47 protein-coding genes and 3 tRNA genes (1 of these 50 only partly in view) are annotated in these 57,671 nt (G+C 42.7%); 21 read left to right on the forward strand and 29 right to left on the reverse strand.

The genetic code is table 11. From position 1 onward, the window contains the following. Positions 1-64: 64 nt before the first annotated feature. Positions 65-280, reverse strand: coding sequence for a hypothetical protein (locus tag B3S92_RS03735; protein WP_296202834.1), 216 nt, complete (start codon positions 278-280; stop codon positions 65-67). A 316-nt stretch (positions 281-596) separates the two neighbouring features. Between B3S92_RS03735 and B3S92_RS03740 the strand changes: the two genes are divergently transcribed. Next, complete coding sequence (locus tag B3S92_RS03740) at positions 597-2,036, forward strand: pyridoxal phosphate-dependent decarboxylase family protein (RefSeq protein WP_296202835.1); 1,440 nt, start codon at positions 597-599, stop codon at positions 2,034-2,036. Between the two features lie 126 nt (positions 2,037-2,162). On the opposite strand, the gene ssb is transcribed toward B3S92_RS03740, so the two are convergent. Then, positions 2,163-2,831 (reverse strand): single-stranded DNA-binding protein, encoded by a 669-nt coding sequence (gene ssb, locus B3S92_RS03745; RefSeq protein WP_296202836.1) that lies wholly within the window; start codon positions 2,829-2,831, stop codon positions 2,163-2,165. A 107-nt stretch (positions 2,832-2,938) separates the two neighbouring features. After that, entirely contained in the window at positions 2,939-4,303 is a 1,365-nt protein-coding gene (locus tag B3S92_RS03750; protein ID WP_296202838.1) for an MFS transporter, read from the reverse strand. A 426-nt stretch (positions 4,304-4,729) separates the two neighbouring features. Here B3S92_RS03750 and uvrA point away from each other — a divergent pair, with 426 nt between their 5' ends. Together uvrA and B3S92_RS03760 are read left to right on the forward strand one after the other, a co-directional pair. After that, the gene (uvrA, locus tag B3S92_RS03755; RefSeq protein WP_296202839.1) at positions 4,730-7,711 is read left to right on the forward strand and encodes an excinuclease ABC subunit UvrA; all 2,982 of its coding nucleotides are present in this window, start codon (positions 4,730-4,732) and stop codon (positions 7,709-7,711) included. Between the two features lie 124 nt (positions 7,712-7,835). Further along, positions 7,836-8,936, forward strand: coding sequence for an ArsO family NAD(P)H-dependent flavin-containing monooxygenase (locus B3S92_RS03760; RefSeq protein WP_296202840.1), 1,101 nt, complete (start codon positions 7,836-7,838; stop codon positions 8,934-8,936). 50 nt (positions 8,937-8,986) lie between these two features. Here B3S92_RS03760 and B3S92_RS03765 read toward each other — a convergent pair whose 3' ends face one another. Then, the gene (locus B3S92_RS03765; protein ID WP_296202841.1) at positions 8,987-10,027 is read right to left on the reverse strand and encodes a PQQ-binding-like beta-propeller repeat protein; all 1,041 of its coding nucleotides are present in this window, start codon (positions 10,025-10,027) and stop codon (positions 8,987-8,989) included. Positions 10,028-10,046: 19 nt separating this feature from the next. Further along, positions 10,047-10,328 (reverse strand): DUF503 domain-containing protein, encoded by a 282-nt coding sequence (locus B3S92_RS03770; RefSeq protein WP_296202842.1) that lies wholly within the window; start codon positions 10,326-10,328, stop codon positions 10,047-10,049. Between the two features lie 108 nt (positions 10,329-10,436). Between B3S92_RS03770 and B3S92_RS03775 the strand changes: the two genes are divergently transcribed. Continuing rightward, on the forward strand, positions 10,437-10,880 hold the full coding sequence (locus B3S92_RS03775; RefSeq protein WP_296202844.1) for a GFA family protein: 444 nt from the start codon (positions 10,437-10,439) through the stop codon (positions 10,878-10,880). Positions 10,881-10,914: 34 nt separating this feature from the next. On the opposite strand, the gene B3S92_RS03780 is transcribed toward B3S92_RS03775, so the two are convergent. Beyond that, positions 10,915-11,559 (reverse strand): LysE family translocator, encoded by a 645-nt coding sequence (locus tag B3S92_RS03780; protein WP_296202845.1) that lies wholly within the window; start codon positions 11,557-11,559, stop codon positions 10,915-10,917. A 345-nt stretch (positions 11,560-11,904) separates the two neighbouring features. Between B3S92_RS03780 and B3S92_RS03785 the strand changes: the two genes are divergently transcribed. From B3S92_RS03785 to gorA, 5 genes are all read left to right on the forward strand, one after another. Then, entirely contained in the window at positions 11,905-12,537 is a 633-nt protein-coding gene (locus B3S92_RS03785; protein WP_296202846.1) for a nitroreductase family protein, read from the forward strand. 239 nt (positions 12,538-12,776) lie between these two features. Then, positions 12,777-13,778, forward strand: a complete 1,002-nt coding sequence (locus tag B3S92_RS03790) for a DUF368 domain-containing protein (protein WP_296202847.1) — start codon at positions 12,777-12,779, stop codon at positions 13,776-13,778. Between the two features lie 197 nt (positions 13,779-13,975). Continuing rightward, positions 13,976-14,764 (forward strand): threonine/serine ThrE exporter family protein, encoded by a 789-nt coding sequence (locus tag B3S92_RS03795; protein ID WP_296202848.1) that lies wholly within the window; start codon positions 13,976-13,978, stop codon positions 14,762-14,764. A 1-nt stretch (position 14,765) separates the two neighbouring features. Then, positions 14,766-15,218, forward strand: a complete 453-nt coding sequence (locus tag B3S92_RS03800; RefSeq protein ID WP_296202849.1) for a threonine/serine exporter family protein — start codon at positions 14,766-14,768, stop codon at positions 15,216-15,218. Between the two features lie 210 nt (positions 15,219-15,428). Beyond that, positions 15,429-16,784, forward strand: a complete 1,356-nt coding sequence (gorA, locus tag B3S92_RS03805) for a glutathione-disulfide reductase (protein WP_296202851.1) — start codon at positions 15,429-15,431, stop codon at positions 16,782-16,784. A gap of 111 nt (positions 16,785-16,895) precedes the next feature. Here the strand turns inward: gorA and smpB are convergent, their stop codons facing one another. Beyond that, on the reverse strand, positions 16,896-17,372 hold the full coding sequence (smpB, locus tag B3S92_RS03810) for an SsrA-binding protein SmpB (RefSeq protein ID WP_077449484.1): 477 nt from the start codon (positions 17,370-17,372) through the stop codon (positions 16,896-16,898). A gap of 358 nt (positions 17,373-17,730) precedes the next feature. Here smpB and coaD point away from each other — a divergent pair, with 358 nt between their 5' ends. Both coaD and B3S92_RS03820 read left to right on the forward strand, forming a co-directional pair. Then, complete coding sequence (coaD, locus tag B3S92_RS03815; RefSeq protein WP_077450002.1) at positions 17,731-18,240, forward strand: pantetheine-phosphate adenylyltransferase; 510 nt, start codon at positions 17,731-17,733, stop codon at positions 18,238-18,240. 44 nt (positions 18,241-18,284) lie between these two features. Next, positions 18,285-18,533 carry a YfhL family 4Fe-4S dicluster ferredoxin gene (locus B3S92_RS03820; RefSeq protein ID WP_296202855.1) on the forward strand — a complete coding sequence of 83 codons (249 nt, stop codon included), beginning with the start codon at positions 18,285-18,287 and terminating at the stop codon, positions 18,531-18,533. 70 nt (positions 18,534-18,603) lie between these two features. Here B3S92_RS03820 and B3S92_RS03825 read toward each other — a convergent pair whose 3' ends face one another. Further along, the gene (locus tag B3S92_RS03825; protein ID WP_296202858.1) at positions 18,604-18,987 is read right to left on the reverse strand and encodes a hypothetical protein; all 384 of its coding nucleotides are present in this window, start codon (positions 18,985-18,987) and stop codon (positions 18,604-18,606) included. Positions 18,988-19,369: 382 nt separating this feature from the next. On the opposite strand from B3S92_RS03825, the gene B3S92_RS03830 reads away from it, so the two are divergent. The 6 genes from B3S92_RS03830 (at position 19,370) to B3S92_RS03855 (ending at position 28,089) form a co-directional block, all read left to right on the forward strand. Further along, positions 19,370-21,826, forward strand: coding sequence for a YgiQ family radical SAM protein (locus B3S92_RS03830; protein WP_296202860.1), 2,457 nt, complete (start codon positions 19,370-19,372; stop codon positions 21,824-21,826). A 321-nt stretch (positions 21,827-22,147) separates the two neighbouring features. After that, on the forward strand, positions 22,148-22,969 hold the full coding sequence (locus tag B3S92_RS03835; protein WP_296202862.1) for a DsbC family protein: 822 nt from the start codon (positions 22,148-22,150) through the stop codon (positions 22,967-22,969). A 376-nt stretch (positions 22,970-23,345) separates the two neighbouring features. Next, positions 23,346-24,683, forward strand: coding sequence for a homoserine dehydrogenase (locus B3S92_RS03840; RefSeq protein ID WP_296202864.1), 1,338 nt, complete (start codon positions 23,346-23,348; stop codon positions 24,681-24,683). A 128-nt stretch (positions 24,684-24,811) separates the two neighbouring features. Then, on the forward strand, positions 24,812-25,993 hold the full coding sequence (locus tag B3S92_RS03845; protein ID WP_077449996.1) for a thiolase family protein: 1,182 nt from the start codon (positions 24,812-24,814) through the stop codon (positions 25,991-25,993). Between the two features lie 427 nt (positions 25,994-26,420). Next, a complete protein-coding gene (locus B3S92_RS03850) occupies positions 26,421-27,269 on the forward strand; it encodes a PRC and DUF2382 domain-containing protein (protein WP_296202866.1) in 849 nt (282 codons plus the stop codon). A gap of 205 nt (positions 27,270-27,474) precedes the next feature. Further along, complete coding sequence (locus tag B3S92_RS03855; RefSeq protein ID WP_296202868.1) at positions 27,475-28,089, forward strand: YsnF/AvaK domain-containing protein; 615 nt, start codon at positions 27,475-27,477, stop codon at positions 28,087-28,089. A 146-nt stretch (positions 28,090-28,235) separates the two neighbouring features. Here B3S92_RS03855 and B3S92_RS03860 read toward each other — a convergent pair whose 3' ends face one another. Further along, the gene (locus tag B3S92_RS03860; protein ID WP_296202870.1) at positions 28,236-28,580 is read right to left on the reverse strand and encodes a hypothetical protein; all 345 of its coding nucleotides are present in this window, start codon (positions 28,578-28,580) and stop codon (positions 28,236-28,238) included. Positions 28,581-28,733: 153 nt separating this feature from the next. Continuing rightward, positions 28,734-31,511: a preprotein translocase subunit SecA gene (gene secA / locus B3S92_RS03865; RefSeq protein WP_296202873.1), complete on the reverse strand. Its 2,778-nt coding sequence runs from the start codon at positions 31,509-31,511 to the stop codon at positions 28,734-28,736. A gap of 366 nt (positions 31,512-31,877) precedes the next feature. Between secA and mutS the strand changes: the two genes are divergently transcribed. Together mutS and fdxA are read left to right on the forward strand one after the other, a co-directional pair. Beyond that, positions 31,878-34,955 (forward strand): DNA mismatch repair protein MutS, encoded by a 3,078-nt coding sequence (mutS, locus tag B3S92_RS03870; protein WP_414706989.1) that lies wholly within the window; start codon positions 31,878-31,880, stop codon positions 34,953-34,955. Between the two features lie 230 nt (positions 34,956-35,185). Next, positions 35,186-35,509: a ferredoxin FdxA gene (gene fdxA / locus B3S92_RS03875; protein ID WP_077449990.1), complete on the forward strand. Its 324-nt coding sequence runs from the start codon at positions 35,186-35,188 to the stop codon at positions 35,507-35,509. Between the two features lie 91 nt (positions 35,510-35,600). On the opposite strand, the gene B3S92_RS03880 is transcribed toward fdxA, so the two are convergent. From B3S92_RS03880 to B3S92_RS03915, 8 genes are all read right to left on the reverse strand, one after another. Then, on the reverse strand, positions 35,601-36,008 hold the full coding sequence (locus tag B3S92_RS03880; RefSeq protein WP_296202881.1) for a pilin: 408 nt from the start codon (positions 36,006-36,008) through the stop codon (positions 35,601-35,603). Positions 36,009-36,109: 101 nt separating this feature from the next. Continuing rightward, positions 36,110-36,610, reverse strand: coding sequence for a type IV pilin protein (locus B3S92_RS03885; RefSeq protein WP_296202883.1), 501 nt, complete (start codon positions 36,608-36,610; stop codon positions 36,110-36,112). Between the two features lie 12 nt (positions 36,611-36,622). Then, a complete protein-coding gene (locus B3S92_RS03890; protein ID WP_296202886.1) occupies positions 36,623-40,804 on the reverse strand; it encodes a hypothetical protein in 4,182 nt (1,393 codons plus the stop codon). Between the two features lie 202 nt (positions 40,805-41,006). Beyond that, positions 41,007-41,774 (reverse strand): hypothetical protein, encoded by a 768-nt coding sequence (locus tag B3S92_RS03895; protein WP_296202888.1) that lies wholly within the window; start codon positions 41,772-41,774, stop codon positions 41,007-41,009. Between the two features lie 127 nt (positions 41,775-41,901). Beyond that, a complete protein-coding gene (locus B3S92_RS03900) occupies positions 41,902-42,891 on the reverse strand; it encodes a PilW family protein (protein ID WP_296202890.1) in 990 nt (329 codons plus the stop codon). A gap of 74 nt (positions 42,892-42,965) precedes the next feature. Then, on the reverse strand, positions 42,966-43,529 hold the full coding sequence (locus B3S92_RS03905) for a type IV pilus modification PilV family protein (RefSeq protein ID WP_296202892.1): 564 nt from the start codon (positions 43,527-43,529) through the stop codon (positions 42,966-42,968). A gap of 135 nt (positions 43,530-43,664) precedes the next feature. Continuing rightward, positions 43,665-44,465, reverse strand: a complete 801-nt coding sequence (locus B3S92_RS03910) for a ComF family protein (RefSeq protein ID WP_296202894.1) — start codon at positions 44,463-44,465, stop codon at positions 43,665-43,667. Positions 44,466-44,471: 6 nt separating this feature from the next. After that, the gene (locus B3S92_RS03915; protein WP_296202896.1) at positions 44,472-45,608 is read right to left on the reverse strand and encodes a phospholipase A; all 1,137 of its coding nucleotides are present in this window, start codon (positions 45,606-45,608) and stop codon (positions 44,472-44,474) included. A 37-nt stretch (positions 45,609-45,645) separates the two neighbouring features. On the opposite strand from B3S92_RS03915, the gene B3S92_RS03920 reads away from it, so the two are divergent. Next, positions 45,646-45,813, forward strand: a complete 168-nt coding sequence (locus B3S92_RS03920) for a hypothetical protein (RefSeq protein WP_296202897.1) — start codon at positions 45,646-45,648, stop codon at positions 45,811-45,813. Positions 45,814-46,034: 221 nt separating this feature from the next. Here the strand turns inward: B3S92_RS03920 and B3S92_RS03925 are convergent, their stop codons facing one another. The 8 genes from B3S92_RS03925 to B3S92_RS03960 all read right to left on the reverse strand — a co-directional run bounded on the left by B3S92_RS03925 (position 46,035) and on the right by B3S92_RS03960 (position 54,112). Next, positions 46,035-46,580 carry a DUF3465 domain-containing protein gene (locus B3S92_RS03925; RefSeq protein WP_414706990.1) on the reverse strand — a complete coding sequence of 182 codons (546 nt, stop codon included), beginning with the start codon at positions 46,578-46,580 and terminating at the stop codon, positions 46,035-46,037. A 203-nt stretch (positions 46,581-46,783) separates the two neighbouring features. Next, positions 46,784-49,045 carry a protein-disulfide reductase DsbD domain-containing protein gene (locus tag B3S92_RS03930; protein WP_296202899.1) on the reverse strand — a complete coding sequence of 754 codons (2,262 nt, stop codon included), beginning with the start codon at positions 49,043-49,045 and terminating at the stop codon, positions 46,784-46,786. A 182-nt stretch (positions 49,046-49,227) separates the two neighbouring features. After that, entirely contained in the window at positions 49,228-50,253 is a 1,026-nt protein-coding gene (locus tag B3S92_RS03935) for a hypothetical protein (RefSeq protein WP_296202902.1), read from the reverse strand. A gap of 266 nt (positions 50,254-50,519) precedes the next feature. Beyond that, a tRNA-His gene (locus B3S92_RS03940) sits at positions 50,520-50,595 on the reverse strand. A 73-nt stretch (positions 50,596-50,668) separates the two neighbouring features. Next, positions 50,669-50,745 (reverse strand) — tRNA-Arg (locus tag B3S92_RS03945). Between the two features lie 118 nt (positions 50,746-50,863). Further along, a tRNA-Pro gene (locus B3S92_RS03950) sits at positions 50,864-50,940 on the reverse strand. A gap of 157 nt (positions 50,941-51,097) precedes the next feature. Beyond that, positions 51,098-52,612 carry a 5-methylcytosine restriction system specificity protein McrC gene (locus B3S92_RS03955; protein ID WP_296202905.1) on the reverse strand — a complete coding sequence of 505 codons (1,515 nt, stop codon included), beginning with the start codon at positions 52,610-52,612 and terminating at the stop codon, positions 51,098-51,100. A gap of 21 nt (positions 52,613-52,633) precedes the next feature. Continuing rightward, positions 52,634-54,112, reverse strand: a complete 1,479-nt coding sequence (locus B3S92_RS03960; protein ID WP_296202908.1) for an McrB family protein — start codon at positions 54,110-54,112, stop codon at positions 52,634-52,636. A gap of 183 nt (positions 54,113-54,295) precedes the next feature. Here B3S92_RS03960 and B3S92_RS03965 point away from each other — a divergent pair, with 183 nt between their 5' ends. Next, positions 54,296-55,003 (forward strand): DUF4442 domain-containing protein, encoded by a 708-nt coding sequence (locus B3S92_RS03965; protein WP_296202909.1) that lies wholly within the window; start codon positions 54,296-54,298, stop codon positions 55,001-55,003. Positions 55,004-55,133: 130 nt separating this feature from the next. Here the strand turns inward: B3S92_RS03965 and B3S92_RS03970 are convergent, their stop codons facing one another. The 3 genes from B3S92_RS03970 to rpoC form a co-directional block, all read right to left on the reverse strand. After that, a complete protein-coding gene (locus tag B3S92_RS03970) occupies positions 55,134-55,643 on the reverse strand; it encodes a DUF6586 family protein (protein WP_296202911.1) in 510 nt (169 codons plus the stop codon). A 147-nt stretch (positions 55,644-55,790) separates the two neighbouring features. After that, the gene (locus B3S92_RS03975) at positions 55,791-56,510 is read right to left on the reverse strand and encodes a hypothetical protein (RefSeq protein WP_296202913.1); all 720 of its coding nucleotides are present in this window, start codon (positions 56,508-56,510) and stop codon (positions 55,791-55,793) included. A 384-nt stretch (positions 56,511-56,894) separates the two neighbouring features. Continuing rightward, positions 56,895-57,671 carry the 3' end of a DNA-directed RNA polymerase subunit beta' gene (gene rpoC / locus B3S92_RS03980; protein WP_296202914.1) on the reverse strand. 3,453 nt of this gene lie beyond the right edge of the window, so 777 of the gene's 4,230 nt are visible here — the last part of the coding sequence; the start codon falls outside the window, past its right edge; it ends in the stop codon at positions 56,895-56,897.

A 57,671-nucleotide genomic window follows, 5' to 3' on the forward strand; every position in this document is an offset into this window, starting at 1 on the left:
TCGTTGCGACCTCAAGTTTTAAAGTTTGATTAATACAGATCTGATAAATTAGGACTGATATAAATTAAGATTGTTGCCCATCAAGTCTGTTGTCGTTATTGTCCTTACTCTCATCGCTGCTAGACTCAGTATCGCTTTTGAACGGATCTTCATTCTCTGTGGCAGGGGCTAAATCTGCAGCGATTTTGTCTTTACCTTTAACATCTCGACTACTACGTCTAGGGATTAGCAATAATGCCAAGCCTACTGCTCCTAATTTTAGGACCTTTGAATAGCGCATACTGCCTCCTGTTTTTTATTCATATTTCTCTATCGATAATTTTAATTGCTGCTTTTTAGTGGCTGGCTTTTAATAGCTTCTATCTCTAACAGTAGCTTATGCCGCTGTTATATCTCAATGCATATTACATTTAAATATGAAATAACAACACATAATACAAGCTCAAAAATACGCTAGGTTATAATACGTGCTTAAATCAAAAGCTTGCTATAACCTCCCATAAAAATTGGCTTTTTTACTCCTATTTTTATCGAAAAGCAGGGGTTTATAGTCTTGCTAATTTTTTAATATTACTCGTTTATTTTAGGCAATAACTATGACTTCTAATAATAATGACGCTACCCTATTTAATTGGGAGGAGGCCAAAGCCTCTTTAACCAAATTCATGCCACTCATGGTAGAAGAGCAAATTCATACCGCCCAATCAGATATCGTTAATCCCCTACCTGAAGCTAAGAAGCAAGCCATTATCGATATCCCATTCCAAGAAGAGCCAAGATCAGCAGATGAGGTAATGCACGAACTCAATGAGCTGGTATATAAATACCGTACGAAACAAAGTCATCCTCGTTTTTTCTCCTTCATACCTTTAGCCCTGTCTCCTATCTCTGTGGTTGGTGAGGCCATTAACTCTTTTTATTCGCCTTATGGGGGCAGTCATACTTTAAGTGAGGGCATGGCCGTCGCCGAAAAGAAACTTATGAACTGGATGGGCGAACAAATTGGCTATCCGGTAAAAGAGCTGGGCGGGCTGTTCGTCTCCGGGGGCTCTATGGCGAATCTAACTGCTTCTATTGTGGCTCGAGATGAGAAATTAAAGGAAGATGAGTTGCTTAAAGGCACCGTCTACGTCTCTGATCAGACCCATTCTTCTGTAGCCAAGGGCATCCGTATTATGGGTATTCCTAGAGCCAATATCCGCAAAGTTAAGACCAATGATGCGTTTCAAATGATAGCAGAAGATCTAGAAAAGCAAATCGAGCAGGACAAAGCCAATGGCATGATTCCCTTTTTAATTGTCGGCTCTTGTGGCACCACCAATACCGGCTCAATCGACCCGCTACACCAGCTGGCTGATATCAGTGAAGCTCATGATATGTGGCTCCACATTGATGGGGCCTATGGAGCGAGTGCCATTTTATCTTCGCACCGTCAACTGTTAGATGGCATTGAGCGTAGTGATTCTATCAGTTGGGATGGTCACAAATGGCTGTTTCAAACTTATGGTTGTGCGGTAGTCATCTGCAAAGATCGTCAAGCCATGTCGCGTACTTTTAGCGAAAACCCTGAATATTTAACCGACATTCAATCGGATGATTCCAACATTAACTTTTGGGACATGGGTATCGAATTGACTGCGCCGGCAAGAGGCATGCGTCTGTGGTATACCTTACAAAGAGTAGGCTTAAAAGAGATGCGAAATGCCATCGATAAAGGGTTTGAAAACGCACAACATTTTGAAAACTTGTTCCGCCAGCAGTCTCACTTTGAAATTGTGTCCCCTGCCCGGCTAAGCATCGTTAACGTACGTTTTAATGACGGCAAGCACAGCGAACAGGAGCTGAATCAGATTAATAAAAAACTGTCTGAGCTATCGACAAAGAGAAACAATGCCATTTATTACACCACCCTACTACATAACAAAACTGTATTAAGATTCTGTTGTATGCATCCTTTATTGACCAAACAAGATGTGCAACAAGTGGTTGATCAAATTAATGAGGACCTTGTTGCTTTAGGCTTAGTTGAGCCATAACCGCTTATTTAATATTAATTTGTTCTTTGTTATCATCATTGACTACTTAAAGTAAAAACTCTTAAAAAAAATAAGCCCCGCAAATTGCAGGGCTTATTTTTAGCTAAATCCTGTTTTGTATAAGATTTAGAATGGGATATCATCATCTTTAGGAGTATCTGTCATGCCGCCCGCAGGAATAGTGGTTTGGTTATTAAACGCAGGAGCAGGAGCCGGCTGTGGTGCTGCAGCAGGAGTTTGAGGAGCAAAGGTATTTTGGTTATTGCCAGCGCCTTGATTACCACCTTGTTGGCCGTGATACCCACCACCTTGTTGGCCTTGGTATCCGCCACTTTGTTGACCTTGATATCCACCGCCTTGCTGGCCTTGGAAACCGCCTTGTGGGTCTTGACCGCCCTGGAAACCACCTTGATTCCCATAACCACCTGGCCCTGATTGGCCACCGCCCATACCACCGCCACTAGCGCCACCTAACATTTGCATTTGATCAGCGCGAATCTCGGTAGTGTAACGATCTTGACCGTTCTGGTCTTGCCATTTACGGGTACGTAAGCTGCCCTCGATATAAACTTGGCTACCTTTACGTAAATATTGAGCTGCGATTTCACCTAGACGGTTAAACAATGAAATACGATGCCATTCGGTCGCTTCACGCTTCTCGCCGGTTTGTTTGTCAGTCCACTGTTCAGAGGTTGCCACTGAAATATTGGTGACACTGCCCCCATTGCTAAATTGACGGGTCTCAGGATCAGCCCCTAAATGACCCACAATAATTACTTTGTTAATACCACGCATAAGGCTTCCTTTTTATATATTTATTTAATAAATTATTAACTAATGATTAATAAAAGCTATCTATAACTTACTTTATAGCACATGTCGTCACTGTACCGAAATTTTAATTAAATATCTAGCTTAGTTTGGGTTAGTTGCGACAGTAATTGTCGTGAATTATCGGTCAGCTTTTGTTTGTCTAACTTTAAATAGGCCACGCCATCTTTGGGCATAACCACCACCTCATCGACCCCCTCGACGTCCATAACTTGCTGCGACCAAGCCGATAAATCTGCCTGTTTTGGAATGGCCATTGTGGTGCTGGTAAGATAAGGTGGCTGGGCAATGGGCAAGATTAATAATAAGGCCAGTGCCATCACCCCACCGAGTAATCCCCAAGACAACATAACCCCTTGGTTTAATAGCATACCGCCTAAAGCACCTCCGAAAAAAGCTCCTAGAAACTGACTGGAGGAGTTAATCCCCATCGCTGTTGCTTTATTAGCAACAGGGGCTTTTTTAGAGATCCAAGACGGAATGGTCGCTTCCAATAAGTTAAAGCCAATAAAATACAGGCCCAACCCCAAGATCAAACCTATGCCATATTGGCTACCTACTGTCAAACTAAGTAAAGCTGCCACCATCACCGCTATGGCTGACAAGAATACTTGGCGCATTTTTTGCTTTTTTTCAGCAATAATAATAAACGGAATGGCGATGGCAAACCCGACAAATAATAACGGCAAGTACACCAAACCTTGTTGACGTACCTCTAGCCCCAATACCTCGCCAAGCTGATGCGGTACAATCACAAAAATGGCAGTCATGGTCAGATGCAGCGCAAAAATACCGAAATGCAGACGGTTTAAATCTGCAATCGCCAAGACCTCTTTTAACTGAGCCCCAATCGATTTGTTATCAAGGTTGTGCTTCAGCACTCGCACTGGCGTTGGCACTAACAATAACAGCAACATGGCCAGCACGGCGAACCCTGCTGTTAACCAAAATAAACCTGACATGCCAACTGAAGCGACCATCATTGGCCCTAAAGCAAACGACAACATAATGGAGGTTGCAATAGTTAAGCCCATGGTTGCCATGGCTTTGGTGCGTTGCTGTTCACGGGTTACATCAGCAAGTAGCGCCATCATCACCCCAGATACCGCGCCACTACCTGCTAAGGCTCGACCAATAATAACTCCGTAAATGTCCGTGGCCGTTGCAGCTACTATTCCGCCAATGGCAAATAACAGCAATCCAAAGAATATCATGGGTTTGCGCGGGAATTTGTCCGCAGCCATACTCATAGGGATTTGAAATATGGCTTGACCCAAACCATAAATACCCACTGCTAGGCCAATTAAAAACGGCGTGGCATGGGCATAGTTACTGCCATATACTGAAAATACTGGCACAATCATAAACAGCCCGATCATCCGCAAGGCAAATATGCCACCTATACTACCAATGGCCCGTTTCTCGATGCTATTCATGCTACTGTCTCATCCTATCTCAATCACTGATTTTGTCCGCTTAACAATTTAAATACCTCTTATCGGCACTTAACAGACAATGATGTTGGTAAGCGTACATTATAATGTATACAGATAAAATATGGGGTGAACCTCATGCGTTATAAATACTGTTGATGACTTGCAAGGCACTTATAAGCCGTCTCACTGCAGTCTAGCTACTTGAATTTCAGCTAAATTATGACCATAAACAACACAGGGCTGTTCGTTCACATAGCCACTGTCCGCCCAACCCATTATGTATAACTGAGTATTAATATTTAATTAACCTTATTACCTAATCTGAGCGAACAACTATCGTTCCCAAAATCAACTCATTGATATACCAAATTATTATCCAAAATTGTAAAAACCTAACAGCTTAAAATTCAATAACAAAGGCACTATATGGCACACGAACACATTAAGATTCGCGGCGCACGCACTCATAATTTAAAGAACATCGATATTGACATTCCACGTGATAAATTCGTGGTCATCACTGGCTTATCAGGCTCTGGTAAGTCCTCACTGGCATTTGATACTTTATATGCTGAAGGCCAACGCCGCTATGTCGAGAGCTTGTCGGCATATGCGCGCCAGTTCTTATCACAAATGGATAAGCCCGAAGTCGATAGCATCGAAGGCTTATCGCCGGCTATCGCTATCGAACAGAAGTCGACCAACCACAACCCACGCTCAACTGTCGGCACCATTACTGAGATTTATGACTATCTGCGCCTATTATACGCGCGCGTCGGTACCCCGTATTGTCCGGTGCACAATGAACCCATGGTGGCCCAAACCATTACTGAAATGGTTGATGAAATCATGGCCTTGCCAGAAGGCACTAAGCTGATGATCTTGGCGCCTGTGATACGGGAGCGTAAGGGTGAGCATATTGTTTTGTTAGAGCAATTGGTCGGTCAAGGTTTCGTGCGTGTCCGTGTCGATGGTCATGTCTATGATATGGACGAACTGCCGGCACTTGAGAAGAATAAAAAACACACCATTGAGGTGGTCGTTGACCGCTTTAAAGTGCGTGATGATTTAGGTAACCGCGTTGCTGAAAGTTTGGAAACAGCTCTGCGTTTAGGTAACGACTTGGCCATCTTGCATTATATGGATGGCAATCCCAATCCTGATGCGTCTAATCAAGACAGTGATGACCAAATTTTATCTGCTAAACATTCTTGCCCTGTCTGCGATAGAGCTGTTTCAGAGCTGGAACCACGTCTATTTAGTTTCAATAACCCTTACGGAGCCTGCCCTGCTTGTGATGGTTTAGGTAAGCGTCAGTACTTCTCGGCTGAAAAATTAGTCACTAACCCTGAGAAGTCACTAAATCAAGGCGCTATTAATGGTTGGGACAAACGCCACGCCTATTACTTTGGTCTATTGTCTACAGTGGCTAATCACTTCAAAATAGACATGGACTTGCCTTGGCAGGAGATTTCAAAAGAGCACCGTGACATTATATTAAAGGGCTCTGGTAAAGAAAAAATCGAGTTCAATTTTACCGATGAACGGGGTCGCAAAACCAAAAAGACCACACCATTTGAAGGCGTGCTGCCCTATCTTGAGCGCCGTTATGCCAAGACCCAAAGTAACTTTGTGCGCGATGAGTTGGCCAAATATTTAGCCGACACTACCTGTAACGTTTGTGATGGTGCGCGACTTAATGAAATTGCTCGTAACGTACGTGTTGACGGCAAGGGTATTGCCGATATCGTGCAGCTATCGATTGGAGATGCCGCCGATTATTATAAAGACTTACAAATGGGCGGCTCAAAAGGTGAAATTAGCGAAAAAATCTTTAAAGAGATTAATGAGCGTCTTAATTTCCTCGTGAGCGTTGGTCTAGATTATCTAAACCTTGCTCGTTCGGCGGAAACCCTATCAGGTGGTGAGGCACAACGTATCCGTCTTGCCAGCCAAATTGGCGCTGGCTTAATGGGTGTGATGTATGTGCTTGATGAACCGTCTATCGGTCTGCATCAGCGCGATAATGACCGTTTATTACAGACGCTGGTTCGCTTGCGTGACCTAGGCAATACTGTTTTGGTCGTTGAGCATGATGAAGACGCCATTCGTCAGGCTGACCATGTAATCGATATTGGCGTTGGTGCCGGTGTGCATGGGGGTCATGTGATTGCTGAAGGTACCATGCAAGAGATTATGGATGTTGAGGAGTCTTTGACAGGCCAATATCTATCTGGCAAAAGAAAAATTGAAATTCCTAAGACCCGTCATAAAGCCAAAACCATTGACCTAAATAATCCGCCTGAAAGAGCGCGCATTATGCCAATGGGTAAAGCCAAAGCAGCGGCGGCAGCCAAAGCGGCGAAGAATGCTAAGCCCAAAGCGAAGAACATAGTACCAATGCAAATTGAACTAAAAGGCGCCAATGGTAATAACTTACAAGATGTGGACTTAACCATCCCTATCGGTACCTTTACCTGCATCACTGGGGTATCAGGTTCGGGCAAATCAACCTTGATTAACCGTACCCTTATGCCACTGGCAGCCACTCAGCTAAACAATGCTTCAACTTTGGTTCCTGACAAATATGAAAGCATTACTGGTCTTGAGTACTTAGATAAGATGGTCGATATTGACCAAAGCCCTATTGGCCGTACGCCTCGCTCGAACCCTGCGACTTATACCGGTGTGTTTACCCCTATCCGTGATTTGTTCGCTCAGACGCCAGAAGCCAAAGCCCGGGGTTATAAAGCCGGTCGATTCAGCTTTAACGTCAAAGGCGGACGTTGTGAGACTTGTCAGGGCGATGGCCTGATCAAAGTTGAGATGCATTTCTTACCCGATATGTATGTGCCTTGTGACAGCTGTCATGGCAAACGCTATAACCGTGAGACGCTGGAGATTCATTACAAAGGCAAGAGCATCGCTGAAGTATTAGAGATGACTGTGGAAGATGCGACTGAATTCTTCTCAGCAATCCCACCGATTCACCGTCGTCTTGAAGCGCTAATGGATGTTGGCTTAAGCTATATCCGCTTAGGTCAGTCTGCCCCTACTTTATCAGGGGGTGAGGCGCAACGGGTTAAGCTGGCTCGTGAGCTTGCCAAACGTGATACCGGTCAGACCTTATATATCTTGGATGAGCCAACCACTGGTCTGCACTTCCATGATATTTATAAGCTGCTTAATATCCTTCATGCCTTACGTGATAAGGGCAATACCATCGTGGTCATTGAGCACAACTTAGATGTGATTAAGACTGCCGATTGGATTATTGACTTAGGCCCTGAAGGTGGTAAAAATGGTGGTCTAATTATCGCTGAAGGTACACCTGAAGAAGTGGCGGATAACAAAGCTTCGTTTACCGGTCATTTCTTAAAGCCTATGCTTGAGAAAGAAGCTTCTTAGAGTATTTATGAGCCTTTAAATAAGAAAAAGCTGTCCTTGTAGGATGGCTTTTTTTTATAGGGGTAGAAGATTAATTCAGTATTGTTAGATTATAATCATATTTAATAATAAATATGAGGTAACCATGTCATCAAAACCAACCACAAAAATTTTTGACGTGATTGTCATCGGTGGAGGTCAAGCAGGATTAGCAGTTGGCTACTACCTAAGGCGCGCAAAACTGGACTTTATTATCCTAGACAATCAACCTCGAAGTGGCGGAGCCTGGCAAAACTTTTGGCCTTCATTACGTCTGTTCTCGCCAGCATCGGTGAGCTCCCTTCCGGGCAGAATGATGACCTCCGCCAAAGATGATAGCAGCCCCTATCTAGACGACGTCTTAAACTATTTTGATAACTATCAAAAGCATTACAAACTGCCTATCTACCGCCCTTTTGAGATACGAAGCGTAGAGCGTGATGATGAAAACGACTGCTTGCGAGTCAGCGATGGCAAGTTTACTTGGCTTGCAAGAGCCGTCGTGAGCGCAACCGGAATTTGGAGTAACCCTTATATTCCAGAGATTGAAGGAAGCCAAGACTTCCAAGGGGAACAAATCCACTCCGCCCACTACGTTGGTCCAAAAGCTTATCAAGACAAACGAGTTTTGGTGGTCGGTGCTGGTAACTCAGGCGCACAAATCTTTGCAGAATTGGCTGAAGTCGCTGATGCTAGTTGGGTAACCCGTGAACCGCCACAATTTCTTCCCGATGACGTCGACGGTCGCGTTCTTTTTGAAAGAGCCACACAGCGTATCAAGAATAACGCCAGAGAGGATGCTGAAGATGAGAGTAATACAGAAAGTTCGGACATGCCTAAAGGCAATATCGTAATGATGCCCCCGGTTAAAGAGGTGCGAGATAAAGGATTACTCACTACAAAGCCTATGTTTGATTGTCTAACTGAGCAAGGGGTGCTTTGGTCTGAGGGTGAGGAAGAACCAATAGATGCGATTATTTGGTGCACAGGCTTTAATCCGGAACTTGAGCATTTAGCGCCATTGGGTGTGATTGAAGATGATGGCAAAGTATTAACTGAACACGGGCAATCTGTCAAAGAGCCTCGTCTGTGGTTATTTGGCTATGGCGACTGGGTTAGCCCTGCTTCCGCTACCATTATCGGGGCTGGGCGTAGTGCAAGGGAGAATGTACCGGCTTTGATTCAGTTTTTGAAAGCAGATTCTTAGATTGGCATAGAACTTGTGAAAATAACGAATAATCCTATTTTACCAGGGGCTTACCAGCCAACTAGGAACTTACTAATATAACCTTTCTCATAAGCTATAATTATACTTTCTTCTTTTCCTACTAAAATATCGCAAATCTCGGCGCTCTCTTTAAGCCTTACAGCCGAGCATTCTTCACCAGTATGTCTATTAATAATAGACAGGTTTTTATTAGAGTTAGCAAAAACAAGATAATCTTTATATAGTTTCAGCTGACTCTCAATTTCACCATCAGATTTGAACACCCAAAGCAGTTTTGTCTCAATATTATATTGATCAAGATAAATGCACTCATAAGCATAAATACTACCTGAATGATCGCTAAAATAAATATTTTCTTCGTTAGTGGTTATATACCTAATTGCACTGTCTAAAGCATCAGTTTGAGTACGTAACTGCTTTATAAGCCTACCGTTATGTTTATGATAAAAATTTATTAAACCATGGCCTGATGCTAATATTAAGTCCTTAAATTTTTCAGCCTTCAACAAATAAGTAGAAGCCTCTTTAACCTTCCAAATTAAAGAGCCTGTATTCAAGTCCAAACACCTTAAGTAATTCTCAGTACATTGGTAAATCTGCCCCGCGGATATTAAGGGTGTATAGGAGTGACCATCAGTATCGAACTCCCATTCAATTTTAAAGTCTTTTAAATCTATACAAGTCGTCTGTGTTGAGCCCTGAATACCTCCTGTCACAATTTTATTATCAACAATAACTGAAGAAAAACCACATCTGTTAACATTCAAATTAATTGCTTTAATTAATTGACCCTCTAACAAATCAATCTCTTCAACTCTCCCATCCATACATACGCTTACGATATTATTGGAAATAGGTGATTTCATGATTTTATTAATAATAAAGTCATAATCATATGTCCATTTCTCTTCAAAAGTACAAATATCCAAGCAAATTATTCTACTATTACTCGTATCTCCTTTATCAAAGATAAAAGCTGAATATAAATTGTCGCCGATAATTATTTGATTTCTTGGTGATATTCTACGTTTACCTTTTAATTTATATTCTTTTAACTTCTTAATTTTCATCCCTAAACCCTATTAATATTTAAATAAACTCACGTCTCACATCCATAATCCGAGCCTCAACCACCCGCTGAATTTTATCCTCAATCTGACTAAACTCGGACTCAATCTCACGTTTAGACAATCCCACTACCACAAAAGTCCATTCACTGGCGTCATGATGATTACGCTCACCGCTTTCACTAACTGCCACTGCGGGATTACGCCCAAAGCGCTCATGCAATCCGCCCATTCGCATCCGCTTTTCTTTTAGCGAGCCACAACCAGGCAATGAGAATGTCAAAGTTAAAATACCTATGTGCATAGCTGTCTCCTTTTTAAGTGAGTGTTTTGATATATTAGCCTTATACTTCTACTAAAAAGTGGTAGAACATGAGTATTAGATTACTCCAAACAAAAATAAGGACAGATTATGCTGACAGGTAAATGCTTGTGTGGGGATATTGCGTTTGAATGTGACATCAACACCAATCCTTTGAAAATATATCAATGTCATTGTACGTTATGCAAAAGGCAGTCAGGCTCAAGCTCTAATTCAGCCACCATTATTCCAACAACTGATTTCAAATGGATTAAAAACGACACAATAAAAAGTTGGCAAAAAAAGACCGGCTTTAGCTCACACTTTTGTGCTAACTGTGGCGGCCCCGTCCCTAATTTATTTACCCCTTCACCCAATGAGCAATACTACTGGATTCCTGTTGGGTTGCTTGATATCGAGGGACATACGGATAACGTAAAAGTAGTGGCTAATTTTTGCTTAAACTCAAAATCCAGTTGGCATCAAATTGACTCAGAGGCTGAAAATTTTGCGGAATTACCTGAGTTTAAGACTTTATTAGAGCTTCTATCATAAATATTGCTTAACTCAGCTATTGATGACCACTCAGCTATCCTCTAGTCAATAACCACCCTCCAGCCATACCCATAAATGACGCCCCAACTCGATTGAATATCTGTCGTGACTGGGGGCTTTTTAATTGCTTTTGAGCGTACCCTGCTATAAAAGCATAGCTCATCATAGTCACAACTGCACAAACAAATATAACCCCGCATAATATGCCAATATCAACGCCTGTTAAGTTTACAACTGGAAAGAAACTAGGCAGTAAGCTGACATAAAATAGAATAACTTTAGGATTACTAATCGAAATTAGGAAACCTGAAGCCATACTTTTAATGCCCTGTTTTCTATCACCTTTAGTCACTAATAAGGTTTTGGAAGATTCAGTTTCAATGGCGGGAGGCATAGTCACCCACATCTTATACGCCAAATAAAACAGATAGCCTGCACCTGCAAATTTAATAGCTGTAAACAAGGTATTAAAGTTAGTCGCTAAAGCACTAAGTCCATAAGCCGAAAAAACCATATAAATGGTATCGCCGGCGGCAAGACCAATCGCTAAGGGTAATACCGCCCAACTTCCTTGACTCATAGCTTTAGCAATAGTGGCAAAAACACCAGGACCCGGTGTTAACATAAATAAGGTTACCGCAAAAATAAAAGTAAATAGCTGAATAAAGGTAATGGTCACAGTGTGTTTAAACCTTAGGTAAGTTAGTAGACAGAAGTAGTTTATACCACTACTACAACTACCCGCACACAATTATTAGATAATTTTTTAACTCATCTTCTCTAAAGAAATTTGTCAAAATATTGCCGCCTTTTCCCTAAGGCGGATTAGGATGGATCTATTACCACTCGAAAAATACTGTCAAATCTATCCTAATTTTGAATACATTGTAATTGTTAGGTAATAACTAACCACTAAAGATTGTAAAACAGAGCGCGAACCTCAAATAGGATAGCTGATGGGCGATAAACTTTATTTATTATCGAAAACCCCTCTATAAAATCATAAGAATTTCCGAGGATAATTATGTCATTACTAGAAGATTTAAACTGGCGTCATGCGGTAAAAGCATTTAAACCAAATGAAAAAGTTAGCCAAGAAAACATTGATAAAATTGTTGAAGCAGCCAGATTGGCACCGACTTCTTCAGGCCTACAACCTTTCCGCTTATTGGTGGTTGAAGATCAAGACATTAAAAATAAACTGGTCAAAGGGGCGTTAAACCCTGAGTGTATGCAAGAGTGCTCACACGTACTTATCTTCGCCGGTTGGAAAGACTATAGCGAGCAGAAGATTGATGAGGTCTATGACATGACCACGGACAAACGTGGCTTACCTCGTGGTCGTTTTAACAGCTATACCGATCAGCTAAAAGCCTATGTGGGTAGCAAAAGTGCTGAAGAAAACTTTGAGCACATCGCCAGACAAGCCTATATTGCAATGGGCTTAGCACTAGCTCAAGCTGCTGAGTTGAGAGTCGATAGCTGCCCTGCTGAAGGGTTTAGTACTGATTTGGTTGATGAGGTACTTGAGCTTGATAAATTGGGTCTAAAGAGTATTGCCCTAATTTATGTCGGTGTGGCTGACCCTGAGCGTGATTGGGTAGGCTCTATGGCTAAAGTTCGTCTGCCAACAGAAGACTTTGTCATTAACTACTAAGCTTTGGGTTATGTCTTTAAATCAAAAAAGGTCATTCTTTCGAGAATGACCTTTTTGCTTTATGACCACAGCCGGTTAAAATAAAGCATAAATTTTTCATCAATAAACAAAACCTGAAACGAAACAGATGCGGTAAAATGCAGGCTTGCTTAAATAGCATAACCCTTTATTATCACTTTTATAAATTTTATTCCCTTTGTCTATTATCATCTTTACTCATTATCTAGAAAGGAATGTCGATGACGGCACCCAATTCACAGCGATCTTCATTACCAGAGTCGTCGCCTTCTGTACCATCCAATACAGATTTAACCGCTAAAGACAGCCCAAAAGACTTGGTAACCACCTACATCAAAGGTATGGCCATGGGGGCCGCTGACATCGTTCCGGGTGTTTCCGGCGGCACAATCGCCCTTATCGCAGGTATTTATGAGCGTTTAATTAATGCCATCGGCAGCATTGGTCCCAACTTGTGGCAAGTGTATCGCCGTCAAGGTGGTATTAAAGGGCTAATGGACATCTGGCGGTACGTAGATGCCACGTTTTTACTGGTTCTAGTGTTAGGTATTGCTACCAGCTTTGCTACTTTATCAGGATTCATTAAGTACTTATTAGACAACCAACCGTTATTAATTTGGTCATTTTTCTTTGGTTTGGTTGTTGCAACCGTGGGCATATTATTAGGTGAAATAAAACGTTGGAATGTGGCACGGGCTGGGTTATTTATTCTCGGTATTGTGGCAGCGGTGGGTATTAGCAGTATGCCTTTAATCACTACTGAACCCAGCTTGCCGTATATCTTTTTTGCTGGTGCTATTGCCATCTGTGCCATGATATTACCTGGTATCTCCGGCTCATTTATCTTATTGCTACTGGGCGTGTATGATAGAGTATTAGAGGCCGTTCATAGCTTTAACCTTCCTATTATTTTTACTTTGATGGCGGGTATGATTACAGGGTTACTGCTATTTACACGAGCCCTTAAATGGTTATTATCGCGTTACTACCAAGGCACATTGGCCTTATTAACCGGCTTTATTGCGGGCTCCTTGGTAAAAGTATGGCCGTGGAAAGTGGATGCTTTAGGCACCTTAAATAGTGACGCTATTCATAACGTGGCCCCTTGGAACTATCCCACTGGCGCGCAGTGGCTAGTCACCCTAGGGTTGATGGTTTTGGGAGCTGTTTTGGTCACTGCGCTATCTGTTTGGGGCAATAAGACCAAAAGCGTTACCCACTAAAAGTAGCAAACACTTAGCCCGTTGATGGCTGTAACAAACCCAAGCTAAACAGGGGCTAGCTCTTGAATTTATCTAGACTAGCCCTTTTTTACCAACTCTTTTTAATAGCTTTTTTTACCAGCTTTTTATAAGCGTTATCTTAAGCTTTATCATTCACTGAAATTTTTCCACTTTCTACCCTTGTGTGCCTATTGCCCATGACTTCTATCACTTACGCCAAGCAACAGCTTATTACCCGATTGTGTGTGCGCTGCGGATTATTATTGATGCAATATGGAGCCGAGTCTGCTGTTGTGGTGGATTTATCTAAGCGTTTAGGCCTGGCCTTAGGGATGGACAGCGTCGAATGCGCTCTGGGCTTTAATGCTCTCACCCTCACCACTATCTATAATGAGCGCTGTATCACCACCACTCGTGATACAGCGAACCAAAGCATTAATGTGAATCTATTGGTACAAATTCAGCAGATCGTGAATAAAACCGAAGCCTCGGTCTGTAGTGAGGAACTGGTAGATATCACCACACAAGCCTTTAACGAACTGGATAAAACCGTATATCCCAGCTGGCTAGTTGCTTTATTTGTGGGAGGGTCGTGCGCTGCCTTTGCTTTCTTAAATGGTGGCAGTTGGTCCATTACTGCGGTCACTTTTGTGGCGGGTATGGTGGCGATGCTCACACGTATCTTTTTATCAAAGCAGTATTTCAATCCCTTTATTACGGTGATTATTACCGCCTTTATCGCTTCAGTAATTGGGGCAACCACCTACTATTTCGATATCGGCAATAATGCGGATATTGCGGTGGCCTCAAGTGTTTTGTTGTTGGTACCCAGTTTCCCTCTTATCAATTCTTTATCAGACATCTTAAAAGGCTATATCAATATTGGTATCGGCCGTGCGGTATTTACTTATATGCTGACGCTGTCTGCTGGTGTGGGCATTGTGATGGCGCTACTGCTACTTAGTATTAAGCACTGGGGGTTTTAAGATGAGCTTTATTGAAAGTGTTTTACTGTCTTGTATAATCACTCTCGGCTGGACCTTAATGTTCACGGTACCTAAGCGTTACATCCTGCCTTGTTTGCTAATGACCGCTTGTGGGTTTGGACTAAAAACGGCCTTGGTAAACCATGAAGTTCATCTTGCTACTGCCAGCTTCTTTGGGGCGATGCTAGCCAGCTTTTTGGGGGTTTATTTCTCCAAAAAATATACTTTGCCGCCCAAAGCCCTTATCTCCCCCAGTGTTATTTGTATGATGCCAGGTATTGCCGCTTATAAGGCCATGGTGAGTATGGTTCAAATTGGCTATTTTGGTTTTTCTGATGCTTTGTTTAGTCAAATGCTGACCTATCTTTTTGAAGCTTTATTTATCACCTCAGGCTTAGTATTGGGTCTGTCTATCCCTGGGTTATTCTTTTATCGACGTCGCCCTATTGTTTAAGATGACCTAATCGTTTAAAGCCTACTATTGTTTAAATAAAAACTGCCCTGATTAAGTTAATATAGCGCTGACATTGTTAGGCACTAACGGTATTGTTTTGGTTAAAGATATACCTTTCAGCTAAACACTGGGGGCAATTACCCTTACAATTACCCCTATCTTTGAATAAATGATATCCCATTAATAATCACAAATAATAAAGGACTTGCTATGAGTAGACATTATGACTATATCGCCATTGGTGGCGGTAGTGGCGGCATTGCTTCTATCAACCGAGCTGCTATGTATGGCAAAAAATGTGCCATCATTGAGGCCAATCACTTAGGCGGCACTTGCGTAAACTTAGGTTGCGTGCCCAAAAAAGTTATGTGGTATGGGGCTCAAGTCGCTGAAGCCATGTACAAATATGCGCCCGACTATGGCTTTGATGTCAATGTAAAAGGTTTTAATTTCAAAAAACTGGTCGAGACCCGTCAAAAATATATTGGCAATATCCACCGCTCATATGACAATAACTTGGCCAAAAATAATGTTGAAGTAATTCAAGGCTATGCCAAATTTGTAGACGCAAAAACCGTTGAAGTAAACGGCGAGCACATTACTGCTGATCACATCTTAATTGCGACCGGTGGTCGCCCTGTTTTCCCAGATATTAAAGGGGCTGAGTATGGTATTGACTCTGACGGTTTCTTTGCTCTAGAGGAGCTGCCTGAGCGAGTTGCTATCGTTGGCGCGGGTTATATCGCTGTTGAAATCGCCGGTGTTCTACGCAGCTTAGGTTCAGAGGTGGATTTATATGTGCGTCAACACTCTCCCCTACGCTCTTTTGACCACAGTATCGTTAACGTCTTACTTGAAGAGATGAGCAATGAGGGTATCGAGCTACATACCCACAGTACTTTAAAAGAAGTCATCAAAAATGAAGATGGCAGCCTAACCCTTAATTTAGAAGATGGTCGCAGCAACACTGTGGACTGCTTAATTTGGGCTATCGGTCGCAGACCTAATACAGATAACATTAATTTAGAAGTGACCGGTGTAGAGACCAACTCTATCGGCAAAATTAAAGTCGATAAATATCAGAACACCAACGTTGAAGGCATTTATTCCGTTGGCGATATTATCGAAAACAGTATTGACCTAACTCCTGTGGCCATTGCCGCTGGTCGCCGCTTATCTGAGCGCCTGTTCAATAATAAGCCTAATGAGCACTTAGATTATGACTTGGTGCCCACAGTAATCTTTACTCATCCTCCAATCGGTACCATTGGTATGTCTGAGATGCAGGCGATTGAGCAATATGGTGAAGACGCTATCAAATGCTACAACTCTACCTTTACGCCTATGTACAGTGCAGTGACCCAGCACCGTCAAAAATGTACCATGAAACTGGTCTGCTTAGGCGAAGAAGAAAAAATAATTGGTCTACATGGTATTGGTTTTGGCGTTGATGAAATGATTCAAGGCTTTGCTGTGGCCATTAAGATGGGCGCAACCAAAGCAGACTTCGATAATACCGTTGCCATTCACCCTACTGGTGCTGAAGAATTCGTGACTATGCGCTAATTTACTGTCAGCTTTGGCATTAATTAATTCTTGACGCCCATCTATAAAAAAGGCCACTCTATAAAAATAGAGTGGCCTTTTAGATGATAGCAACTAATAAAACAACACGCTTTAATCCAAATGCTGTTTAAAGCCGCGCTGTTGATCGCGCTCCCAATCTCTATCTTTAAGTGTCTTACGCTTATCGTGTAGCTTTTTACCTTTGGCGAGGCCAATTTTGCATTTCACTAAAGAATTTTTCCAATAAACCTCTAACGGCACACAAGCATAGCCTTTTTGGTTTACTGCCCCAAATAAGGTGTCAATCTCTTTACGGTGTAGCAGCAGCTTACGGGTACGAATACTGTCTGGCACCACATGAGTTGAGCTTGAGATTAGAGGCTGAATATGGGCCCCGAATAAAAAGGCTTCATTATTGCGAAATACCACATAAGCTTCAGTAATGGTCATCTTGCCAGCGCGAATTGCCTTTACTTCCCAGCCCTGCAATTCTATGCCGGCCTCGTACGTCTCTTCAATAAAATACTCATGCCGCGCTTTTTTATTGGCTGCAATCTGATTTGAAGGTTTTTTTGTCTTCTTTGCCATGTTAAATTCTCTTTAAAAAACCAAGACACACCTCCCTTAAACTGAGACCTCAAAATATCTAATTGAAGTCAAAGCTATGGACAACCCGTGTCTTGTCATACATATCCCTAATCTTATTTAAGTTAGGTCGAGCCTTCAGTATAGCAAATTAAACTCTTAAACTAATTCATAGCTTTGTAAATATCGATAGCAGCCGTTTGGTACCATAGTTTAACCTGTTATTAGTTTTTATTATCAGCAGCCCTTACGTTAGTCACAAAACCCTGTTTGAATAAGCTTACTTAAAAGTCAAAAATTTGTTACGATAGACACCTATTTTATCTCTATTTAATCCTCACTACCCTCTAAGCTTATCCTCATGAATAAAACCTCAAATCTACATACCAAAATTGTCTATCCAGGCACCTTTGACCCCATTACCAATGGTCACCGTGATTTAGTGATGCGTGCCGTTAAGCTGTTTGATGAAGTGGTGATAGCCGTTGCCCTGGGTCATCATAAAAAACCCATGTTTAGCTTTGAAGAGAGAGTGGAACTGGTTGAAACTGTGTTCGCTGACTTTCCACAAGTCACTGTGGTCGGCTTTGAAGGATTATTAGTGGAGTTCATGCGTGAGCAAAAAGCCACCGCAGTTTTGCGTGGTTTACGCGCCACTTCAGACTTTGAGTATGAATTTCAGTTAGCGAATATGAACCGTGAGCTTGATGATAACTTTGAAGCGGTGTTTTTGACCCCTGCTCCTCAATACTCGTTCATCTCTTCTACTATGATTCGTGAGATTGCCAAGCTTGATGGGGGTGTGAAGAAGTTCGTTCCTATCTGTGTGCAACAAGCGTTTGATAAAAAACGGGCTAACAATTGGCAATAAGTTCGTGGCTTTTGGTTTTTCATTATCTTATTTAGGAGCTAGCTATGGCTTTAATGATTACTGATGAATGCATTAACTGTGATGTATGTGAGCCTGTTTGCCCCAATGATGCTATTTATGAGGGTGAGGAGATCTATGAGATCAATCCTGACCTATGTACTGAGTGTGTTGGCCATTTCGATGAGCCGCAATGTGTCGAGATTTGCCCTATTGACTGTATTCCTAAAGATCCCAATCATGTGGAGTCTGAAGGCGACTTAATGGCTAAATATAAGCGCATTACTGGCCAGTAGTAATACTCAAAGACTGTTTTGCACTACCTACTGTTTTAAGCTCTCAAGCTATCAGCATTGCCTCCATACCTTATTCTGACTTCATCAAGCACATTACATAAGGCAAGGCCGCTATCATTATTAACAGGCAATACATACCCAATCCTAAGCCATAGTCATTAACATAATAGTAGGTCTTTGGAAAGTTATCGAAGAACTCATACATCAAAATGACTATACCCAATAAAGGGAACAGTAACGCAATTTGAAAATGGGTTAACGCCACTTTTCGAGACTTGTATTCCCCCTTTAAGTTCAAAACTGTACTCGAAATAAGATGAATAACAAAAAATGGGATGATGACCAACCAAAAGAAGTTAAGGCTCATACTAGGCGAGTGCCAGCTTGCATAGACTGGGGTTGCTATCAAAAGCATTAAAGTTAGGCGGATGAAGTTCAGGGTTTTGGACCACATGATTTTTATCCCTTATCATTAATTTAAAAGCTTTTGGTTTTCAGAGCTTTCGGTTATGAAGTTGTATTGTCAACTTACTCGGGGTGGTGTTGGTCACCCTCTATTTTTACTCTTTAAGGTTATACCTTATATTGTAAGGTTAAATGAGTCATAACAATAACTATGGTTATAGTTGTTGTTATCGCACCCTAACCCATTGTTTAGGGTGTAACCAAATTCTATGCACCCAAACTCAAATAGATACCACTCTTTATCAAAACTCGTTAAATTGCCATGATGAACCAAATTCATGGTAAAATGAGCGATATTTTATTTAACCCATCCCCTGTATTACCTCTGTTACCCTCTATCGTTTATTTAAATCATTACCTAGGTTATCCCCATGTCTGCTGAAACCATTGCCCGCACTGCCTTTAAACAAGGCGTGACTCCTTTATACGACTACGATAAGCACTGGGCAAGCTGCTATGAGCCTGCCCCCTTCTTACCAATGAGCCGCGCCGAAATGGACGAGCTGGGTTGGGACGCATGTGATGTAATCATCATCTCAGGCGACGCTTATGTCGATCACCCAAGCTTTGGTATGGCGATTATCGGTCGCTTATTAGAAGCCCAAGGTTTTCGTGTGGGCATCATTGCGCAGCCGGATTGGACTAGCAAAGATGCCTTTATGGAGCTCGGTAAACCGGTTTATGCTTATGGCGTGACCGCCGGTAACATGGACAGCATGATTAACCGCTACACCGCCGATCGCCGTATTCGTAGTGATGATGCTTATTCACCCGACAATGCTCCGGACAAACGACCTGACCGTGCCGCGATTGTTTACAGTCAGCGCTGCCGGGAAGCGTATCCAGATGTGCCGATTATTTTAGGGGGTATTGAGGGCAGCTTGCGCCGTATCGCCCATTATGACTATTGGTCAGATAAGGTGCGCCGTAGTATCTTGTTAGACAGTCGTGCCGATGTACTGCTGTATGGTAACGCTGAGCGTGCTATTGTCGATGTGGTGCATGGCCTATCAAAGGGTTATACCTTCGAGCAAATGAGCAGTTTACGCGGTACCGCTTATTTACTAACGCCCTCACGTCGCCACTGGAAAGCCGACATGATTGAGGTGGCCAGTAATGACGTGGATACCGTAGGCCGTGTTGACCCCATTATCAATCCCTACGTGATGACCGAAGACTTAGACAGCTGCTCTATCGAGAAAGAAAAAGGCAACTCAGAAAGCAAAGTGACTGAGAGCCTTTCCGCGATGGAGCGTCAATATAAAGGCTTTAAAGCTGAGCCAGTTGAGAATAAAATCTTAAACGCCGATCAAGTTAATGACGACGTACAAGTAGTAAAAATGGTCGGCCTTGAAGTACCTAGCTCAGATAATGCAGAAAGCGATAAGCCAAAAACGGCCCTTAAGCACCGTATCAAAATGCCGCCACGCGACAAAACGGTCATTCGTCTGCCAGATTATGAGCAAGTAAAATCTGATCCTGTGCTGTATGCTCATGCCAACCGTATTTTGCATTTAGAGACCAACCCAGGCAATGCTCGTGCATTAGTACAGCGTCATGGCACTGGTGGTGGCAATTCAAGAACTGATATTGACGTGTGGTTAAACCCACCACCGATTCCGTTATCTACTGAAGAGATGGATTATGTGTTTGATTTGCCTTACGCTCGTGTGCCGCACCCAAGCTATGGCAAAGCCCGTATTCCTGCTTTTGACATGATTAAGTTTTCGGTCAATATCATGCGCGGCTGCTTCGGTGGCTGCACTTTCTGCTCTATCACTGAGCATGAAGGCCGTATTATTCAAAACCGTTCTGAAGAGTCTATTTTGCGGGAAGTAGAAGCCATCCGTGATACAGCGCCAAACTTTACTGGGGTCATCTCCGACTTAGGCGGCCCTACTGCCAATATGTACCGTCTCAACTGTAAAGATGAAACCATTGAGAAAAACTGCCGTAAGCCCTCTTGCGTCTATCCAGATATTTGTGAGAACTTATTAACCGATCACAGTAACTTGACCCAGCTGTATCGTAAAGCCCGGGATATCAAAGGCATTAAGAAGATTTTGATTGCTTCCGGTCTACGTTACGACTTGGCTGTTAAAGATCCTGAATATGTCAAGGAGTTGGTGACCCATCACGTCGGTGGCTATCTAAAAATTGCCCCTGAACATTCTGAAGAAAACGTCCTGTCGAAGATGATGAAGCCAGGTATGGGCTCATACGATAAATTTAAACAGATGTTTGAGCAATACAGTGCCGAGGCTGGGAAAGAGCAGTATTTAATCCCCTACTTTATCGCCGCTCACCCCGGTACCACTGATGAAGATATGATGAATCTGGCCCTGTGGTTGAAGCGCCATGACTTTAGAACCGACCAAGTACAAGCGTTCTATCCAAGTCCTATGGCCACGGCAACCACCATGTACCACACTCACAAAGACCCGCTGCATAAAGTCACCCGCAGCGGTGGCGATGTAGATATCGTGAAGTCAGGCAAGCAGCGCAAATTGCACAAAGCTTTCCTGCGTTATCATGATCCCAAAAACTGGGCCATGCTCCGAGCTGCTCTAAAGCGTTTAGGTCGCGAAGATTTAATTGGTACCGCTCGCCATTGTTTGGTACCGCCTTTCAATTCGCGTTTAGAAGGCAAAGACAGTCTGGACAGCTATCAGTCCGCACGTAAGAAAAACAGCCGTGTGGGCTCTGATTCTGCTAAGCGTAGAAACTCTGCTGCAGCTACAGGCAATAAGCGTTCAAGTGCTAAACGGGTGAAAAAAGGCAACTTCCAAACCCAGCACACAGGCCTACCGCCTCGTGCGACGAAGTAGTCTGCTGATTTTCTTGTCTATTAACGCTTAAATTTATCAAAATTTAAGCCTAATCTTTGAAAGCTTAGACAATCATTGCCTCACTGTTAACCGCAGTGGGGCTTTTGTTTAACTGACTTATATGAAACCTATAATATGCTAAACTGAGGAAACTTTTTAGTGCTGTTTATAGAGAAAGCTATAGCAATAATCATTCGGTATTGACCGAGGGCAGGCATCTCGTTTATTGCAAATAACATTTATCCCTTTTCAGCCTTTATTGCTTGTCAGCCTTATTAATAATAACAATCCTTCAAAAACGTCGTTTAAGAGATAACATTTATGATCAACTTATTTTCTAAATCTTTTTCAACCCCATCACCTGCTCTACCGAAAGTTGCTTTATTGGCTCTGGCTGTGGCCATAACTGGGTGTAATAGTAATAGCACCGAAGCCAAGCAAAACCAACCCACTACCAGTAAAACTGCTAGCTCATCAGAGTCAGATGCTGCCGTGGTCAAAGCCATTGAAGACAATCTAAAAGCTTCTGGCATCGAACAAAAAATCCTATCTGCTGTGCCCACCAGTATGGAAAATATCTACTGGGTCAATGCTGAAGGCGCCCCAGCTTTTTATAGTGATAAAGAAGGTCGCCATATTATCCTCGGCCAAATATTGGAAGTGGGTCAATCACAACCTATTGAGATCAGTACTGAGTTAAGGGCTAAGATAGCCAAGGAAAAACTGGCCGCTGTGCCAAAAGATGAATTGATTATCTACCCTGCTAAGGGGGTAACCAAAGCAGTGATCTATAGCTTTACGGATGCAGACTGCCCTTACTGTACTAAGATGCACTCTGAAATGAAGCAGCTTAACGCAGAAGGCATTGAGGTTCGTTATTTAGCTTGGCCACGCAGCCAAGACAGTTTGCCAAAAATGGAATCTATCTGGTGTAGCGATGATCCTAAATCTGCCATGGATAAAGCCAAAAAAGGCCAACCCCTTTCTTCACCAAAATGTGACAGCCCTGTTCAATCTCATATTGAATTAGGTGTGAGTTTAGGTGTAAGCGGAACACCGGCGGTCTTTACCGAATCTGGGGTTCAAATTGGCGGTTACTTGCCAGCTAAAGAGATGGCAGCAGCGGCTATTGCCAACAAATAAGGTTGGGCAGTTTTTTAATAAGCGCCTAAGAGCTTGAAGAGCTCCCTAAATCTGGATACTCCATTAAATTAATAAATAGGAATAAGATGGATTTAGGGGTTGCCTGTAGCAATGACTGTTAAGTAGTTAATGCTTTATTCAATTAACATTGACTGCTAAGATAAATACCGCTTTGATATAAAACCGAAGATAAAGAGGTCAGCCATAGCAATTAAAGCACCCTAAATAAGGGCTGTTTAGTTTTAGAAAACAATAGTATTATTAACCTATATAAGTAATAAGCTATAGGGGCTTTACCTTTATTGACTAAGCATTTCTATAATTTTATTAATACCAAAAAAAGATTATAACGCTGGATAACACTACTGAGGATAACGTGAGCAAATCAATCAAACTTGCTATATTGGGACTGGGCACTGTGGGCACAGGTGTTCTAGACCTATTGAAGGACAACTTAAAGGAACTTAAGAGGCGTAGTGGTCACGATATTGTTATTACCCAGGTAGGCACCCGCCGTCAACGCGATGATATTGATCCTACCATCAAGCAAAACAGTGATTTAATGGCGATCGCCGAAAGCGATGATGTTGACATTGTGGTTGAAGTAATTGGTGGCATGACCGTTGCTAAAGAGGTGATTATTCACGCCATTAAAAACGGCAAACATGTGGTTACGGCAAACAAAGCGCTGCTTGCTGAACATGGTAATGAGATCTTTGCCCTGGCTGAAGAGCACAATGTTCATGTGGCGTATGAAGCCGCTGTTGCGGGTGGTATTCCTATTATTAAAGTATTGCGTGAAGCACTGGCTGCCAACAAGATTGACTGGTTAACCGGCATTATCAATGGTACCGGTAACTTCATCATGTCGGAGATGCGTGATAAAGGTCGCGATTTTGATGACGTATTGGCTGAAGCACAAGAGCTGGGCTATGCTGAAGCGGATCCTACCTTCGACGTGGAAGGGATTGATGCGGCGCATAAGTTAGCCCTATTGGCCTCAATCGCATTTGGTATCCCTCTACAGTTTGATAAAGTGTACTGTGAAGGCATTACCAAAATCACCCTACAAGATGTGACTTACGCTGAAGAGCTGGGGTATCGCATTAAGCACTTAGGTTTTGCCGTACGTCGCTATGATGAGCAAGAAGCCGATGCTACTGATAAAAAACTGACCGGCATTGAACTGCGGGTTCACCCCACTCTAATCCCTGAAGACAAGCTATTGGCCAACGTCAATGGGGTGAAGAACGCTGTGCTAGTGAACTCTCATCCGTTAGGGCAAACGCTTTATTATGGCGACGGTGCTGGTGCTGGCGCGACGGCTTCTGCGGTCATGGCAGACGTGATGGATTTAATCCGTGTATTGACGGTAAAAGATGGCCATCACGTTCCCCACCTTGCCTTTATGCCCAACCAATTGTCTGATACGCCAGTGTTAGCTGCAGATCAAATGATCACCGGCTATTATTTGCGCCTAGAAGCCAAAGACACCCCTGGTGTACTGGCAGATGTGACCCGTATTCTAAGTGATGCAGGGATCAATATTGATGCCATTTTACAAAAGCCTGCCCATCAAAAAGGTCAGGTACCTATCATTATTTTGACGCTACCCGTAATTGAAAATCAGATGAATAGCGCCATTAATAAGATTGAAGCGTTAGAAGCGATTACCTCGGATGTGGTGCGTATTCGCTTACATGAACTAGACTAGGACTAAAGCTAAGGCTTAGTTTTGGGTGAATGGATAATAAAAGAAGGCATCCTTTTTTATTCACCCACCTAAAATGGAAAGGTTTTATAGTCTGTTATAAATTACATTTCACAATTAAGGATAATAGTATGTCTTCAGATTCAATTGTTATTGTTAGCGGTGCCCGTACTCCAATGGGCGGATTCCAAGGCGACCTTACCGGTGCCACTGCTCCACAACTTGGTGCTACTGCCATTAAAGCAGCCGTAGAACGTGCGGGTGTAAACGCGGAAGAGATTGATGAAGTCATTATGGGCTGCATCCTAACCGCAGGTATTGGCCAAGGCCCTGCTCGTCAAGCCATGCGTAATGCGGGTATTCCAGACAGTACTGGCGCTGTAACCATCAACAAACTTTGTGGTTCAGGCCTAAAAGCGGTGATGCAAGCTCATGATTCTATTAAAGCAGGCAGCGCTGACATCATCGTTGCCGGTGGAATGGAATCTATGACCAACGCCCCTTATATCTTACCTCAAGCCCGTGGTGGCTATCGTATGGGCCACAATGCAGTTAAAGACCATATGTTCCTTGATGGCTTAGAAGATGCTGATACCGGTAAGCTTATGGGACAGTTCGCCCAAGAAATGGCTGATGAAAAAGGCTATACCCGCGAGCAAATGGATGATTTTGCTATTGAATCATTAAACCGCGCGTTAACCGCTATTAACGAAGGTCATTTCAAAGATGAAATCACTCCTGTTACGGTAAAAACCCGTAAAGGTGAAGTGGTTATCGATACCGACGAGCAGCCTGCTAAAGCCAATGCTGAGCGTATTCCTACTTTACGTCCTGCCTTTGCTAAAGAAGGCACCATTACTGCCGCCAACGCCAGCTCAATCTCTGATGGTGCAGCAGCGGTTGTGGTAACCTCTGAAAAAACAGCCAATGAAAAAGGCTTAAATATTGAAGCCCGTATCGTCGCTACTGCTACCAACTCATTACACCCAAGTAAGTTTACCATTGCCCCAATTGGTTCTATGGAAAAAGTACTAGAAAAAGCGGGTTGGTCAGTTGAAGATGTCGACTTATGGGAAATTAACGAAGCTTTCGCTATGGTAACCATGGCTGCAATGGATGAGATGAATATCCCTCATGCTAAGGTTAACATCGAAGGGGGTGCTTGTGCCCTTGGTCACCCAGTAGGTTGTTCTGGTGCTCGTATCCTAGTGACCCTAATCAACTCTTTAAAGCGTACTGGTGGTAAGAAAGGGGTTGCGTCACTATGTATCGGTGGTGGTGAAGCCGTTGCGGTTGCAATCGAACTGCCTTAATAGTGATCAAATAACTATTTAATTTTCTTACCTTATTAAAGAGCCTCTTTTGAGGCTCTTTTTTTATGCAAATCAGTAATGCTTGAAATTAATATACAGTGGATGTGTAACAGTGAACAAAGCTTTGTTAGTTAATTTACACCACATTACACGCAATTACGGATCTTAATACTGTGATACTCGTTCACTATATAAACTCCAAATTTCTATTGTTATTCTAATAATCAAGTTATCGACAAGCAATTAAAGATTAATTGTTGAGAAAGTTATTTAAGCAATTATTTTTAATTAAATCAGATACTTAACCGATACTTAAGTGTACGGTTTCGTTTTAAAGCCTTAAATATTATTAAATAAAAATTAACTTTAACCAATCAACAAAGTGTCAAACAACACTTGAAACTCAAACAAAAAAGGAAGAAGAATAATGAGTCAACTAATTCGTTTAAAAGACATCCAAGCCACTCACCGTGATCTAATTGGTGATGACTATTATGATCCAACTGGTAAAACTGCTTATGGCGCCGCTGAAGAAAAAATCGGTAAAATTGAAGGTGCCTTAGTTGAAGATATTACAGGCCGCATCCGCTATTTAATTGTAGATGCAGGCGGCTGGTTCAGCTCAAAAGAAGTTTTAGTACCTGCCGGTCTAGCCCGTATCGTTGGTGATGACGTTTTCTTTGACAGCCTAACTAAATCTCAAGTAGAAGCCATGGAAGAATATGACCATGACTATCAGTACAGCTATAATGAACAAGCCAATAAAGACCGTCAAGCTTTCGTAGCTGATACTATCCCAGCTGAAGAGCGCCTTGAGCTAAAAGACGATTACTACAATGCTCCTAACACTCTAGAACTACTAGAAGAACGTCTAACTGTAAACAAAGATCGTATCGTTGCTGGTCTAGTTAAAGTGGGCAAACATGTGGTTTCTGAAGACCGTGCTGTAGATGTTGAGCTAGAAGAAGAACATGCTCATATCGAACGTACTGAAGTGAACCGTCCTACTGATCGTAGAATTGGGGATGATTTGGGTGCGGATTCTGTACAAGTTGAACTTGAAGCAGAGCGTGCGAATGTTACTAAAGAGACTTTCGTTACTGAAGAAGTTAATGTGGGTAAAACTACTGAACGTCACACAGAAACTATCCATGAAACGATTCAGCGCGAAGAGCTAGATATCGACCGTGATGGTAATATTGTTGACCGTGAAGGTAACATTATCGACCGTGATGATATTACTGCTGACGACGTACGTGCCTATCGTAATAAATAATCAATATTGATTATCTGAATTGCGAAAAATAGCAATCTTAGAGACTATAAAAACTCTTAGATTGCAGTAAAAAAGAAGCCAGGGTTAATTAACTCTGGCTTTTTTTAACGCTATCTATAACTAAGTAAACATAATAAAAACGCGCTTTAGTTATACCTCGGGTATGCTGTTAACAGTTACCTCTTTTATTTCCAAAGGAATGAATATGAACCCTCTATCAAATAATTCTAATAATTTAGACAATACCAATACTACCTCTTTAGAGTCACTACAAGAACAGCCTCAAACCACCCCTAACCGTTCAGTGACTGATCTATCTAACTCTACAGAATACGAAAAACAACGCACCTTAGTTGGTAATATAGAGCTACTTGAAGAGCGTGCAGTTGTAGATAAAGAACGCCTTGATGTTGGCAAAGTAACCGTGACTAAGCACGTTAGAACAAAAACAGTCAATGTTCCAGTGGAACTGGTGGAAGAAGTATTGGTCATTGATACTGACTATTACGATGCTGACTCAAGACAATTCTTAAACTCAACTGCTAGTGAAGCTGATTTAGTACGTCATATTGAACCTACACTAGACAGTAAGCCCAGTATTACCGTTAATGGCAAGACAGTATCACTTGATCAAGAGCCTGTAGAGATTGTGATTTCTCGTCAGGTGGCAGTTATCAAAAAAGAAACTTATGCGGTACAGGATGTGGCCATCGAGAAGTCTACTCATATCCATAAAGATACTTTCGATGTGGAGCTGAAACATGAAGAGTTAGATGTCCAAGAAGAAGGTTATTTTGATCATGAGATCCGTAAGCCTTAATACTTAAACTGGAAACCTGATTAAAATAAACCGTTCACTAAATAAGTAACACAAAAAAATAGCCAGCAATTGCTGGCTATTTTAATTTTATGGACACAAAATCAGTTATAAGCTGCTTTTATAAAATATCATTTATAAAAATATCGTTATTCAGTAGCCGGTTGCTCTGTTTCAGCCGGTGCTGCGTCAGTAGAGGCTGGCTCTTTCACCATTTTCTCTTCTGGATCTGCAGTCATTGTGCCGTTCTCAACATCCATCGCTTGCGTCTGCTCTTCTTCAATACTATCAGAGCGCGCATCAACATCATCTAGATCATCAGCCACAATAACAGGATCATTGCCTTCAGCAGGCTCAGCTGACATTGGAACCTCTGTTTCAGCTTCTGCTACTGGGGCTTCTTCTGACTGTTTTTGACAGGCAGTAAGTCCCATTACTGCGGCCATTGCTGCAGTTAATACTGTTAACTTCATAGAGTGTTTGATACCCATCATAGTCATTATCCTTTTGTTTTGTGTCATTTAAAAACTCAGTTTCAAGCTCATTCAGAGTGCTTAAGATTGGTGAATAGCACTCGAAATGTGTGCTTAGTTTTTGACACCAAGCTTAAATTTATAGTATCAAAAATTAGCTAATGTGGACAGCTACTATATTTTTCCATGACATTGTTTGTAACGCAAGCCTGAACCACAAGGGCAAGGAGCATTACGACTAATATTCAAATCTTTATAGGGGTTGTCACCATCCGTTTCTGATTGTGCCGCCATTTGTCTGTTTTGCTGCTGCTGCGCCTGATTAACAGCGGCCATTTCAGCTTCATTATGACGCTCACCAGTCAGGCTATCTAAATCATCATGTTCGAACATCATGCGCTGGCGTTCTGCCTGTGCCAAGCGCTCAGCTTCCATCGCTTCTAACTCTTCTTTGGTTGGAATATGAACACGGGATAGATCTTGAACGGTGTCTGATTTAATGGCCCCTAGCATCATCTGGAATAATTCGAATGACTCGCGCTTGTACTCTTGCTGAGGATCTTTTTGAGCATAGCCTCGCAAGTGAATCCCTTTACGCAGCTGATCCATTTGGGTCAAGTGCTCTTTCCAGTGACGGTCTAAGCTTTGTAGCATGAAATGACGTTCAAGCTGAGCGGCATTCTCAGGTGACATTTGCTCACGGCGATCACGATAACGCTGAATGGCGGTTTGGATAATCTTCTCACGTAGCCCTTCCTCATCCAACCGGCGATCTTCATCTAACCAATCATTGATAGGGATATAGTATTTGAACTCGCTCTCTAATTCATCCTCTAACCCATCAATATTCCATTGGTCATCAATAGAGCCTGGGGGAACGAATTGGCTAATTAGGGCGTCATAAACATCACGATGCATCTCTTCAATCGCTTCTTTTAAATCCGCTTCAGCAAGCAGATCATCGCGCTGTGAGTAGATAACTTTACGCTGCTCATTGGCCACGTCATCGTATTTAAGTAAGTTTTTACGAGCATCGAAGTCACGGCTTTCGACTTTACCTTGGGCATTCTCAATTGAGCGAGATACCATCTTGTGCTCAATCGCTTCATCTTCTTTCAGACCCATAGCACGCATCATATTCACCACGCGATCACCGGCGAAAATACGCATTAAGTCATCTTCTAAAGATAGGAAGAATCGTGACTGCCCTGGGTCCCCTTGACGACCCGCACGACCCCGTAGCTGGTTATCAATACGGCGTGATTCGTGGCGCTCTGAGCCAATAATGTGTAGACCACCTGCAGCCAAGACTTCATCGTGTCTTTTTTGCCAAGCTTGTTTTAGACGCTCCATTTCTTCTGGGCTAACATTTTCTGGGTCGACAATCTGTGCCTGCCAGTTACCGCCTAGAATAATATCGGTACCACGACCTGCCATGTTGGTAGCAATAGTGACTGCTTTTGGGCTACCTGCCTGGGCAATAATCTCAGCCTCACGCTCGTGCTGTTTAGCGTTAAGAACGTTGTGTTTGATGCCTTCTTGATCTAACAGATAAGACAATTCTTCACTGGCTTCAATAGTAGCGGTACCCACCAATACTGGCGCCCCTTTGGCCTGAATCTCTTTAATTTCGCGAATAATACCTTTGTATTTACCCAGCTTAGTTAAGAAAATCTGGTCATCTAAGTCAATACGAGCAATCGGTTTATGGGTTGGAATAACCACCACATCGATGTCATAGGTAGATTTAAACTCAGCGGCTTCAGTATCCGCAGTACCCGTCATGCCCGATAGCTTGTCATATAGACGGAAGTAGTTCTGGAAAGTGGTCGTCGCCAGAGTTTGGTTCTCTGCCTGAATTTCCACCCCTTCTTTGGCCTCTACCGCCTGATGTAGACCATCGGACCAACGACGGCCTGGCATGGTACGACCGGTATTCTCATCAACGATGATCACTTCGCCATCATTAACAATATAGTGCACGTTTTTGACGAAGATGTGATGCGCTCGTATCGCTGCTTGAACGTGGGCCAATAAAGGCAGACGGGTTGGACTGTATAAGCTCTCATTTTCCGAAAGCTCGCCAACTTCAATTAAGAAAGCCTCAATTTTTTCGTAGCCTTTTTCACTGATTTCGATAGAGCGGTTTTTCTCATCAATCCAGAAATCACCATCTCTATTTTCTTTATTGGCCTCTTCATCGGTTGAACGTTTTAGGCGAGGAATAATATTATTAATTAGCGCATAAGTTTCAGAGGAATCATCTGCTTGCCCTGAAATAATCAGCGGTGTACGGGCTTCATCAATTAAAATTGAGTCAATTTCGTCAATAATACAGTAGTTTAAAGGACGCTGTTTTTTCTCAGCCAAGCTAAACACCATGTTATCGCGTAGGTAGTCAAACCCGTACTCGTTGTTGGTACCATAAGTAATGTCTGCTTGATAAGCATCCACTTTTTCTTGTGGCGGCTGCTGTGAGTAGATAACCCCAACCGTTAGCCCTAAGAATTCAAATAAGGGACGGTTTAATTCAGCATCACGAGCGGCCAGATAGTCGTTTACCGTGACTACGTGCACCCCTTTACCACTGATGGCATTGAGGTAAATGGCCAAAGTTGCCATTAAGGTCTTACCTTCACCGGTACGCATCTCGGCGATTTTACCTTCATGCAGAGTAATACCACCAATAATCTGCACATCGTAATGGCGCATACCTAGCACACGCTTTGATGCTTCACGACAAACCGCGAAAGCCTCAGGCAATAAAGAGTCTAGGCTAGCACCTTCGTCAAAACGACTCTTAAACTCTGCCGTTTTATCATGAAGCTGTTCGTCTGTCAGGGCGGCTACTGCTTCTTCTTGAGCATTTACTTTTGCCACAATTTGGCGCATCCGCTTTAGCTCACGATCGTTTTTAGTACCAATTACGCTTCCGATTATTTTTGACAACATAACTTTGTAGACCTACTTATCGACTAAGTCGTGCATTATTAGGTGCAGACCATAAAAAAATTTTACCTATTATATATGGTAACAGTATTGATAGATACAAGGGCAATTGAATCTACAGCCATAAATTATTTGTTATATTCTATGAAAAATTAGGCTTATCTCAGTAATTTTGTCCCTTAATCTATACTTCCATTAATTATATAAAGGCACCCAGGCAACGCTTACCATACGTTGCTAAACTTGCGCTGAATAGATGTTAAAATAGAACACCTATGAGGGTAATACCCTTTTTTATCTTCTAAAAGCCCTGTCCGTAAGAAGGGTTACTCCTATTTTCTGCTTATTGTTTTTCTTTGAAAGCTTACTATGTCTGTTACCCCAACTATGTCTAATACCCCCAATAACAACTCGATTTTAAATATTGCTGGTACGGTCTATAACTTAGATGACCACACACCAATGATGGTGCAGTATTTAACCTTGAAGGCACAATACCCCCATGCTTTGCTGCTATACCGCATGGGTGATTTTTATGAGTTGTTTCTTGATGATGCCCAGCGTGCTGCCGATATTTTAGACATCACTCTCACCCGCCGTGGCAATGATAAAGCCGGCAATAATATTGCCATGGCAGGTGTGCCCTTTCATGCTGCAGAAAGCTATATGGCCCGCCTTATCGCTGCTGGTGAGACCGTGGTTATCTGCGAGCAAGTAGAAGATACTGCCGAGCCCAATAGCCCTAGCGACAAGCCCGCTGCTAAAGGCATTATGCGCCGTGAGGTGGTAAAAACATTAACCGCAGGCACCCTGACCGACGATGCTTTAATCGGACCGAATCAAACGCCGAGTGTTGTCGCCATTGATTTCCAGATCAGTAAAAACTTACAGCAACCTACTTTATCCCAAGCCAAAAAATGGCAGGTGGGGATCAGCCAACTTGACTTAAATGCTGGAACCATTCGCACTCAGACCCTTCATCTAGACTCCTTATTACAGCAGCCCATGCTGGATAGCTTCAGTCAGGACAATAATGACCCTCAACCAGGCAGCAACTCAGAAAAAGCTCTAGACTTTAAGCAACTGTTGAAGCAGCGTCTGCTAACGGTACTGATTCGCTTTTCGCCCAGTGAAGTTATCATCTCTGAGTCCACCTCAGATGAATGGCGGCACTGGTTACAAGATAAGCTGTATTGCCCTGTTATCAGTGTGGCTGCCAGTGACTTTCATGCTCAGCATGCAGCCACCACAGTATGCCGACAATTTAACGTTCAAACCGTTGAAGGGTTAGGTATTGCCGATAGCTTAGTGGCCCAGACCAGTACCGCTGCCTTAATTCATTATGCGCAGCAGACTCAGCAGCGTCATACGCCTCAGCTTAACGAGCTTATTGTCGAGCGTGATGAAGATTATCTTATTATTGATGACATTAGCAGTCGAAACCTAGAGCTTTTTTCGCCAGTTAGCCCAACCGGTACCAGCTTACTTAGTGTCGTCAATCACTGTCAGACCCCCATGGGTAAGAGACTGCTGGCCAACCAACTAAAGCGCCCTTTACGCTTATCTCAAGCACATCAGCAACTGCAAGCAAGACTGGATGCGGTTGAGTGGTTTGTTAATCAGCCGGCACTGGCTAATCTACAGCCTTTACAACAGCAATTACAAAGCATTGGGGATATTGAACGCATCAGTAGCCGTATCGCCTTACACAGCGCTAAGCCTCGTGACTTAAGACGACTGGCGTCTAGTATCAGAAACAGTGAGCAAGTCGCTGAGTATTTACAGACTTTAGGGCTTACCCCTGAGGCACCTTCCTTGTTGGTGCAGTTATTTAAGCAGCTGCCTTTACAGCACCCTGAGCTGATTGAAATTGCTGATTTATTAGACAGAGCCATTGTTGAGGAGCCACCCGCCCATATTCGCGACGGCGGGATGATAGCGACTGGCTACGATGAAGAGTTTGATCGCTTGGTGCATTTGCACGACAACATTCAAGAAACTTTAGATGAGATGGCCAATGAGGCTCGTCAAACCTATAAGTTGCCGAGTCTTAAAGTGGGCTTTAATAAAGTCAGTGGCTTTTATTTCGAGCTCCCCAAAGGGCAAGCCAACGCTGCACCCGAAGCTTTTATCCGTCGCCAAACCTTAAAAAACAGCGAACGCTTTATTACCGAGCCACTAAAAACTCTAGAAGTGGACTACTTAGAGGCCCAAACCAATGCTCTAGCTAGAGAAAAGGCTTTATACCAAGGTGTATTGGTCGCCCTGAGCGAACAGCTGTCTCACTTACAGCAATTAAGTGCCTCCATTTCCCAGCTTGATGTGTTACTTAACTGGGCAGTATTGGCCAAAGAAAGCCAATGGGTAAGACCTGTCTTAACGCCTGAATCAAGCTATCTGGATATCAAAGATGGTCGTCACTTGGTGGTGGAAGCTATGAACCAACCCCAGAATTTGCATGGCAAATCATCGGCACCCACCTCCCCCGCTTCGGTTCAGCAATTCGTGGCCAATGACTGTCAACTAGGTACTGAGTCTAATGAACAACGTTTGCTGCTGATTACTGGGCCCAATATGGGTGGTAAATCCACCTATATGCGTCAAACGGCCTTGATCGTCTTGCTGGCTTGCTGTGGTAGCTTTATACCGGCCAGCTCGGCACATATCGGTGATATTGACCGTATATTCACCCGTATTGGCTCTGCTGATGACTTGGCTGGGGGTAAGTCTACTTTTATGGTGGAAATGATTGAAACCGCTCAAATATTAAACCTCGCCAGCTCACGCTCATTGGTATTAATGGATGAGGTAGGTCGTGGCACCTCAACCACGGATGGCTTGGCTATTGCTCATGCTTGTGCAGTCCAGTTGGCCGAGATGGGTAGCTTGACCTTATTTGCCACGCATTACTTTGAACTAACTGAGTTAGCAAAACAGCCTGAATTGGCCCATAAAATCAGAAACGTACATGTTGCTGCTAGTGAAGTAGAAGGCCAATTGTTATTGCTGCACAAAATACAAGAGGGGGCAGCCAGCTCAAGCTTTGGTCTGCATGTGGCAAAAATGGCGGGCATCCCTGAGCAAGTACTCACTGCAGCCACTCATTATCTTACCCAGCAAAATTCATTAAATAGAGCGGTCGCTTCCTCTGAGGTCGACTACGAAGTTAATCATGCTAAAATCGATAAAGCTTATGCAAATGCTGACCAAAGCCTTAATACTGAGCAAAAAAACGCAGCTCATTCACAGACATCACTACAATTAACACCTTCTCAATCTGCAGAGCTTAGCCCTCAACAAATCGCTGAGAAGAATCAGCTAACCCCCATGAATCCTGAGGCTATGGCTATCTTTGAAAAAATAAAACAACTGCAACCCGATGAATTAACCGCAAAACAAGCACTTGATTTGCTATATGAGTTAAAGAGCAACACTGAAGGCAGCTAAATCAACAAAACTGACTGATAGGAATTTGTGAAATAGTCATTAACAGGGTAAAATATACCTCACAAATAAATCTTATCCCTCATTCGCAACTTACTTATCTTGTGATATTGACCATTTAGCTTCCTACTGGCGCAGTTACTGTGACTCATATTGAGGTTATAACTGACCTAGCCAAAATCGCCACAATGGTTAAACACAGCTCAAGATAACTTTTATAAAGGTAGCTCGCTATGACATTTGTTGTCACTGATAATTGCATCCGCTGCAAATACACCGATTGTGTTGAAGTCTGCCCTGTGGACTGCTTTTATGAAGGGCCTAACTTCTTGGTCATTCATCCTGATGAGTGTATTGACTGTGCTTTGTGTGAGCCTGAGTGCCCAGCCAATGCTATTTTTTCGGAAGACGAAGTGCCTAAGGGCCAAGAAGAGTTTATTGAGCTAAACGCAGAGCTTGCAGAAGTGTGGCCAAACATTACTGAAATGCAAGATCAGCTACCAGACGCTGCGAAGTGGGATGGTGTTGAAGGTAAAATTCAGTATCTAGAGCGCTAAGCCTTACTCACAAGCAAGTCTTGTTAATTAGAAAGCGACCTATATCTGTCTATGATATGGGTCGCTTTTTTATGGCTGTCACTACTTTAGACTAATCAAACGGATATAGGCAATTCACCACCTCTTCTAAATTACATACAATTTTATTTTGGCTTTTATCTATTGGATTTTTTATGGTGCCTGTAATATTGCCCAAAGTCGTTATTTTATTGTCTGCGTCTGAGACTTCTGCCGTATAGCTTAAGGATCCACAGGCAGAGGTTGTTAGTTTAAGGGACTCCAATGGATCAGAAGAAGGGACCACTTTTAAGCCATTTATACCTGTATTCATATCTATAAACAGCTTATCACTAAAGGCTTTTGTTTCAGCCAGACACGCCACCTCAGAGGACTTTTTAGCATAATTCTGATAAGCAGGTATGGCAATTAGCGATAAGATCCCAATGATGGCGACCACCACCATCAACTCTATCAAGGTAAAACCTTGTTCTGTTTCCATCATATATCCTTAAAAGACAAATTAATTAAAATTTATAATAACACTATTTATTATAATTAATAAATTAATAGTTAGTTAATTTTAATCAGATAAGGTTCTACCTACCAATTATTAGCACATTGCTGCATAGAGATTATTTCTAATAAATCCGGTGTACTAGCAAATACGCATCTTTGACCCCAACTATCTAAATAATAATGACTAGCTAATTCTAGTTTCTCGAATTCAGGCTTAGGCTGGATTAACAACCGCCACCCTTGCGGGTTAGCATGAGCATCAGTCAGTGATCGTTCGCCTGTGGCGTCAGTGAGTTGGAAGGAATATTTAGTCTTGGGCCGGTCTTTAAGCGCATCACTAACCGCAAACCCCGCATAGGTCAGATGCCTTGCTCGCCAGCGCTGCAGTTGATTGCCAAGGTACAGCCCTTGCTGCTGCGCAATATGCTGCTCTCTTTGCAGTAGATAATGGTTATAACTGGGCAAAGCAATCAACATCAATACAGCAGTGATCATACTCACCATCATCAACTCGATTAAACTAAATCCCTGCACCCCTTTGCTAATAATAAGTTGACCTCTGTTAGAGCCTGCAATAGTAGTCATTTTAGGTACTGCCTAGTTTGAAACTGAAAGATGATTACTATAATCAAACCACTGCTCCAGAAATAATCGTGGCTGCAGCGTAAAGCTATTAACAAACTTAGGGGTCGCTTGGATGTCATTAAGATTTACTGGGGCAGATAATTGAATTTCTTCAATAAGATTAGCTTCTGAATAAACACCGGAAACTTGAGCTGTAAATAGCTGTCTGGCTTTGCCCTCTCCCACCGTTTTCCAAGATAAAGGATTTAATCCGTTGCCATAGCTAATTCTTTGCAAATGATTGCGATAAGTTTTGTTAGCCCTATTACAGTTACCGTACGGAAGACAAAACTGATACACCTCTGTACTTCCTATAAGTTGCGCGCGACAAGCAGCTAGAGGCTCCCATTTTGGCACAGGATTATAGGCTGTTAGATACAGCTTATTACTGACTGCAAACATAGGGCCAAACGCTTTAATCGCATGGCTGCTGGCCGAGCTATTGCTACCCGAAACCCTATTTTGATTATTCGGACCCTCTACCACACCATCCTCCTGAATATCAGCACCCTGTTGACCAAACTGAGTTAAAGGCGACCGCCAACCTTGCTTGTGATAGCCACTTAACTGAGGATCGCTGACATCCATAGTGCTTAAATCCGGGAAACCTTCTTCAGTCAAATAGATATCACGGGTCTGTAATGCGGCTAGGGGCATATTAAATAGATTTGGATTGGTCACATCCTTATCGTAAAGAGTATAGACCTGATTGGCTGTGAGGCTAAGGGCTGACATTTTTTCTGTTGTCATGGGCTTAATGCTAATCCAGTCTTTGGTAGCACTCAGAATAGGTGCCAAAGGATCTACTATTGCTGAAAGAGACTTATTTGGATTATTTGAATCAAAAGAGCTAGGGACTCTGAGGCTAGCACTGACTTTATCTGTTGAGGCAAATGTGGTGGTCACCTTGAGCCATGAGCCCGGTTGAAACAGCTTTGTGCCCAATTGAAAATGACCGTTTTCGAAGCGAATGTTGCTACTGCTATTTATATCCCTAAGCAATGCCATATCAGAAACTGTCAAATACCAATCACTATTTTCTAATTTAATTCCTGCCTCCTCTGTCGTTAAAAATCGCTTATGCGTAGCTCGTAGAATCTGGCTATGCCCTAAGCTATCTAAATAATCAATTTCCAGACTCACTGTATGCTTTGAGGGGTCAGTAATACGTAAAGGATGACTGCGATCGCCTGAAGCGACACTGACTGTGGCAAACTTACCAGAAAAGCTATCAATACTATTATGGTTTTGGAGAGTAACCACAGGGGTTTCATAAAAGCGAGGCCCAGGACTGTTTTTTTTACTTCTAAAATCTGCCAGGCGCACCACCCGCACCTTACTGGCTAAGCCAGCTGAGGAAGCCACATTGTCTATATCCAATCGAAATAGCTGTCCCTCCAAATCTGCAAAATAGAGATGATCTGTGAGACCATCCTCTTCTCTATCCATAGCCTTAACGGAACCTGTGATGCTATACAACATCGAGTCATTTGCTACTTGCAACACTTTGCCGGCATCTTTTGACAAGTCAGAAAAACCGTTATCATCTTTACTGCTTATAATGCTCTGTGTCTCATTGTCTGCCGTAACTACAATAAGTGGCACCCCTGTTTTGGCATCGATGATATATAAAGCATTGCCCAATATCGACTGTAGGCCTTGTTGTAAGTAGTAGCGCTCCCGTAACCCATCCGGCTTGTCATATTCATTGGCATCATAACCTCCTGAGAGTATCGCAACTAATTTAGGCTCGCCAAACCAATTAATATGAGTAATAACAGGTTTGCTCCAGCTATAACCTAACTGCTTGAAATACAACTGACCAAAATCCTGGCGATCAGGAGTAATAGTAAATAACTGCTTTGGCGCAAACCCATTTAAATTCTGTGCAGAGTCCACTTTATCTAGACCGGTTAAATCTAGGCCGTAGTAAGCCCTAGCCCCTAATCTCGCACCCCCAAATACGTACAAAGGTTTGGCGATACTCTCTCCCTCTGCATTGGTTATATAACGGGCGTATTGAATCCAAGGCCCATCGATACCAAAGCTGGGATGGGCCTCTGTTGATGCCGCTAAGCTGTCCTGCGTGATGGCTTTGTATTGGCCGTTTTCAGCTAACACCTCTTGAGCAAAATAGGCCGCTACCTCTTCACCCGTTGCATCATCAATAATATGCAGAGCATTGTCCATAGCCCCATATAAAATATGTTTTTTATAGCTATATTTTTGGGATCCGGATGAATTGATACTATTAGATTGATTGGAGAGTAGCGGTTGAGCCTTACTAATTAAAGCAATGGGCGTTGAATGATGAATGCCAGCACTTGGCGGACTAGTATCAAACCTATAACTCAGTAACGACTGTCGAAGCTTCGTCTGTTGCTTTTGAGTCAGCTTAGGCAGCTGAAAACGGTTAATACTATCAGGGGTTTGTGCTATCAGATTTCTCGCTTCAGATTGACTTAGATAGACATTCCTGGGGTTTTTCAATAACTGTGGCTTACCTTTAATAGCCTCTGCAGCAAAAATATCGTTAACAACGGATGATTGATACTTACTAACACCGCCTGGCCACTGTGCCTGTAAGCTGCCAAACTGGGGCTGTAAATAAGTCTGATAGCGCTCTTTAAATAGTTTATTGCTGTGCATGAAGTTGGTTAGCTGAATGGGTGCTTTTCTTACCCTAGCAGAGGGCTGTGTCGTCAAGTTTTTTGCCATAACAGTCAAAGCTTGAGCCAGCGCCATACTTTGCTTTACACCTTGATCAGATTTAGCATCCATAGAGCCAACTGACTGAAAAACCCCCCCTTCTCCATAACTGTGTCCATACTGCCCTAGCAAACACTTTTGTCTTGTCTCAGGTGTAACGCTAGCTGCTAAACAGTCGTAACTGGGTAAGCCCTTATTTCTATCTACCACATTCAGAGTATTGTCCTCACCGCTAAAGACAATAACCGCGGTTTTTAGAGCCACCCCTAACGGATTACGATAGTCATCATTAGTAGCCTTAAACTGATTGAGATGGCGAGCATAATCTTGGCCACAACGCCAAGATAGGGCTTTATCTGACTGAACTCCCTCAATGCCTAATGCTTGGTTTAGATTTGGGCTCAATGCTACTGTTGAGTTTAAGGTCGATCTCACCGATTCTGAACGACACTGCTGTAAGATCTGTTGGCGGTAAGCCAAGTCATCATGAATGGATGAGGGATATTTTGCTATTAAGGACTGAGTCATCATGGCTAAAGGGTCTAAGTTTGACATTGGCCCTACAGGCTCACTTGATATCAACGCTGTTGAAGCTGTGTCCGCTGTTAGGATGACCATTACATTTCCTACGCTATAAGCCAAAGCATCCAACTCCTTGCTCTCAAAATGACGCGCAGAACATTGATTATAGATAGGTTTTGAGTAAAATTTTCGAGCATTTTTTATAGAGAAAACTGGCTCTATATCTAACAAAGCGACTGGTTCATCATTATTTTTGGAAGGAATTTGCTCTACGGGGGATTGATTAGAAGTATTGAGGACATCAACAATTTCAATGTCATTAATAGATAATGACTCAGCAGCATTCAAAGGATTACTTATACTGGCAATATTAACTGCTGTACTCTGAGTATTTGTGCCCATCATATAGGCAGACGCTTGGGCATAAGCGGCCATACTGCTGTTGAATAAGTCATCACCCGCTTTATGCTGTCTTACACAGTCAGGAAACTGCGGACACTGAGCTTTGATGAAGTTTTTAATTTTATAACGCTGTGACTCAGGGTGATGGCTATCGGCTATCTGACCAAGGGCTGCTACTGGAACCAATACCAGTTCTGTCGCCGCCTCACTCTGCTCAAAATCAGCGACTTTACCAATACCCACCTGTAAGTTATCTGCCATCAGTCCAGGCGTATCCATAAGATAGACTAAGGCTTGCTGTAAATACTGCAGGTGCTGTGTGTGATTGGGACCTGTATATAAGGCAGGATCAAGCAATAAAAATAAGACTGGTCCTGGCGCTTGTGCCGAGCTTGAATAATATCCCAAACTATAAACAGCCAAATCTCCTTTGGCCGGTGAAGTAGCTGCGGAGGCATAAGGGCTAATGACAAGCTGAATAAGCGTAACCATCACAATTAAAGCCATATTGATTGATGGCATAAGTTGCCTAAACCTTAGAAGGTATTTTTTAACTAACTGCAGTACGCTAAGGCAGAGCCTCTGTAGACAGGCAACAACATGGTTATTAAATTGAAAGTTATTATCCTCGATAGGTCATTATCCTTAGCCACTTAACGGGCTATTTAGGCACTATTAGCTGGTAATAAATCAGCTACTATTGTGATTACAAACTAAATTAAGGTCATCCATCAGGCACTGCCTGATAAGAAAACACATAGTCTTGCACTTGGACATTGAATGGTGTGCCTGTTCTTTTTAAACAAGCCAACTGATTTTCGGTCTTACCAAACCAAGTATTATGTGAGGCTGTTATAGTCACCGGTTTGGCCAGGCAATCATCAATTTGACCCAGACGAGCTCTGCTAAAGCTTGGCATGACAGAGGTGACATAAAGCCGAATGTGGGTTGGCTTATTACTTTCTAAGTCTTGTCCAGAGGGACCAGAAAACGGAGTGGCTGTATGAGTTTTGGTCGTATCCTTAGTTTTTATCTGCTCTAAATTTTGATTTGCTATTGGATTTATTCGTACAAATGATAGCTGGGTAGCGATGATTTTTCGGTTACTAATAAAGTGACTATTATCACTGTCCGCCAAATTACAGTAGCCGTTAGGGTTTATAGCCTCCTTGCCATGCGTCATTATTTTTGCGCTAGAAGCGCTATAAATGGTCGAGTTCAATTTTGGCTGATAGCAAACCGTATATTCTGTCAGAGCTAGCTTTTCTTCCTGTTTTGACAGGTAACCAAAAGGTCCAGATTCTGCTACTAATAAGCTTAATTGCTCCTTATCTTTTGACAGCTTATCTAGCTGTCGTAGCGGGGCATCAGATGATTGAAACAATAGCTGATTGATTTGAAAAGTTGTGGTCAAATCCAAAGAGGTATTAGCACTTCTTAAAGCAATAAGGCTGGCGGTAGCCATTAATAACAAGAGCAATAGCACTATCATCAATACGGCCCCTTGTTGCCCGTGATTGTGTGGCCTCTGATTATTAAGTCGGCTCCTAGAACGGCTATTTGTTACATAGGCAAGGTTTGCCTTTAGATTTCCAGCTGTTTTCATTACCCCTGCTTAATCATTGGCTGAGCCGTGTATTACGTAGTGCTACCACAGTTTGTAATGTTTGACGATTATAATGAGGCGTTGTTCGTCTAATCTGATAGTCCTCACCTTGCAAGTGAATGATCGCTCGCTTCTTTTTTCTATTATCTTCACTCACTGTACTCATACTTCGAGCGATAATCCCTAACTCAATCGCCACAATAGGAGCATCATAGACATAGTTTGAGCCAATCAGTATCGTATTTTGATTTGGAGTGCGCTTAGATAGATAGGTATCGATAGGCATATAAGCCACTCCTTGCTCTAATTGAACGCCTAGCTTAACTGAAAAATAATCCACCCTATTAATCAGTATCACCCCATTGTCGCCAAAGCCCTTGATACTCCGACTATTTATAGCCACATCACTGACATCTTGCGACCCATTTACTACATAGCTACCGGCATCACAGGCCAAGACAATGGCCTGTGCTTTGTTCTCCTTACCAACACGCTGATTGTCTGTACGCGTAAAATAGCGCTCAATAACCATATCTCCTTTATTAACTGTCCTACCTTCACAGTCATAACTGTCAAAAGGAGCCCGATACTGTATGGTCAACTGATCACTGGTAACAGGGGCTATAAGATTACTGGGACCCGCTCCATTTTTGGTCAACAGCCTAGACTCAATGCCGCGTACTCCTCTTAAATTGCCCACTGTGATCGGCTTGCCCGCTAAGCTTGATTGCGAGCTATCTTCAGATCCCGTTAATACAATCCCTGTCCCAGTCGTTTGTTGTCGCATTGAGCTTGAAGCACCCAAGTTGGCATGGGAGATCTCTTTAACCATCGAAGTTAACCCAAAAACAGCTGCATCTTGCACTTCAGAGACAGAGCGCTGTAGCTTTTGAGTCCTCATGCTATGGGTAAAAACCTGGAAAGCCGCTGAGCTTATCACTAACCCCAAGCTCAAGGCTAACATGAGTTCAATCAAGGTAAATCCTTGCTCAGTTGGCATCATATTGCTCTTAGAGTGGCACAACTTTTTGGCTAAAGCTTTAACTGGCCGCTTTTTCTGATTGGCTCTATAGAGCATCAGTTAATCTCAGCAAAGACACAGTCAGCTTGTTTCGCAATGCCACCATCTGAATTAAAACAACCCATTGATTCGCTGTACTCATTGCTACTTTGACCCATACCACTTTGATTATTTGCTGTGGTCTTTCCCCAAGCTACTATTAAGCACTTTGGCATTACCCCGTCGCTAACTTCTGGACAATCCATCATACCTAGGCTAAATCCTTGTCTGGATGCCTGCTGTTTTAAATTTATGACATCATTTCGTGCCAGCTGCTCTGCACTGCATCCTTTACTTTGAAGACAGTTTTTGGCTTCAAGACGCCCCGTGGCATTCAAGTATTGTTGATAAATGCTAAAGTCTTGTAGCTGACTATTGGCTCTTAAACGCTCCGTTGATTCACTTAAGATCATCAACGCCCGCAGGCGCATCATTGAGTGATGGGTACTGCTCATGGCCTGACTCTGCAAGATAGCATAGCCTAAAGAAGCGCTGCTAAATATAAACAAGGCTACCATGACCTCTATAAGACCAAATCCCTGCTGCTGACTACCATTGTATAATTGCGAGCTCCTAACCATAGTCGAGCTACCCTTAGCGTATTAAAAACGGAATAGTATGTTAATATCCAATAAGTGATATTGCGTTAATACTAGCAAAATACAATTAAGTTAAACTTAATATTATAATACCTAATTTTTATGATAAAGGGGAATTTATTTACCGTGAGAGACACAATAAGCCCTGATTTTTGTATCAGGGCTGGTCTGAGTTATGATTTTGGCGATTGCAACCAAGGTGGTTCCAGTAGTCACCACGTCATCAAATAATAACAATCGCTTCACTGGAGGGGGTGTGTTCATATTGAAAGCATGGCTTATGTTGGCTTGACGTTCGTTTCTGGCCAAACCTTGCTGACTAACCGCGTCATCGATACGACTTATGCCATGCCACAAGGGTATTTGCCAGTGCTTTGATAAATAGTAAGCCAATACTGAGACAGGATCATAACCCCGCTTTTTTAGTCGATTGGAGGTAGTCGGTGTAGGCACAATGACACTGTTGGTGGCATGACACCCCTTTGGTCTGGGCAGTTGTCGAATGGCGTGGACCAATACCGGCAAAGCATCGACTTGTTCTTTGTATTTAAAAGCAATGATGGCCGCCCTTATATAGCTTAGATGCGGAGCCGCTGCTTGAATTTGGAATGTGAGAGGAGAGGCTAACTGAGAGTTAACGGAATCTGAAGCCTCAATAGGGATAAGATGCTGCAATAGCTCAGGCCGCCAAGAGACACTCTCATGACAAGCCTGACAAATAATTGACGAAAAAAAAGAGCGCTTACCATTTAAGCCCTCTTTTTGTACAACTGCTGGATTACTATGGCAGACACAACAAATACTTTGTAGATACTGTACCCGCCACATACCCAGTTGGTAAAAAGCAGGCAAAGCTCGTTGTATTACTCTTGATCGTATAATTTTTCGCTGTGCCACTTTTTGGGTTAAAGAAGTCAATGACCTCTATAGCCCTTTCCAATCATTTAAAGAAAGACCCACACCCACGGCAGTAGTTTCTTCATTATAGTCGATGATGGATTCGCCATAACCATGGAAAATTTGGATAAAGCCATGCACATCACGCGATAAAGGAAGTGTATAATCTAACTGAACCGCCCCTTTTTCTGTATCAAAATTATAACGACCTAAGACAGACAAGTTCTCCCCTCGACCAAAGTCATATAACGCTTTAAGCTCGCCATGGCCATAGTAATCTGTAATATCTGGGTTATCACTCGACTTGGAGTTATTCTTCTCTTTAACATGGGTCCAAATCTTAGGCTGAAGACTAAACTTACCCCACTCAGCCCCACCCATTAAATACAAGCGGTTCCAAGAACGCGACCAAGGGTCAGACTGACCGTTAGAGTGGTGAATAGCCCCCGCCCCCAACATACGCAAACGACCATTAAAAGGTAGGTTTGCTGTTACTGGCTGAGTAATAAACACCTCAGGCATATAGTCAGTAGCTCTAAAGGGACGTGAATGCTCACTGTTGTAAACCTGCCAATGCATTTGCTGAGTATAACCAAACCAAACATCGGCGTTGGTATCAAATACGTCTTCTAAAATTTTAGCCTTCAAAGAGATCTGTGCTTTAAGCTCTAAATTATCAGCATATTTATTGCCATAATCGTCAAATTCAGCTTCGGTAGGATCTTGAGTAGGCGTTTTTGGGTGGCGATTGGGGTTGTATTGAACATAAGCGGGCAATAAATAAATAGGACGATGCGGTCTAACAGTCCAGGTCCCCTGCTCGCTATTTTTATCTAAATCATAGGCCAGACTAAGTGGGGTATAAGCCTCATAATCCTCAACCGTAACGCCAGCTTTAGCCAGTTGTTCGTTACCAAAAGCAGTCGGCGCTCCAGGAGAAGTATTGTCTTCTACTTCAGCAGCTAACTCTGGATCTCCCTCTGAAGCTTCATTGCCTTCAGTTGCAAAGACTGCAGTTGGACGCAGATCAGTAAAGCTGGCCTTAACCGTTTCAACAAGATCTAAAGGTACTTTTTCACGACCTACAACAACTTCTTCGCCAGTAGCGACTTTGTCATAACAAGCCAAACGAGCCGATTCTAGCTTTAAATCGGTACATTTCATAAAGGCATTAACAGCCACTTGTTGGGGGTTTGAGTCTATGGCTTGTCCAGCTGTGTTGCCAGTCTCAGCAAAAGCAGCATTAACAGTTAACGGCGCGCAACAAGCTGCCGCAACAGAAAAGGTCAAAAACTTAAGTTTTGGTGAAGGCAGTCTCGACTTCTTTATTAATGGCCGCAAAGTAATCATGCGTATTCCTGATAATTAGGGTAAAAGAATTATTATACTATTAAAAAAAGCAGTTAACTAAAAACATTATCATCTGTAAGTGACCAAAAGATAACTTATAAAGGGCTACCTAGCTCCCTGTAGAGGAGCGGTAACTCTGCAAAAACAGGTTAAAAACTAAAAAACTGCAATATAAATAAAGATTGATAGCGACAAGTAGCTTAAGCCAAATAGATAAAAACTAAATTCGCTATATATGGCTTATTGAAAACGCTGCCCATTATGCTCTATCCACCCATGCTGGTGTCGTGCGGCAGGATCATGATGCGTCCAGTGTACTACTCCACCTTGTGGGTTGTATTCGTATTGGCCATAAAAGATCACTTCATCGCCTTTTTGTAAAGCATCAACTCTGGGTGCTAAATCTATATTATGAGCAATAAGCACTGTGTGTTTAGGCTCAACACCTTCTAATTGAACGATAAAGCGCTGATGGCGACTGCCCTTATTATCGTCAGCCAACACCGCTGTTACCTGCCCGCAGCCTCTAACCTGAATAGAGTGACGTTGCTGCTCAAAGGCTTGCATAATTACGCCATTACGGCAGGCTATAGGAAATGCCTTAAGATCTTTTGCATCAGTAACAGCAGAGGTGTCTTCTACCTCTATTTCAATGTTACTAAGATTGGAGCCGCTTTCAAGCGTGCCTATCGCTTCGCCAGTTTTAGGGTCACAGGCACTCAATATTATTCCAGAGCTTAGCAGTAAGGCCAGCCCCAGCTTAGGAGTCATGTTTCGCACAGTCATCACCTTAAAGATAACATGTGAAGCAATATAGTGTAAAATTATGTATTTATCAAGTAATAAGAAGTTAAGACAGTATAGCTAATAATTGTTGAAATAACCCCTATTTTATAACAATAAGAAGGCGTACTATTTTGAAGCACGCCTACAATCAAATACTATTAATAAGTAAATACTGTTAATAATTTTACTCTAAGCCTCAGGCTTTAAAACCTATTTAAAGTCTCTTCGAACTGAAGACGCTCAACTGTACCTACTTGCTGCACCTGTAATTTACCGTCGACGAAATACAATAAGGCAGGAGGTCCAAACAAACTTAATTCCGACAAAATACGTGCCGACTCTTCATTGGTTTCGGTCACATCTAGTCGGACTAACTGCCACTGCTGCATTGCGGTGGGTCGATTGGTAAATAAGGTCTTGTCCATAATACGGCACTCAACACACCATTCTGCCGTCACATCCACCAGTACTTTGGGGTTTTGTTCAATGATAGGAATAAGCTCATCTAAACTATAAATATGCTTATCGCTGCTCTGAATGCCGGTCATCGCTTCAGATGAGCCTGACGCTTGCGAGTTGGCATTAACTAATGCTGGGCTAGGCTGAGAGAAGACAGCCAAAGGTTGCCATGAATCTTTACTGCCTGCAGCGGCGCCTACCAGGGTTAAAGCAGCCCAGCCACCCAATAAAAGGGCCAATGGTTTAGTAAATAATTGGCCACGGCCACTCCATTTCCAAGCCCATACTGCTACCACCATGAACCACATCGCCCACAGCATCAACATGATAGGGCTGACCATCACACGTTCAACCAGTAGCAGTGCCACGGCAAATAACAATAAAGCAAACCCTTGTTTGACCCAGTTCATCCACTCGCCCGCTTTTGGCATTAAATTGCCCTGGCTTGCTCCCAGTAACATAAGCGGTGCTGATAATCCAAAACCTAACATAAATAAGGCAGCGAAGCCCAGTAGCGGATTACCAATGGTGGATACCGCCAGTAAGGCGCCAAATAAAGGAGCGGAAACACAAGGAGAAACCACAAGTGCTGACAGTAACCCAGCGATAAAACTACCAAAGGTACTGCCCAGATATTTATCCCCTGCTTGGCTCAAAGATTGAGTCTTTTGGCGAATGGCGTTAGGAACAGGAATCCTAATTACCTCTAGCATATATAAGGCCAAAAGAACAAATACTGCGGCAAAAGCCAATAATATCACTGGGTTTTGTAGCCACCCAATAATACCAAGTTGCTGTCCAAATACAGCGATAATAGCGCCTAAGATACCATAGGCAATGGCCACTCCTAAGGCATAGCTGCCACTTAATATCAGACCTTTTTTGGCCGTCGGTGTGTGCTGTCGTGCCACGATATTACTGACAATAGGCAACATAGGCAGAACACAAGGGGTAAACGCCAGACCCAAACCTGCTAAGAATAACAATAACAGAGCCAGCCAAGGGTGCTCTGCCAAACCAAAGGGATCTTGATCGACCACTTTCTCACTACCCAGCTGTAAACCAGATTCACTTGAGCCTGAGTTTAAGCCATTATCCTGTCCAACTAAGCTGGTCTCAGTAGTGTCATCACCACCCTCTATACTTGGTACATCCTCATCAGAAACCAAACCAGTCTCACTTTCGCCATCAGTATCAGTGGCATCGGTAAGCTCGGTATCTTGTGCTGTTAACTCCTCATCCAACGCCTCGTTATCGCCTACTTCAACAGTACCGGCAGTGGCGGTCGTTTGTGCCTGTTGTTTAGCGGGCGATGCTAAGTTACTTTGCGCTTTAGCTGCTGTATCTGTGTTAGTCGAAGCACTATTTCCGCTGGTTGCTGGCTTGGCATTAGTTGCAGCAGCCTGTTTTGGCTTAGCAGTAGTAGTTGCTTCAGGGCTTTTATTTTGCCCTGCTACACTTGCTGTAGATGCTGGTAAACTTATGGCCAACGTTTCTGTCTGCGGAGGATAACAAAGTCCTGCCTCAGCACAGCCCTGCCAGCTAACGCTGATGGTTTCATTAATGGCAGCAGCAGTGGTGTTGGTTAAGGTTGCCGTGGCAGTGACTTGTGGCTGCTTAAACACATCAACCTTACCAAAGGTAGGATCATCGATAGTCTGCGAGGTATGAGAGAACTTAATCGAAGAAGCAGTTACCCCTTCTGGCAACTTTAAAGACAGCTTGTCTTTATATAGATAATGCTTGGGAGTAATCTTTAGCGCAATGTTAACTTTATTGCCATTTTGGCTAGGTTTAACCGAGAAGGCTTGCTCTACCTTTAAGAATTTATCTTGACCACCCTGAGTCTCAGCCCCCCCAAATAAATCTGCCAGACTGGCCGCTTGAGCTTGATTACTACCCACTCCGGAAACCAGTCCAAAACTTATGGATAGCGCCAGCGAAGCCGCTAAAGCTTTACGGCCAAAAAGAGAGGGAGTATTTTTTATTTCTACTGAGTTTTTCATTAAAGTCATTTCATATTGGCAAGATGACCTTATTAGGCTTGGATAAGGTCAAGTAAGTGGGCATACGGGATAATGCAGGTCTACAGCCATCTATTTCATGGCCATAGACGATTAACGACTATAGTTCATCGAGCTTACTATATAATATATTTTTGTATAATAAGTATTAACGATACAATGTTCTAGGATTTACCTTCATCCCCGAAGGCGCCAGGAAATTGCTTTAAATCTACCCTGTCTGGCATCTCAGGCATGATACCTTGGGTAAACAATGCGTCCAAATGCTCAATTTGCTGTTTTTTATCGAACTCATTAACCTCTGCAATGAGCATTTTTTCAATATATTTATCCAATTGATAACAGCTAAGCCGGGCACAAAGTACCGCCAACTGATAAATACGACGCTTACAATAGACATCGACTCTGTGCAATAATCGAACCAGCTTCGCGGTTTCAAGGGAAGCATATTTATAATCAGGCACGACATTTTCAGGTAGAGGCGTTACCCCATACGCTATCGACAAGTGAGCTAGATAATAGCAGCAAAATAAATAACCCAAGACATGACCAATAAAGTAGCCTCGGTCATAGGTGTAGCTCATTACCCCAAAGTGACCCAATACATAACTATTGAGACTGGCCTGGTCAGCAACACTGTCTTTGTCTCTCAATCTCCCTACCGTAGGAAATTTTAGATGGTTTCTATTCACTGAAGTCAGTTGCCAACCCACAGGCTGCTGAGCGGGCATGTGATGCACAATGTCCGCAATAAGATCATCAACAATGTGCAACTGTTGCCACATCATCTCATTTTTATCTAAATCAATAATGCCACGCTGATCAAGGGCTCGGGCCATTTGGAATTGCTGGTACTCAATAAACTGTGACTTTAATGTCTGTACCATATAGGTGGGACGTAATAAGGGATTTATGGTATAAAAAAACTCAGTGCGTTTTAGCTGATGTTGATACAACGCCACTCGCTGTTTGGCCACCTTCTCCATTTCCTTGGCTTGGACAGAGTTATTAATCTCTAAAGCTTCGGTTTGGTATAACGCAATTAATTCCGCTTTTGTCTTTGGCATGGTCATAGGCTCATCCACAACGTCAATAGCCTGTAGCTCATCTTGCTGAGCAACGACAGGTTCGGAGCTAACGTTATCTTTAGCCTTAATTTGCGCGGTAATCGTTATTGAACGGTTTGCCATAATATTATCTCGACCCTCTTTAAGATGCCTTTATCATAACATTATTGCCAAAGCTGAACATCTTAGTTTCATGAGCAGTTTGGTAGTCGTTGACTCAGTAATTCATGCGTCAATCCATGTAAATAGAGAGCCATAAATAATAGATTCGAGAGGCGTGCAAGGATTTAAATAAAAAGACAGAAATGCAAAAAAACCAATCAAGACAACGTCTAGATTAGCAACTTATATAATATTGGGCTTTGAGAAGTAAGGGAGAGAATAAAAAATGGGGCGACTGATGGGACTTGAACCCACGACAACCGAGATCACAACCCGGGGCTCTACCAACTGAGCTACAGCCGCCATAATCAACACAGAGTGTATTGAAAGTGCAATGTATTACCTAACATTCTAGATATTACAGTTCAGGCGAAAGTGGTGCGCCTGGCAGGATTCGAACCTGCGACCACCTGCTTAGAAGGCAGATGCTCTATCCAACTGAGCTACAGGCGCTCATAGTGCTAACATCGTTGTTATCGAACTACACTGTTATTAAAACACATATAGAGTAATAAACAACAAATGTCGTATTTAAAGCATAAAAAAAAGCCTGTAAGGCTCTAGTAAAAAGTGGTCGGAGTGATAGGATTCGAACCTACGACCCTCTGGTCCCAAACCAGATGCGCTACCAAACTGCGCCACACTCCGATATCTTACTTTTCTTTTTTACGACTTTGATAACTGTATGATTAACTTAATCATATGTGTCATCGCTATCGAGGTGCATATAATAGGATTAAACTTTAATCTTGTCAACACTTTTTTTAAAATATTTTCAAAAAATGTCGAATCTATTATAAAACCTTCAAATCAGTAGTAACCCCTGTTGGGGATCAAAAGGTATTACACTCATTTGTGTAATCCTGCCTGAATCATCACCGTCCTGATTTGAGTGCCTATTCTCGTCCAAATTATCAAAAACGTCAAGCCTTTGTGTAAAAGTTTTTGTTTTTGGATAGATTAACCAAGCATTTTGACAATTCAGGTGCTGTTGATAGCTATAAAGTTGCTGCCAATCTGCTCCGCTCACCTGAGTCGCAGCAGAAAGCGATTTATATTTGATATCTAATACATGACTAATCTGGCCCTCTTGGGTCATTATACAAGCATCCGGTACCAGCTTTTGAACGACCTTTGACTCTAATCCTGATTTAGGAAAATTCGTCTTTAAGTATAGCCAGTCGAAACTGGGTTGAATAATAAGTCGACTATTTGCGAGCTGCTGGGAAGCCCAACTTTGAAGCTTACCCAGTACCCAGCGCTCAAACGCATGGTTCATATTGATCATGAGTGAGGCAACCGGCAACTGATCTACTGACTTATCCTCTGTGCCTTGCCTAGACTCAGCCCCAGGCCCTTGTGTCAATATCCACCACCCCCACTCTATGGCCTGAGTCACCACTTGCGCCTGTACAAGGCTCAACTGACTACCCCAAGTGGCTGTACTGCTTTTTAGCTGTTGGTAAACCCCTTCCCAGCTCTGAGGAGGCAACACCATAACCCCTTGCAAGATGCTCGGCATCTGCTGATCAAAGCTACTTTCATTTATGACATTTTGAGCAGACAGTTTCTGCAGCTGTTGCCAAGCAGTGGCCAAAAACTGGGCCAATAGTTGATCCGTCTCAAATACCGCTTGTTCAGTATATAGGTAATGCGGGCGATGCCAGTTGTTTTTTAACTGAGCCGCAAGATTAATTTTACCTTGTGCTTTGGGCTGGTTATGTACCTGAGTTTGATAGCGATTGGGTAAAATCCCTGCCGCTTGTTGCAGTGCTTGACGAATTGTTGCTAGCAAGCCTTCATACCAAGGCTTATCTAGCGTACGTGAAGCGCTTGCAAGTTGCGAGGGTATTGTTGGGTAAGAAGGCATATAAAAGCCAGGTTTAGCGGCTAGGTCTAGCGCCGCTAGCTCTTTCCCTATGTTATCTTCACTAATATCCGCTAACATTACTGCCACCCACTGGCGAGCCTGCACTATCTCCGCCTTACGCTTAACCAATATAGCCGTTGAGTCCGTTGCAGTTAGCAGTTGGGAGGGGCTTTGATGAGTTTCTGATGCTGTCTCTACACTAATTTTTGGCAGTATCTCTAAAGTTAAGCCACTGGGCAGAATTATTTTTGCTAAATAATGGCTGACAACTAAGCTCAGCTGGCCGCGCTTAATTTCTATGCCAAAGCAAGGTAATTCTTGCTCAATTAAATAGTCAAAGTCTGTGCTGTGAGCAAAGTCTTGTCGGCTAAGACGCTGATGTTCAAAGCAGCTAATCACGCCGTCATGCTGATACGCGTTCATAGCACCATATCGATCTGCATTTTGCACCGTAAGGCCTGAATACAAGGGCTATAACTCCTGTGCAGACAAATAACTGGCATAAAGCAGCTGATAGGGCTTAGCGGTTAGATATACATTTGCACCCTTAGTCCCTTTTTCTAGCTCAGTATTTACTGTGGCTGCGGCAATAAATTCAGGGTTTAATCCAGCTGGGGCGGAAGCCTGAACATGCACAATAGGAGACCCATGCGCCCCTTGAGGATTGGACTTAACACCCGTTTGTAGCAAGCTAAGCGAAGGAGTTATCTCAGTAAAGTCGTCAATCAATTGATTGCCCCCACTGCCCTGGCCATACAACACCTGTGCCAATAGCCCAGGGATTTGTGCCGGCATAGCACTGAGTTTTATGTACTCAATGATTTGCGGAATAACCTGACGATATAGGCGTCGAGCCAGCTGAGCGGTATCGCTTATACCCATAAAATAAGACTGCCCCAACTGAGCTTCTGCGCCAAATAAAGTAAACAAGCGCTGATTTAAAGCTTGCATTAAAGCGGCTAAGTTAACGCTATCGCCTGCTTTGTCTTCAACGTCAATTAGAATTGAGCTGTCGGGATAGCAAGTGACAAACTCAAAGCGTCTTCTAAAGGCCGTGTCTAAAGTCGCCAAGGAGCGGTCTTGAGTATTCATGGTGGCATAGATATCGACGTTGCTAGGCACCATGAATTGACGTCCTGAGTAAGCCAGACGTACCGCCATTGGGGTTGCTCCGCCTGCCCGCTTGCTCGGCTCTATGACGCTCATAAGCTCCCCAAAGACTTGTGAGGTATTGGCTCTATTAATCTCATCAATCAACATCGCATAACGGTGACTGGGATCATTACTCGCCTTAGCACACAGCTCCAAAAAAGCCCCTTGCTGTATCTCATACTGCATCTGACCGGTTTGCGGATGAATGCGAGGGCGGATACCTTCCACAAATTCATCATAACCATAAGATTGATGAAAGCTCACCAAACAGCTACGACTCACCACAAGCTCTTGGCTGTCAGGCTGCTTGCCCTGCTCCTCGTATAACGATAGTAGCTCGGATAGCTGACTGCGTAGCGTCTCTTTGATCTCATCTAATAAGAACCACTGACTGCTCTGTGTTTTGTCAAAATAAGAGTTGGCAGAACGCTGGCTGGTATTGACCGTCACAGATTCTGGATGGGCATGTTTGTTTAGCTGAACCCATAAAGTTTGATTGATATTCTCATTGCGTTTATTGGCAGCGGCCTTATCCACGACCAAGGGATGACGCATCATTTCTGGCACCGTCATCAATCTATCTTCTAGCAGCAAAACGCCACATACTACCTCGCACCACCCATAATGGCTGACCTGTTGGACACGCCAACTCTCCCACGAAGCCTCGATGGGCTCATCATATTGCTTTTGCAGCTCAAGCAGCCTATAGGTCTTTCCCGTTCCTGCAACACCAGTAAAAATTATATTGGTAGGCTCAGTTGGTAGGGACGTTAAACGGGGTATCAAATCTTGATTCAAAGTATCTCTTCGCATTTTATAAAGTATTAGTAAGGGGGTTAATTGGCAGTCGGCAACCCTTTTTTGTGACCGCTTTATCATCTCTTATTGGCTAATGGTTTTGCTATACTCTTTTCATTCCTATCAAATATCACTATCTAACTCAAACCATGAAAGCCAATTTAAACCATGAAAGGACGCGTTATGAGCCAGTTATCAAATCTTATACAGCAGGTATCTTCTACTAAAAAAGTAGTGGCTGAAAAAGCTGCCACTATAGCTACCCAACTAAATCTGCCCTCTAAAACAACTCAGCCAAAAAATGAGACTACCGATCAGGACGCCTTTAATAGCGCTCAACCCAAAGCAATTAATAATCCTTTTACCAAAATCTTGAAGGCGGTGCAATTACTGCCCAAATCGACTCAGTCTTTTGTGCTGACCAAAGCCTTTAGTAAGATTGTACCTTATGTCGGCACTACGGGCATTGTTTACGAAGAGGTGAGCCCAAACAAACTGGTGGTTAGCTTAGAAAATAAAAAAGCCGTCCAAAACCACATTGGTTCGGTACATGCTGTGGCAGTAACATTATTGGCTGAGACCGCTACCGGCTTTGTTTTGGCAGTGAATCTACCTTCAGATAGAATCTTACTGGTTAAGTCTTATGAAGTGAACTTCTATCGTCCGGTCAAAAAAGGACAGATAGCAGCCATAGCCACTTTAAGTGATGAGCAGCGTCAATATATTTTAGACACCCCTAAAGGTGAGATGGTCATTCCTTGTGTCATCGAGGACCGTAACTCGGATAGCGACCGGGCTCCAATTACTGTGGATATGACTTGGGCTTGGATTCCAAAATCTGAGCTTAAACAGCGCCGTGAAGGTAAATCTAAAGAAATTAAAACTAAGTAAATTGAAAAATATAAATCTACTAATCTTAGCTTAATCAAGCCCATTCAAAAAGGCACTACTGGTCATCGGTAGTGCCTTTTTTATGGTCTATAATTCAAATTAGAGTCTTCAATAATAACGGCTGAGGTGACTAATATTCCACCATACCACCTCGCATCTCATCGACCAAAGTCATAAACTCAGTACGCCAATCGCGAATGGTCTGCTCATCGGGCAACCACTGATTAGAAAGCGTTACCACATTAACGATTAAGTCATGACTTGAGGCCTCAATACCTTTACTATCTGGGGCAGGCGCATACTGACAGCGGTGATAAGCCTTATTTATATTGGCCAATACCCCAGACTCTAGAGAAATTTTAAGACGCTGTAGCTCTGGTGAAATTAGCGTTTTTTTCTCTAAAGCAGTCTCAATGTAGTCAATACTGGGCTGGCTGGTATCTAAGTTATAGAAATGGGCCAATTCCTGTAAAAAAGCCCATAACGCCCCTTGCAGATGAAAAATAGCGGTTTCACAGTGGGCTTGATATAGCTGCTTATCTGCCGTATCCTCGGCTTGCTTACACGCCACTCTACAAAAATAAAACTTTTGATTGGTACGATCTGCTTGATAACGGGCCACTCTACCTTTGTCTGCCATTTTTAGTCTCAACCCTGCTTAGATAAAATATAAATGTACCATAAAAACGCCATTTATATACCACTGATCCTTGCTGAAAATAAAAAACCCGCTCAATATAAGCAGGCTTCATAGAATTTGGTATAAGTCATAAATCACTCAAAGCATTTATTTGGGTGGGAATACATGCTCTTTATAAATCTCTAGCACCCCATTTTCTTTATCAACAAATATTCTTTCTACCCCAAAGCCTCTTCGTGCCATATCCGGATTTTTATGGTAAATATCGATGGTCTTGGCCGCTTTGAAATCTGATGAGTATTTGGTGACGTTTTTATTAACCAACAGCGGCTTTAATTCGCCACCATTAATTTTATAACTAATAACGGCCGTATTAGGAATAAAAGACTGTTTTTTACTAATACTGCCTCCCTCCGGCATTTTAATATAGCCATCGGTAAGTAATAATCTTTCTAAATCAAAACTATACTTATCTACTTTAAAATCAGCTTTTACTTTTGGATCGGTATACCAGCGATAGTTATATAAATCCACTCCCCTATTTAACTGCTTATATAAATGATCAGTAATGCCTTTATAGCTATCTGCCTTCATTTTTAATACATTACCATCATAACTGGCAGTTAAGTTTGGGCAGCTGATATCAAAACTAGGATCCGTTTTATTACTGTCACCCACGCTTACCGTCTTAAATTTCTTAGGTGATGAGCCGGTTGTACGCCAGTTGGCATTAATATCTAAACCGTCTTTCATAGACATTAACATGATATTTAAACTATCACAGTCTGGCGTTTTGTTTTCAGCGTACGCAGCATTCATCGTCCCTGCTGAGAACAAAGCAGATATTAACAGAATAACTTTTCTCATGATTGCCTCAAAAAATTAATCAAAATAAATAAAACTATTCTTCTATCATTATTGATTTATTATTAAATAAATGCGGTAGTTTACTATTGTTATAATACAGAGAAGTTAAACAAACAGTAAGTTTAGTTAACTCATTAAATAATAATCTTTTTTAATAACGGTTATTTGTATAGTTATAAAGCCTTATGAACTCCGATTCAAGCTCATTTGCTGGGTTGCAAGCTAATTTTTAGTATCTTAAGACTGTTTTTTTATTCAAAAATAAGTTCGGAGTTTAATAAGTAACTGATATATACCAATTTATTGCAATAAAAAAATCCGGCACGAATGCCGGATTTTTTAATAACTATTAATGTTACTTTTACTCAAATCAATAGGTAGGACTTACTGACCTGGTTTGTCTTGGCTAAGCTCTTGTGCAAAGGCTTCATCGAAGCTTCTGAAGTCTTGAGCGGTAGTATTTGCTTCTAGATCAAACGCAGCATCTAGAGCGCTTTCTACATCATAAGCCGGCTTACCTTCTTTGGCTTTCTTACGAGCTGCATGATAAGCAAGACCTGTCCCCGCTGGAATCAAGCGACCAACAACCACGTTCTCTTTCAGACCACGTAGTTCATCCACTTTACCAGTAACCGCAGCAGCAGTTAACACGCGCGTAGTTTCCTGGAACGAAGCCGCTGAGATGAAGCTTTCAGTGGCCAAGCTGGCTTTGGTAATACCAAGTAACTGACGCTCAAACTGTACTGGGAACTTATCTTCAGCCAATAGTTTCTCGTTCAGCGCTTTCACATCAGCGTATTCAACCTGATCGCCCTTGAAGTAGTTAGAATCACCAGCATCAGTTACTTCTACTTTACGTAACATCTGACGGATAATAACTTCAATGTGCTTATCGTTGATCTTAACACCTTGCAGACGATAAACCTCTTGTACTTCGTCAACGATGTAGTTCGCTAGAGCGGTCTCACCTTGTAAGCGTAAGATATCATGCGGATTCAACGGACCATCTGCAATAACCTCACCACGAGCAACGGTTTCGTTTTCGAATACGTTGATTTGACGCCATTTTGGAATGAGCTCTTCATGTACTTCGCCATCTTCATTGGTAATGATGAAGCGGTTCTTACCTTTGGTTGAGGTGCCGAAGCTTACCACACCAGA

It is taken from the genome of Psychrobacter sp. UBA3962, assembly GCF_002385225.1.
Classification (GTDB): Bacteria; Pseudomonadota; Gammaproteobacteria; order Pseudomonadales; family Moraxellaceae; genus Psychrobacter.

Bases quoted from the DNA above. Each gene is read 5' to 3' on its own strand.
- smpB (WP_077449484.1), bottom strand. From the start codon at position 17,372: ATGGCAAAGAAGACAAAAAAACCTTCAAATCAGATTGCAGCCAATAAA.
- B3S92_RS03785 (WP_296202846.1), top strand. From the start codon at position 11,905: ATGTCATTACTAGAAGATTTAAACTGGCGTCATGCGGTAAAAGCATTT.
- B3S92_RS03845 (WP_077449996.1), top strand. From the start codon at position 24,812: ATGTCTTCAGATTCAATTGTTATTGTTAGCGGTGCCCGTACTCCAATG.
- ssb (WP_296202836.1), bottom strand. From the start codon at position 2,831: ATGCGTGGTATTAACAAAGTAATTATTGTGGGTCATTTAGGGGCTGAT.
- B3S92_RS03830 (WP_296202860.1), top strand. From the start codon at position 19,370: ATGTCTGCTGAAACCATTGCCCGCACTGCCTTTAAACAAGGCGTGACT.
- B3S92_RS03965 (WP_296202909.1), top strand. From the start codon at position 54,296: ATGAGCCAGTTATCAAATCTTATACAGCAGGTATCTTCTACTAAAAAA.
- B3S92_RS03905 (WP_296202892.1), bottom strand. From the start codon at position 43,529: ATGGTTAGGAGCTCGCAATTATACAATGGTAGTCAGCAGCAGGGATTT.
- B3S92_RS03900 (WP_296202890.1), bottom strand. From the start codon at position 42,891: ATGATGCCAACTGAGCAAGGATTTACCTTGATTGAACTCATGTTAGCC.
- B3S92_RS03915 (WP_296202896.1), bottom strand. From the start codon at position 45,608: ATGAAATGTACCGATTTAAAGCTAGAATCGGCTCGTTTGGCTTGTTAT.
- secA (WP_296202873.1), bottom strand. From the start codon at position 31,511: ATGTTGTCAAAAATAATCGGAAGCGTAATTGGTACTAAAAACGATCGT.
- B3S92_RS03935 (WP_296202902.1), bottom strand. From the start codon at position 50,253: ATGGCAAACCGTTCAATAACGATTACCGCGCAAATTAAGGCTAAAGAT.
- B3S92_RS03880 (WP_296202881.1), bottom strand. From the start codon at position 36,008: ATGGAAACAGAACAAGGTTTTACCTTGATAGAGTTGATGGTGGTGGTC.
- B3S92_RS03975 (WP_296202913.1), bottom strand. From the start codon at position 56,510: ATGAGAAAAGTTATTCTGTTAATATCTGCTTTGTTCTCAGCAGGGACG.
- B3S92_RS03925 (WP_414706990.1), bottom strand. From the start codon at position 46,580: ATGACTGTGCGAAACATGACTCCTAAGCTGGGGCTGGCCTTACTGCTA.
- B3S92_RS03790 (WP_296202847.1), top strand. From the start codon at position 12,777: ATGACGGCACCCAATTCACAGCGATCTTCATTACCAGAGTCGTCGCCT.
- B3S92_RS03920 (WP_296202897.1), top strand. From the start codon at position 45,646: ATGGCTTGTCCAGCTGTGTTGCCAGTCTCAGCAAAAGCAGCATTAACA.
- B3S92_RS03735 (WP_296202834.1), bottom strand. From the start codon at position 280: ATGCGCTATTCAAAGGTCCTAAAATTAGGAGCAGTAGGCTTGGCATTA.
- B3S92_RS03770 (WP_296202842.1), bottom strand. From the start codon at position 10,328: ATGCACATAGGTATTTTAACTTTGACATTCTCATTGCCTGGTTGTGGC.
- B3S92_RS03825 (WP_296202858.1), bottom strand. From the start codon at position 18,987: ATGTGGTCCAAAACCCTGAACTTCATCCGCCTAACTTTAATGCTTTTG.
- B3S92_RS03855 (WP_296202868.1), top strand. From the start codon at position 27,475: ATGAACCCTCTATCAAATAATTCTAATAATTTAGACAATACCAATACT.
- B3S92_RS03820 (WP_296202855.1), top strand. From the start codon at position 18,285: ATGGCTTTAATGATTACTGATGAATGCATTAACTGTGATGTATGTGAG.
- B3S92_RS03930 (WP_296202899.1), bottom strand. From the start codon at position 49,045: ATGAAAAACTCAGTAGAAATAAAAAATACTCCCTCTCTTTTTGGCCGT.
- B3S92_RS03885 (WP_296202883.1), bottom strand. From the start codon at position 36,610: ATGACTACTATTGCAGGCTCTAACAGAGGTCAACTTATTATTAGCAAA.
- B3S92_RS03860 (WP_296202870.1), bottom strand. From the start codon at position 28,580: ATGATGGGTATCAAACACTCTATGAAGTTAACAGTATTAACTGCAGCA.
- B3S92_RS03750 (WP_296202838.1), bottom strand. From the start codon at position 4,303: ATGAATAGCATCGAGAAACGGGCCATTGGTAGTATAGGTGGCATATTT.
- mutS (WP_414706989.1), top strand. From the start codon at position 31,878: ATGTCTGTTACCCCAACTATGTCTAATACCCCCAATAACAACTCGATT.
- fdxA (WP_077449990.1), top strand. From the start codon at position 35,186: ATGACATTTGTTGTCACTGATAATTGCATCCGCTGCAAATACACCGAT.
- coaD (WP_077450002.1), top strand. From the start codon at position 17,731: ATGAATAAAACCTCAAATCTACATACCAAAATTGTCTATCCAGGCACC.
- uvrA (WP_296202839.1), top strand. From the start codon at position 4,730: ATGGCACACGAACACATTAAGATTCGCGGCGCACGCACTCATAATTTA.
- B3S92_RS03850 (WP_296202866.1), top strand. From the start codon at position 26,421: ATGAGTCAACTAATTCGTTTAAAAGACATCCAAGCCACTCACCGTGAT.
- B3S92_RS03890 (WP_296202886.1), bottom strand. From the start codon at position 40,804: ATGCCATCAATCAATATGGCTTTAATTGTGATGGTTACGCTTATTCAG.
- B3S92_RS03740 (WP_296202835.1), top strand. From the start codon at position 597: ATGACTTCTAATAATAATGACGCTACCCTATTTAATTGGGAGGAGGCC.
- B3S92_RS03800 (WP_296202849.1), top strand. From the start codon at position 14,766: ATGAGCTTTATTGAAAGTGTTTTACTGTCTTGTATAATCACTCTCGGC.
- B3S92_RS03795 (WP_296202848.1), top strand. From the start codon at position 13,976: ATGACTTCTATCACTTACGCCAAGCAACAGCTTATTACCCGATTGTGT.
- B3S92_RS03835 (WP_296202862.1), top strand. From the start codon at position 22,148: ATGATCAACTTATTTTCTAAATCTTTTTCAACCCCATCACCTGCTCTA.
- gorA (WP_296202851.1), top strand. From the start codon at position 15,429: ATGAGTAGACATTATGACTATATCGCCATTGGTGGCGGTAGTGGCGGC.
- B3S92_RS03895 (WP_296202888.1), bottom strand. From the start codon at position 41,774: ATGATAGTGCTATTGCTCTTGTTATTAATGGCTACCGCCAGCCTTATT.
- B3S92_RS03765 (WP_296202841.1), bottom strand. From the start codon at position 10,027: ATGAAAATTAAGAAGTTAAAAGAATATAAATTAAAAGGTAAACGTAGA.
- B3S92_RS03775 (WP_296202844.1), top strand. From the start codon at position 10,437: ATGCTGACAGGTAAATGCTTGTGTGGGGATATTGCGTTTGAATGTGAC.
- B3S92_RS03970 (WP_296202911.1), bottom strand. From the start codon at position 55,643: ATGGCAGACAAAGGTAGAGTGGCCCGTTATCAAGCAGATCGTACCAAT.
- B3S92_RS03760 (WP_296202840.1), top strand. From the start codon at position 7,836: ATGTCATCAAAACCAACCACAAAAATTTTTGACGTGATTGTCATCGGT.